Below are 57000 nucleotides of genomic sequence, written 5' to 3'. Positions count from 1 at the left end.
TGTCGATAAGCAGTGTCTCTATCACTGATAAAATAGATAGTAGGTCCATGGGCAAAATAGGTCCATGCTACATCAGGATGATTGATAATATTGGTAGAATGATGGGTACTATCCTCGGGGTCCATGATCCGTATTTCCCAATTATCTTCGACAACTGAGTCAGGTTCGTAAGTATTAAAGGCGATTAGGTAGCCAGGTTCTGGGGTGAGGGTCTCAGGGCTATTTTTGCAGGAAAACAGAAATAAGCCTAAAAGGGCGAAGTAAAGTGCTGATTTCATGATGCGTAGGGTTTATGGAATTTACCCAAAATTTCTACGCAATCACAATTTGATTCCCGATTCTAAGTACTTCCCGAACCAACAGGTCCATGTCTTCCATTTGGGTTCTCTGGTTTACATTGGCAACCCGCAGGGTGTATTTCCCATTGAGAATGGTACTGCTTGGCGATGCAATGCCTTCCTCCTGAAGCCTCAGTAATATTTCCCGGTTTAGATCTTTTAATTGCTCTTCAGAAAGTCCTGGCTTGATCATTCGAAAACAAGTAATACTCATTGAGACTGGCGCCATCAATTCCAATTCTGGATTTTGATTGACCAAATCTGCCAAATATTCTGCCTGACGATTATTTTGAGCTATCATGGCAGCATATTTTTCTTTGCCGTGCTCTTTGAGAGACATCCAAATCTTCAGTGCTTTAAAGCCTCTAGAAAGTTCAAAACCATAATTATTGATGGAGTCTAAGCCGCCGGAAAGGCCTCGGGATTCCTGCAATAAATAGTTGGGAGTGATTGCAAAAGCCTCTCGATGCTTCTTTGCATCCCGAATCAAAGTACAGCCTACTTCATAGGGAACATATAACCATTTGTGAAGATCGAAGGCAACTGAATCTGCTTCTTCTATGGCTTTTAATCGAGAAGCATATACGGGATCTAGTTTTGCCAAGGCTCCATAGGCTCCATCTACGTGAAACCAAAGGCCATAAGTTTTTGAAATCTTCAACAGCTCATCTAGCGGATCAATAGCGCCTGTATTGACAGTGCCTGAGGTTCCTACTATGGCAAAAGGTAGAAGCCCCGCCTTTTTATCTGAAATGATTTGTTGCTCCAACTCCTGCACATTCATCTCATATCGCTTATTTACAGAAATTTTTCGAACTGAATCTGTTCCCAAACCAATGATTTCTGCTGCCTTTTGAATACAGGAATGTGTCTCTACAGAGCAATAAATAATTAACTGAGCTGAAGCAGCCTTAAGCCCTTTTTGACGTATTTTTTCAGAGCCGAAAGAGTTTCTTGCCACTGTGAGAGCGGTGATGTTAGCCATGGACCCACCACTGACCAAGATTCCGGAGGCTTCCTGTGGATAATTCATCAATTCTTTACACCAGTTGACCACTTGCCTGTCCACATACATAGCAGAATGCTCTCCAATGGTGGTATTAGGATTCATTCCTGAGGCCAACAAATCAGCTAAAACTCCCATGGGAGTTCCTGTTCCCTGAATCCATGCAAAAAATCGAGGATGCACATTTCCTTTATTGTAGGGAAATATAAACTCTTTGAATTCCTTATAAACTTCCTCTGGACTTTGCCCTTTTTCAGGAATTGGCTTTTCAAATTGGTCCTTCACCTCTTCGGGAATGGGCTTCCATATTTTTTGATCCCGAATTGATTGCCAATAATCAAATAGATCATCGATCATTTGATGGCCAAGCTGTCTCATTTTATCCCAGTTTTCTGGGTCTAAGGTCAGGTTTTTATTTTCAGGCATTTGAGGGAATTTAAAAGGGGTAATTTTCACTTATTCTCAGAAATAGTAAAACTAGATTAAGATTTCTGATGGGCAAAGAATAAGGATTTCTCTTTCAGCCTTTCAATATCATGTTGATTCGAAATTGCCTTTTCAGCTCTTTCAAAGGCTGTTTTAGAATGAAGAATAGCCAATTCCTGGGCTTCTTGATTTCCAATATTCCATAGAGTAGAAAAGGATTTTTGAAGCCAGATCATGACCTCTACAGTTCCTGCCCCATCTCTGGCAATTGGGCGAAAAGCATCCTCAAACATATCAGAAAGAGAAAGTGGAGGAACTTCTATCCTATCATAAATCACTGACTTTGACTCTTGATCTTCTTTAGAAAACCATTCACAAAATAAACGAGTGTGACTTTTGATGATGGCAATGGCGGTTCCCGGATCATTGATTCCCGGAGAAAGAGCTCTGCTTCCAATTTCACTTAAAGCGATCAACCCAAAACGAGGATCATCCAAAAATGATCTTTCTGACCCGATTTCAAAGCAGTTAATCAATTTTTCTGATTCTACTTCTTCCTTATGTTTTTGTTGAAAATAAGCCAAAGGTTGATCAGGAGTACAGAAAGATCCCGGTAGGCAATTAATGATTACATCGACATCGAATTCTTTAGTAAACTCATTTACCTGATCCATATGTATATGGGTAATATGGCCGATGAATTTTGAAAAAACTGGAGTTCCTTTTTTACTTGACTTTAATGGCTTCGCACCGAGGTATGGTCTCTGCTTTCTTTCTAGAAAGGAGTCTTTGGTTGCTTTTTCTACTTTCTGTATGGTTTGGCCCATTCTGCCTAATTTAGAAATACTGTCTACCCATCTTAAAAAGGTTAAAATAACGATGGCGAAAACAATTAGGGTTAGAATAAAAAGTGTAAAATTTCCTGCTTTCCCGAAGTAGTCATTTTTGAATGCTACAGTGGCAATGATGCTATAAATAAATGAGCCAATGAATATAGAAAGGGCATTTTGCGAAACGTCGTCGGAAACAATTAAGGGGAAGGATCTAGGTGTCGCACTACTGCTGGCTGCAGAAAAGGCGGATAGCATGGACCCCACCGCAAAAATGGCTATAACCAGCATGCTTGCAGAAATTGTATTTAACAGAACTTCGATGGAGTCCTCTTCAATTTCAGGGACCATATCATCCAAAAAACTGTTGTCTGCTATATGAGCCAAAAAAGCAGATCCAACTGAAATAATGCAAAAAAGTAGAGGTTTAAACCATAGTCTTTCTTGAAGCAAACTGTAGTAATACCGGATATTTTTTTTCATAGATGTGTCAAAGAGACTAAGTTAGTGAACTTATAAAAGATTTGAATTTATCGGTTTTGGGCGGGTTCTGTTGAATTTTAAAAAATAATATTCGAATTGGTTCTTATGTTGAAAGTAGAAAAATAGACGAATTGTTAAAAAGAAATAGAAATAGACTGCCCTTAAACCATTAAATGTCACTTGAACCATCCAATATCCTTGAAGAAATAAAAGTTTATTGGACTTTTAAACACCCTTTTCTGAGTTGAACATATAAAAATTTTAGAGGCAGTCTCTTTATTAGAAATTTATTTGATTAATAAATAGTAAACATTTTCAATAATTTTTTTTCGGAAGCATTGGGGACCTCAGATATGAGTACATAATCGCCCGGAGTTAGAGCAGCTGTAAAATATCCCATTGTCAAAGGTGGCATATCGTTTACTCCTCCTAAGAAAACAATTCCTTCTGGCGCCGGATCAATCAATCCTTTAGGGTCCATCCAATTCATCCATTTTTCAAGGCTATCCAGATTGGCATTTTCATTGAGTTTTACAAGATTTACATCATGGCCTACCACATTTTCATAAACTTTTTGGTCCTGAAAATATACTCCGAATGTCTGTGTGCCTGCAGTAATAGAATCATTTAAGACAATTCCATTTTCGCTTGAGATATTAATTGGAATAAAGTTTTCTGGAGGTATAATTCCTGAAGTATCCTGAGATACTACTAAGGGTTCTAGCATTCCCATGGTGGTATGAAACTCGCCATTTTCCATTTTAACATAGCATTCGATCAAGTAATATCCTGGTTCAAGTTTTATAGTAGTTTCAGCAGTGTTTTCTGGTGAAACTAAGCCTGATCCTCCAACAAATTCCACCGCACCATACCATTCTGGAAGTTTTCCAAACTCTGCCAAAGCTTCATCCATTTTTCCTTCATTCAATAGCCTCATGCCATTAGCAAATGGAGGAAGAACCTCCAATTTAGCATCTGCAATAGTCTTTCCTTCAGGATATTTTTCTACTAGAAAGAAATGTGTTTGATCAGATTTATTGATATAGTGAAATTTGTTCCATCCTTGAGAAATAGTGTCGGGAAGTTGAAAATCCATGTTTTCAGTTATTATTTCTACTATGGGATTCTCTTCAATTACTTCCGTTTTTTCTTCTTTTTGATTATTACAAGAAAGCAGACTTATTAACAAAAGAAGTGTAACTCCTATAGACAAGGTTTTATCTGAATCATTGAATTGATTTTGCATGGTTTTGAAAGTTTAGTTAAAGAATTACAAGGTGTGAACGATAAATTTTCGTTGCTGAAAAAGGACGCCTTGTACCTAGAATTAAGCTACTTATAATACAAAAAATTGACTTGGATTTCAAGTCCCTTACTTTTGGACTCAATAAAAACACTTAAAGATAATGGAAATGGGGTTTTGAAATAGATGTAAAAATCGAATAAAAACTGAAGAAGCCTAAGATCGTTTTTCGAGAAAAAACTAGCATTTCAAAAAAAATAATACGTAAATCAAAGTAAAAGGAGTCTTTATTTTTTAACCATTTTCAGATGTCCATTCAAAGATTGAAGCCTTTCTTGAGTTGCTTCGTAACCATTTATCTTTTGCTGTAATAGAGCTTCGTATCCTATAACTATATTTTCAAATACAGGCTCTTGTAAATTTTCTGAATTAATTGGACTCAAATCATTCAATCGGTAATTCTGAAGCAGAAAGGGCGTTAGATACTTATCAACATAATCCTCTAATACCTTTTCAAGCCTAGAGGTGGTCTTGAAGGAGTCATAAGTGATAATTAAGTTTTTTCGTAACTCCATATCAGTGATTAGGTCAAATTCCCCTGATGCGGAAATATTATCCATGGTTGTAGTAATTGGAGTAAAGTTTGCCATAGATATCATGCTTCCTATTAAAATTTTGATGTCTTGGTCATTGTAATTTTTGGAAAGCAATGGGCCTTTGATGTTTTCTATTTCCTGCATGACCAATTTTGAATGCTCCAACGCTTCCTTAAGATTATTCTCATTGATAATCGATTCTTCATTGAAACTTATAAGGTAACTTTTTTCCTCTGTAGCCGCTTTTCTTGATTCGTTCCAAGTATTTAATTTAAAGGCTATTGTTATCCCAATAACTACAATCAAGAAATCTAAGAATTTGGATTTCCAATCGATTTGCATTTTTCTAGATCGGTTTTCCAATTTTAAGTACCCCCAAACACTTTCAAAAAATTTCATTTAGAAGATAACTTAGGTGATAAAATTATATTTTCCTTAAGGAGCTGATATGAGTTTACTTTGAAACCTAATTTACAATTTTGTTTCAAAATATTCCTGAATTGCTTGGCTTCTGTTCCTAACCGCTTAAATAACTGGACCAGTTTTGTTGCCTAAACTTAGGAACAAAATGATCGAAGACTTACTTAAAAACGCGCGACTTTCTTCCGGTGGTCGAAAGCTACTCACTTCACAACAAAAAGCCTTTATTGTAGAAGATTGGGAAAGTTCTGGCTTATCTTGTCCTGAATATTGTCGCCGATACGGGCTGATCACCAGTCAGGTGTATAGCTGGCGTTCACTTGCTAAATCAGGAGCCATTATGAGTATCAAAAATCAAGGTGACCTACATTCCAAAGCTGAATTGGAAATGCTTAGAAAAGAGAATGAAGAGCTCAAGAAGGCTCTCGGGGAATCTACTTTGGATATTAAGATCCTAAAAAAAAAGTTAGAGATGGATCAACTTCGAAACAAGAAATTGAATCGTTATCCAGACAATTCGGAGTAAGCATGAATAGGATTATCAAGACACTGGGAGTCGCCAAATCCTCTGTATATTATAAAGCAAAGCCCTATCCTGAACGAAAAAGGACAGTGCGAAAAGAACTGTGTGAGCAGATGAAACTGGCTGTTGTAGAAATCACGGCAAAGAAATCCACCTATGGGGTACCCCGGGTCAAGGCGCTGCTCAAACGGGATTATGGGCTCAACGTGACCAAATACATGGTGCACCGCTACATGAAGGAAGAAGGGTTGTTGATTACCCGACACCGAACCAGAGGCAGCAGCAGATCCCATACAGGGCAGATAGCAGTAGAAACACCTAATACGCGATGGGCTAGTGATATCACTTCGATTAAATGCTGGAATGGGGAAAAGCTCCGGGTGGCCTTTCTTCTCGACTGTTGTGACAGGTCCATCATCGCCTGGAAAGCAGGAAAACATATGCAGGCAGTTGATATTGAATTAATGGTTCAAGAAGCCTTACATATCCGCTTTGGAGAGAGTTTGCCTGAACCGGATACACTGCAGTTTTTGCATGACAATGGACCGGAATTCATTGAAAAAAAGCTCAGAGCCAGCTTGAAATCCTGGAATATAATCGATTGTAATACCCCAACCTATTCACCACAATCAAACGGGATGTGTGAAGCCTTCAATGCTACATTTAAACGAGATTATGTCTATGAGAGCTGCCTGGATAATCCAAAAACCGTACACAGGCAAATACAGAAGTGGATGAATGAATACAATACATATGCACCACATTCTGCATTAGAAATGAAAACACCAAATGAATTTTATAACTTTAAAATCGCTGCATAACTAGTCCAACTTTCAAGCGGAAAGAGCACTTCGTTTTCCCTATTCAAAAAATTTTAAAATATAAGAGAATACATTTCTTCCAACTTACTTACCTGTAAAACCTGAATTTTAAATTTTTTGAGATCCAGCCCTTTGACAGCATATTTCGAGACCACAATTTTCTTGAAACCTAGCTTTTCAGCTTCTGCAATTCTGTTTTCTATTCTGGATACAGCCCGAATTTCTCCTCCCAAACCCACTTCTCCTGCAAAACAAATTTGCTCGGAAACGGGAGTGTCCTCATAACTGGAAATCAAACTTGCACATACTGCCAGATCCAAAGCCGGGTCATCCACTCGTAGGCCGCCTGCCACATTCAAAAAGACATCCTGCTGTCCAAGTCTCATTCCCCCCCGCTTTTCTAATACAGCCAGAAGCATATTCAGACGCTTTGCATCATGTCCAGTGCTGCTTCTTTGAGGTGTTCCGTATGTAGCCGGGCTGACTAGAGATTGGATTTCGATCAACAAAGGACGATTCCCCTCCATCATGGCTCCAATGGCCACTCCGTTTAATACTTCCTCTCTTTGGGTTAGCAAGATCTCTGATGGATTGGCTACTGACCGGAGACCTTCGGCTCTCATTTCATAAATACCCAATTCATGTGTAGATCCAAATCGGTTTTTGGAGGTTCGTAATATTCTATAAGTCAGGTGCCGATCTCCTTCAAATTGTAATACTGTGTCAACCATGTGCTCCAATACTTTGGGGCCGGCGATGGAACCATCCTTGGTGATATGTCCAATTAGAAAAACAGGAGTTCCGGTTTCCTTGGCAAACTTCATGAGCTCGGCTGTGCACTCCCTAACTTGGGATACTGAGCCTGCGGCTGATTCCACGTATTGACTGTTGAGCGTCTGAATAGAATCTATCACCAAAAAGTCCGGTTTTAGAATTTCTACCTGTTGAAATATCTGCTGAGTGTTGGTTTCAGAAAGCACATAACAATCCGGATTCTTGGCTTCCATCCTGTCTGCACGCATTTTGATTTGAGCCTCACTTTCTTCTCCGGATACGTAAAGAATGGTTTTATTCTTCAGGATTAAGGCTATCTGAAGCATCAAGGTTGACTTCCCAATTCCAGGCTCACCACCTATCAGTACCAAGGATCCAGGTACAATTCCTCCTCCCAAAACTCTGTCCAATTCATTATCCCCGGTGATCCACCTAGGCTGCTCCTCATAATTGACTTCGGTGATTTTTTTGGGACTGCTTGCCTTTTTTGTTCCGTTGGAAGGAGTTTTCCAGGTTCCCTTTCCGCTTTCCTCCTTTTGAATAATTTCTTCTACATAAGTATTCCACTGCCCGCACGCAGGACATTTACCTAGCCATTTTGGGCTTTGCGCGCCACAATTCTGACAAAAAAAGGAAGTTTTTATTTTAGCCATTTTGAAGTGGGAAATACGAAATACGATTTACGAATTGAAGATTAGTTGGGGCCATGTGAAATGATTAACTCTAGAAGCAGAATACGAAAGACTTAATCCTTGTATTTTCTTAATGAGCCTCTAACCAGTCTTTTCCTAATCCCACTTCCACTTCCACCGGTACAGCTAGTTTGATAGCATTTGACATCAAGCCAGGAATATTTTTCTTCAATATCTCAACTTCATCCTTATGAGCGTCAAAAACCAATTCATCGTGAACTTGCAGGATCATTTTGGACTTCAGCTTTTCTTTTTTCATCCAGTTATGCACATCGATCATAGCCACTTTGATCAAGTCTGCAGCCGAACCCTGAATAGGAGCATTGATTGCGTTTCGTTCAGCGAAACCTCGCATAGTTTGGTTTCGGCTATTGATATCTCTCAAGTACCTTCTTCTACCCAAGATAGTCTCAACGTACTCGTCTTTTCTGGCCTTTTCTATAGCTCCGTCCATGTATTCTTTTACAGCAGGAAACTCTTTGAAATAAGCGTCAATAATTTCTTTGGCCTCTCCTCTTGGGATAGAAAGCCGCTGAGAAAGTCCAAAAGCTGAAATTCCATAGATGATTCCAAAGTTGGCAGTTTTGGCCTTTCTCCTCATGTCGGAGCTGACTTCTTCCAGTGGAACCTGGAATATTTTTGCGGCAGTGGTGGCATGAATATCTCTGCCATTTTTGAATGCCTCTATCATGGACTCATCTCCGGAGAAAGCAGCCATGATTCTCAGTTCTATTTGAGAATAATCCGCTGCCAAGAGCACATGATTTTCATCTCTGGCTACAAAGGCCTTTCTTATCTCCCTTCCTCTTTCTGTTCGAATAGGAATATTCTGCAAATTGGGGTTGATGGAGGACAAACGACCTGTAGCCGCAACAAACTGATTATAGGTGGTATGAATGCGTCCGGTCTTGGAGTTAATCATGGTAGGTAAAGCGTCCACGTACGTTGACTTTAGCTTCACCATTTGTCTATAATCCAAAATGGCCTGAGCAATCTCGTGCTCATCTGCCAATTTGCTCAAGATCTCCTCTCCAGTGGCGTATTGCCCTGTTTTGGTCTTTTTAGCCTTGGGGTCCAGTTTCAACTTTTCAAAAAGCACATCACCCAATTGCTTTGGTGAAGCTAGATTGAATCTGACTCCTGCTAATTCATAGACTCTTTTTTCTATAGCAATACTTTCTTCCTCTAGGGCTTGAGAAAGTTCGGCTAGGCTGTCAGTGTCTATTTTGACCCCTTCAAACTCCATGTCTGTCAGCACATTGATCAGCGGGTTTTCTACTTCGTAGAAAAGTTTTTCCAATTCATTTTCTTTCAAAAGGGGATCAAACTTCTCTTTCAATCTGAGTGTAATATCAGCATCTTCTGCGGCATAAGAGGTGACTTCATCTTCGTCCACATCCCGCATATTGCCCTGATTTTTACCTTTTTTTCCGATCAATTCAGTAATGGAAACAGGCTTATAGTTGAGGTATTGCTCAGCGAGCCAATCCATGCTGTGTTTGCCTTCAGGTTCAATAAGGTAGTGCGCCAACATGGTGTCATAAAGTGCACCTTTCACTTCTATCCCATAGTTTTTCAAAACCAACAGGTCATACTTGATATTCTGACCAACTTTGAGGATATCTTCATTTTCGAAGAAAGGCATTAACAGCTCCAAAATAGCCTGCGTTTCTTTTTGATCAGCAGGGCAAGGAATATAGTAGGCCTCACCACTGAGGTAGGCAAATGAAATCCCAACCAACTCTGCTTCCATTGCATTGAGCGCAGTGGTTTCCGTATCAAAGCATACAACTTTTTGTACCATCAAATACTCCATCAATTCTTCGATGGCATCTTTTCCTTTGATTTTGTGATAATGGTGAAGATTGCTGTGGATAGTATCTGGAACAACCGGAGCGGAGGTATTTACAGATTCTTCCTCAAACTCAATCTCCGAAGCTGGAGATGAACTTGGAGCTTCCCCAAAAAGACCAAGTTGTTCATTTTTCTGAATAACTGCTTTTTTCCCTTCGTCTTTAAAAATTCTATTGGAAAGAGTACGGAATTCCAACTCGTTAAAAATAGCCCTGAGCTTTTCTTCATCAAAGCCATCGTAACGTAAGTCCTCCTCATTAAATGCGATAGGCACATCTATTTTGATGGTGGCAAGCTCTTTGGAAAGTATACCTTGCTGCGCAAAGTTTTCCACATTTTCCTTTTGCTTTCCTTTCAGCTTATCCGTGTTTTTAATCAGTTCTTCCACTGTTCCAAACTCCTTCAATAGCTTGGTTGCAGTCTTAGCGCCAATGCCTGGAATACCCGGAATATTATCTACCGCATCACCCATCAGTCCCAGGATATCTCTTACCTGATCCACATGCTCAATATCCCATTTGGCACAAACTTCCTTCGGGCCCATCACATCAACTCCGTTGCCCATGAAGGCAGGTTTGTATAAATAAATATGGTCATCCACGATCTGTCCATAATCCTTATCCGGCGTCATCATGTAGACCGTAAATGATTCCCTTTCTGCTTTTTTTGCCAAGGTCCCGATGATATCATCGGCTTCGAATCCATCCATTTCCAAAACTGGAATCCGGAATGCTTTAACAATTTCCTTAACCCATGGAATAGATACAGTAATGTCTTCTGGTTGTTCTTGTCTATTTGCTTTGTAAGGCTCAAACTGCTCATGTCTAAAAGTAGGCGCAGAAGTATCAAAAGCTACCGCAATATGACTGGGCTTTTCTTTGGTTAACACTTCCATCAGCGTATTGGTAAAACCAAGCATGACACCGGTGTTAAGGCCTTTGGAGTTGATTCGAGGATTTTTACTAAATGCAAAATGTGCCCGATAGATCAGAGCCATGGCATCTAGAAGAAATAATTTATGGGGTTGATTTTGAGACATGGTCTATTTTTTCGTAGAAAAAAGCTAAATTAATCAGCCAACCAAGGTACAAAAAATACCGCTGGGAGGCGTCAATCCGTAGATGTAAACTTTTCTCTCTCGGATTGGTTTTGTGTCAATTTGTTTCACTTTAATATCTCGTTAAGGTTTGCTTTAAAAAAATTTGCATCACTTTAGAAATATAGCCTTTGACATTTTACATATCCTTTTCAAATAAATTAATAATCCTATGAAAAAAGCACTACTGATTCTCATGATGTTAGGGTTCATCGGCATCAATGCTGCACAGGCAAACCCAGGCGAAAAAACCAAAAAGGAAAAAACTGAGCTTAGCGCTGAAGACTCAGAAAAAATCGAACAATTACAAAACCGATTTAATGAAATCAAGGCGATGGATTTCTCTACCCTTAGTAAGGATGAAGCCAAAGCTCTTAAAATTGAGCTACAAGAAATCAAGGCTGAAGGAAGAAATAACGGCCTTTGGCTTTCTACCGGGGCGATCATTTTAATCCTGATCATTATCATTTTGGTGGATTAATATCCGAAAATCACCAATTATCCGTTTTATGATTGGTTCAAAAAATATTCTTAATCAGTTTAATTTATCTTTTACCAAAACTACAATCAAATGAAAAAACTACTATTAATTTTTGCCCTGTTTCTTTCTGTGTCCATGGTTTATGCTGAGCCTGCGAAAAAAGAGAAAGAAGTTACGGAGTTGAGTGAGGAGGAAAAAGCCAAATTGGAAGCCATGAAGAACAGGTTTGAGGAAATTAAGGCCATGGATTTTTCCGATATGACAAGAGAAGAGAGAAAGGAAATTAGAGAAGAGCTCAAAGAAATGAAGGAGATAAGCAGAAGAGGAAATGGAGGAATATTCATTTCTACCGGCGCAATCATCATCATTTTATTGTTGATCATCATTCTATAATAAAAGAGGGGCGAAAGCCCCTTTTTACTTTTCTTCTTCTGTATTTAAATAAGCCCTTACTTGAAGGCCTCTGAGGAAAATTACAATCAAAGGAATTAACCAAAGGAGCTCATTGAAAATCAGGTGAAAACCACTTCGCTTATTCCAGCCTATATCCGGCAAAAACCCCAAAGAGAACCAGATTGCCAAAATAATTTTTCCAGCTATCCCTCCTATAATCAAGTAGACCCAACTTACCGGATAGAAGGCAGAAACAAAAATCACCAAGCCTACAATTAATCCAAAACTTCCATACCAATTAGCGGGTAGTGTTGAAGCCAAGTCCCCATTGATCGCCAACCAGTTGATCAATTCCGGCCCAAACCATTTAAAAAATGCCGACCAGGCAATTGTATACATTCCTGCGAGCAACAATAGCCCTCTGAAATACATGGGAAATATGGGAAATGCTGGTTTTTGATCCATGAATGGTTTGATTTTAAAGCACTAATTAAACACCTTGGGGGCTTGCATGTTCATGCATAATACAAAACTAAGCTATGGAAATAAAAAACAGATTAAAATCAGGCTTCTTTATATGCCTCGGAGCGGCATCTTGCCTAGCACTTGGTTTTACCTTTGGGAAACTTTCCGGTGAAATAAATCCGGCTTCCATCGAAGGGGCGTCCGACTTGATTGGTATTTCCTTCAGTCCGGCTGAGAAGGATAGTATGGTAAATACGCTTAAAAATCAGCTGAATAATCTTGAAAATTCCAGAAAGATTAGCTTGGACAATTCAGTTGCTCCTTCTTTGGTTTTCAACCCACTTCCTAAAGGATTTCAACCTTCTCTGGAGCAAAAAACTCTGAATTGGGGGCTTGCTAATTCAGTGGATCTTCCCAAATCAGATGTAGATATTGCTTTCACGCCCGTTCATGAATTGGCGGTGTTAATCAAATCAGGAAAGCTGACAAGTGAGAGATTGACGAAGATTTATCTAGATAGGATTAAAACATACTCAGATACACTTCAGTGTCTAATCACCCTGATGGAAGATTCTGCTATGGAAAAAGCCCGAGCTATGGATGCGGAATTGAAAGCAGGAAAATATAGAGGGCCCTTACACGGAATTCCCTATGGGGTCAAAGATTTGCTGGCAGTGAAAGGAACCAAGACTACTTGGGGAGCTATGCCCTACAAGGACCAAGAAATAGATGAAACAGCTACTATTGTGACCAAATTGGACGATGCGGGAGCAGTTTTGGTGGGGAAGTTTACTTTAGGTGCTTTGGCAATGGGTGATGTGTGGTATGGAGGAGTTACCAAAAACCCATGGAATTTGAAGCAAGGATCTAGTGGCTCATCAGCCGGTTCTGCTTCTGCAGTGAGTGCCGGACTAGTTCCTTTTGCAATCGGCACTGAGACATTAGGTTCCATTGTTTCCCCATCTACACGTAATGGTGTTACTGGCTTAAGACCTACTTATGGGAGAGTTAGCAAGCACGGTGCGATGGCTTTGAGCTGGTCTATGGATAAAATAGGCCCAATCTCCAGATCGGCATTGGATAATGGGATAGTTTTAGCAGTCATCAATGGACAGGATGATAATGATGCAAGTTCTATTCAGGCAGCTTTCAATTATGATGCTAAAAGAGATCCAAAAAGCTTGAAAGTGGGCTATTTCAAGCCTTTCTTTGAAGGAGAAAGAGCTTCTGCCAATGATCAAAAAGTGTTAGAAACGCTCAAAAATATTGGAATAGAATTACATCCGCTTGAGTTGAATGTTTCGATCCCTGCCGGTCCTATAGTGATGATGCTCATGGCTGAAGGTTCAGCCGCTTTTGATGAATTGACCCGCCTTGGTTGGGATGATCAGTTGGTAGCTCAACATAGAAATGCATGGCCAAACTTGTTTCGTGCTGCTCGATTTATTCCTGCTACTGATTATGTGAATCTCAGCCGTCAGAGAACTTTGTTGATTCAGGAAATGCATGAATTAATGAAAGGATATGATGTGATTGTGACTCCATCTTTTGCCGGATCACAGCTACAGATTACTAACCTGACAGGACATCCTGCCTTATGTATGCCAAATGGATTTAATGAAAGCGGTTCACCTACTTCCATTACTTTATTGGCAAATCTTTTTGAGGAAGAAAAGTTGGTGATGCTAGGAAATCTAATTCAGAAAAATACTGATTGGCAAACTCAAAGACCTCCTTTATTTAATCAATAACAAGAAGAGGCTGTCTCAAAAGTAGATAGTTTAATAGGCTAGCTGATTTCTCGGCTAGCCTTTCTTGTTTAACTCAAAATAGGTATTTTGAGGTGTGCAAAAACAAGACACGAATATAGTCTTTAAAGACTATTCTCCCAACCAGCTGATGCTTCTTCCTCCGAGTTTGGAAGAATTAATTCCAGCCCATCATCCAGCCCGAACCGTTAATTCGGTGATGGATCAGATCGATCTTTCCTCGGTGTATGCCTATTATTGGCAAAACGGTGCCAGCAGCTACCATCCCCGGATGCTGCTGAAGATTTTGGTTTATGGCTATCTTGAAAATTGCTTTTCGTCCCGTAAGCTGGAGAAGGCTACCCGGGAAAACATCGTGTACATGTGGCTTTCGGGGATGCAGCGTCCCGACCACCACACGATCAACCGCTTTCGTTCCGAACGGCTCAAGCCGGTGATCGGCGATATATTCTCCAAAGTGGTACTGCTGCTTCATCAAGAAGGCCTTCTGGATATCAAGGAGGTCTATACCGACGGTACCAAGATAGAGGCCAATGCCAACCGTTACACGTTTGTCTGGGGTAAGGCGATCAAAAAGAACAAGGAGCGGATCAGCAAACAGCTCCAGGAACTCTGGGAATACGCAGGTTCGGTAGCCGCCCGGGAGCTGGGAGCCGAAGAGCCCGACTTTATCAACCCCAGTCCGGAGAAAGTGTCTCAGACCGTGGACAAGATCAACCGGGCCCTGCAGGACAAGCCTGTGGACAAAAAAGTGAAGCAGAAACTAAACTACGCCAAAAAGCACTGGCCGGCCAAACTGGAAGAATATGACCAAAAAGAACAGATCCTGGCAGGACGCAACAGCTACTCCAAAACCGATCCCGATGCCACCTTCATGCGGATGAAGGAAGACCACATGAAAAACGGACAGCTCAAGCCCGCCTACAACCTTCAGCTCAGTACCCACGGACAGTTTGTGGTCAACTACTCCCTGCATCCCAATCCCACCGATACGCTGACCCTCAAACCTCATCTGGAAAAATACTGTCAGCTCTACGGTTTCTATCCCTCCAGCTACACAGCCGATGCGGGATACGGCAGTGAGGAAAACTACTGCTTCCTGGAGGAAAACCAGATCGAAGCCTTCGTCAAGTACAACTATTTCCACAAAGAACTTCAACAGGAATCCAAAGCAAAGAAAGTCTACGGACTACTCGACAACCTCCATTACGACCCGCAAAACGACCGCTACATCTGCCCCATGGGACAGCCCATGGAAAAGAGCGGGAAAAACACCGGTAAAACATCAACCGGATTCGTTCAACACTATCGCCACTATCAGGCTAAAAACTGTTCCGGCTGTCCACTCTCCGCAGCTTGCCATCCCGGGGAGGGAAACAAAGTCATCAAGGTCAACACAAGACTCCAGCAACAGAAAGCCAAAGCAAAGGAACGGCTAACCTCAGAGCGAGGTATTCAGAAAAGAAAGCAACGGGCCATCGATGTCGAACCGGTCTTCGGACACTTCAAATACAACAAGGGCAGAAGCCGTTTCATGCTCCGCGGTAGCGCAAAAGTGGCCGTTGAAACAGGCCTTCTGGCCATTGCCCACAACCTGGCCAAAAAGGCGGGATGAACAGCCTTAAATGTCCATTTTTTCATCCCAAAACAAAGACAAAAGCAAGTGGAGCACAGTATCCATCCATGACCCTAAAAAACAACTCATGTGAACCCCGGTCAAAAAAATAGAGGCCGAAAATCAAAAATCGGCCTCTATTGCGCAAAATCGAATATCTCTAAATGTGAAAACTATTTATGAGACAGCCTCTTTTTTATCTAACAGCACCTTGGATTTTCATATTATTTGGACTGAGAAACCAAATTTTTTGTGTGCTTTCCAATTCGTAATGATCAATTTTATCAGTAAAAGCATTCATGTAGATACCCCCATTGATATAAGAGGTGTAAAATATACTTTCTTTTGCACCTCTAAATCTTAACCAAACAGGTTTGTCATCCACAATCCGAACCTGAATTTCTTTGATGGTTGTTTTTGCCTCAGGTTTAGCTTGATGGATTAAAATATCACCTTTGATCTCGGTGGTAAACGAGGTGGCTAAGGAAGGTTTGTTGATATCTGCCTCCAAGAAAGCGTCTAGCTCTTCTTTCCAATCTTCTTTTGAAAAAGTCACATCTGACCTTTTTTCTTCCCCATTTATTCGGGTGATTTTGGAAACTTGGTTACTGCTGTCCATCTTTTCGATTTCCTGAAGTACAAAGCCTTTCAAATCATAATAAGGTAAAACCTCCATTTCCCCCACAGGCGCAATCCCAGGAGTGTTTTCACAGGAAGTAAGCGAGGAAATCAGGAATGCAAGTGTTACGAGTATTCTAAATTTCATTCGTTTATCAAGATATCTCCAGTCATTTCTTTAGGAATCTCCAGGCCGATTAGTTTCAAGATGGTAGGTGCTAGATCTCCTAATTTTCCATCTTTTACCTGGAAGCTGTCTTGCTTGTCGATCAAAATAAAAGGAACAAGGTTGGTGGTATGAGCCGTATTTGGACTTCCGTCCTCATTGATCATCATATCACTGTTTCCATGATCTGCGATCACCATGATGGTATAATTATTTTCCAAAGCAGCATTGACTACTCGCTCTGTGCATTGATCTACCGCTTCGCAGGCCTTCATTGCAGCCTCAAAATCACCAGTGTGCCCTACCATATCAGCATTGGCAAAATTAAGGCAGATAAAGTCTGTACTTTTCTTCTTGAGTTCAGGAATTATTTTGGAAGCGATTTCAAAAGCGCTCATTTCGGGCTTGAGATCGTAAGTCGCAACTTTGGGAGAAGGACATAGAATTCTGCTTTCTCCTTTAAATTCTTTTTCCCTGCCTCCCGAGAAAAAGAAAGTTACGTGAGGGTATTTCTCAGTTTCAGCAATTCTGATTTGAGTTTTTCCGGCTGCTTCAAGTACCTGCCCTAGCGTATTATTTAAATTATCCTTTTCAAAAAGAACTTTGACACCCTGGAAGGTCTCATCATAATTAGTAAAAGTGATGTAATTGAGGCTTAACTTTTTCATGTTGTAATCCTCAAAATCCTTTTGCGTCAGCACCTGAGTGATTTCCCTTCCCCTGTCGGTTCTAAAATTGAAACAGATCACCAAGTCTCCCTCAGCTATGGTAGCCAAAGGTTTATTATCTGCGCCTACGTGGATAATTGGACGGATAAATTCATCCGTTACATTATTGTCATAGGATTTTTTGATAGCAGCTTGAATATCCTTGGACTTTTCTCCTTCGCCATGAACTAAGGCATCGTAAGCCAACTTAACGCGCTCCCAACGGTTATCACGATCCATGGCATAGTATCTTCCTACCACGGAGGCGATTTTACCGGATGAATTTTTCAGGTGATATTGAAGATCGGAAAGATAATGAACGCCTCCCTTTGGGTCGGTATCTCTACCGTCTGTGAATGCATGAATGAAAACATCCTCCATTCCATTTGCCTTAGCAGCATCGCAAAGACCCTTCAGGTGATCAATATGAGCATGCACTCCACCGTCAGAAACCAAACCGATAAAATGCGCTTTCTTCTTTTCAGCTTTTGCTTTGGCAAAGGCTTCTTTCAACACAGGGTGCTCCTTCAGCTCTCCATTTTTTACGGCTTGGTTGATTTTCACCAAGTCTTGATAAACGATTCTACCAGCGCCGATATTCATATGTCCCACTTCTGAATTTCCCATTTGGCCCTCTGGAAGACCTACTGCCAAACCGGAGGCCTCAAGGGTAGAATGTGGGTATTTGGTATATAAACTATCTACAAAAGGTGTTTTGGCTTTGTCGATGGCGGATACAGCGGGTTTAGTCGCAATTCCCCAGCCGTCCAAGATCATTAAAAGTACTTTCTTATCCATGTGGCAAATATAAAATATTCTAGGCATTCTTGACCCAAAGAATGATGGATTGACTTTTTTCCTGCTGAAAGAAATAATCTCAAAAATGCATTTTGAAAGAATGAATTTGGCGTAGTATTTGCCAAACCAGCACTGATGATGCTTAACCAACTCATACTATCACTTTTACTGTGGATAGCTGTACCCGAAACTACCTATCCGCCTGAGCACTCTATTGACCCCATTATAGTGGCGATCGATAGTGGGTCCAGTAGTGATTTGGCTAGATATTTTGACGCAAGTATTTCACTCAATATCAACGGTCAACAAGGAGATTTTTCGAAAAGTCAGGCCGAAATAGTGTTAAAAGATTTTTTCAAGAAAAACCCTCCCTTAAAATTTTCCCTAGTTTTTAGATCAGAAAATAATCCCAGTTTGAGTTCTTATATAGGGGATTATCAAAGCGGAAAAGGCATTTATAAGGTTTTTATCAAAGTCAATCAGCAGGATGCCCAAATCAAAGTGTATAGTCTGGGCTTTGTAAAAGTGTAAGCATTTTTAGAAAATTACCCGTACTGCTACTCATTATCCCTATTTTTGCAGCAGGAAATAGTTTATAGCTACTCCAAACATTTCATCCCATTTAATGCTTCAATCTCTGCCAGATTTTTGAAATCTGATCAGCTGATTTAAAATCTTGATACATGAGACCCGCTTACCTTACCGATCAGGCTATCCAATCATTTATCCAATCTGCTTTTGCAGAAGATATTGGACCGGGAGACTATTCTTCTTTGGCGGCGATTCCATCAGATAAAATGGGTCAGGCAAAACTTTTAATCAAGGGTGACGGAGTACTTGCTGGAATAGAAATGGCTGAGAAAATTTTTAAAAGCTATGATCCCAGTTTGGAAGTAACTCTTCTGAAAAAGGATGGAGATGAAGTGAAATATGGAGATATAGGCTTGACGGTTGCAGGTCCAGCAGCTTCTATTTTGTCTTCAGAAAGATTGGTTCTCAACTGTATGCAAAGAATGAGCGGTATCGCTACATTGACTCATAGGTTGACTCAGAAGATTATCCATACCAAAGCTCGTCTGATGGATACCAGGAAAACCACGCCTAATTTCCGATTGATGGAAAAATGGGCTGTTCATATCGGTGGAGGAGTAAATCATAGATTTGCACTGTATGATATGGTGATGTTGAAAGACAATCATGTGGATTTTGCTGGGGGAATTCAGCAGGCCATTGAGCGAACCAAAGCCTATTTAGCCTCCCATAATCTGAATTTAAAAATTGAAGTTGAAACCCGAAATCTGCAAGAGGTGGAGGAAGTAGTGAGAGTTGGAGGAGTGGATTACATCATGCTGGACAACATGGATTATGCAACTATGAGAAAGGCAGTTGCAATCATTGATGGAAAATTTGAAACCGAAGCCTCTGGTGGAATTACAGAGGAGACCCTTGCTGAGGTGGCCGAATGCGGTGTGGATTTTATTTCTATGGGGGCTTTAACGCACTCCGTGAAAAGTCTAGATATCAGTCTTAAAGCTTTTTAAGATTAGATATTTAAACAATTTAATTGTTTACAATAGAAAAAGAGTGCTTAAATTGCTCTTAAAGCCATTTTTTGAATCGAAAATAAATGAGCATTCCAATCACTGCTATACCCATTCCACTCAAAACATAAAAATACCCATAGCGCCATTGTAACTCGGGCATATACTCGAAGTTCATTCCATAAACTCCAGCCACAAAGCTCAAAGGAATAAAAATGGTGGATATAATGGTAAGCACCTTCATTACATTATTCATCCGATTAGAAAGGCTGTTCATGTAAAGGTCTAAAACGCCGGAAGACATATCCCGAAACACTTCCATGGTTTCAATTACCTGAATAGTATTTTCATACAAATCGCGGATAAATGGTCGTACTTCCGGAGAAATTTTATCCTCTGCATACTTATCGAAAGCTCCGATTACCTCCCTGAGCGGATAAACTGACCTTCTCAAGTCCATCATCTCCCTGCGTTGAAGATACAAGGCATTCAGAGTTTCGGTTCCGGGTTCTATGATTGCCTGCGATTCTAAGCTTTCTATCCTTTCGCCTATATGTTCAAGAACAGTGAAGTAATTGTCGACAACCGCATCCAATAAAGCATACAGCAGATAATCGGTTCCTCTTTGTCGGATAGTCCTTTTGGAGTCTTGGAGTCTCTCTCTTACAAACTGGAACACATCCCCCTCTTTTTCCTGAAAAGTGATAAGAATATTTTTAGCCATTAGAAAACTCACCTGCTCTTCATCTATGGGGTCTTCAGGGGAATTGCATTGAATCATTTTCAGCGTAGCAAAAATGTACTCCTCAAAAGCTTCCATTTTTGGCCTTTGGAAGGTGCTAAGAATATCCTCCAAAGTCAATTTGTGAATGCCAAAAATCTGTCCGATTTCTTCTAAAATTCCTACATCGTGAAGTCCAATGACATCTATCCAAAAAACTTTCTTTTGAAGCTTCAGATGATCCTTGAGCTGGGAGAGTTTGATTTTTTCTTCATAAATCTCCTGTTCATCGTAGGTGATCAAGTTGATGAAAACCTCCTCTTGCTTCTTGTCACCAGTAAAAATTAGGGCGGCCGGGGGTAATCCAACTCTATGGGCAGGTCTTTTCCTTTTTTTACTCTTAAAGAGTTTCTGGAATTGCTTCATAGGAGACTTCTGCGCCATAAGTCTAGGAGGGCTTTGATTGAATAAATTCGAGATTTCTTTTCAGTCCGGCAAATTTTGTACGCTTTAAAGGAGATTTTTTAAAAACTTTCTGAAAAGTCTCTTCTGTCATCTCAATCCAATCTTTTTTCGAATAGTCTTTTAGATCCGAATGGGGATCAAATTTTGGTTCTTGATGAGGCTTGGAAAATCGATTCCAAGGACACACATCTTGGCAGATATCGCAGCCAAAAGCCCAATTTTCCATCTTTCCTTTGAATTCTGAAGGAATTGCCTCTTTCAATTCTATGGTCAAGTAGGAAATACAGCGGGAACCATCGACTACTCCCGGTTGCACGATGGCATCTGTTGGACATGCATCTATACAGGCCGTACAAGTTCCACAATAATCTTTTGCTAAAGGAAGATCAGGATCCACCTCTAAATCGATGATCAACTCTGCCAAAAAGAAAAAGCTTCCCATCTTTCGATTAAGCAAAAGGCTGTTTTTTCCAATCCATCCCAATCCAGCTTTTTGAGCCCATTGTCGCTCCATGACCGGTGCTGAGTCAACAAAAACCCGCCCTTCAATTTCACCGATTTCTTCCCGGAGAACTTCCAAGAATGTTTTAAGCTTATCCTTAATCACAAAGTGATAATCCTCTCCATAAGCATATTTGGCCAGCTTGATGTCTTCTGGTTTTTCAGGAAGTTTATGCGCTGGATAATAATTATAAATCAGGGAAATGACTGTTTGTGCACCGGGAACCAACTTGGTTGGATCTAAACGCTTATCAAAATGATTGGCCAGATAGGCCATCTGTCCTTGATAGTTTCGATTCAGCCACTCTTCAAGTCTCGGGGCCTCCTCTTCTAAAAATTCCGCCTTGGCAATTCCACAGAAGTCAAAGCCCAGATGTTTGGCGGTGGACTTGATGAATTGGGCGTATTTAAGTAAAGGGCTCATAGGAATTCGAAAGTACTTCAAATCAAATTAAAGACGAAATTGAACACAATTTGAGAATTACACGTATATTGTATTTAAGCACGTGTATTTATGAAAACCAAACTCACTCTCACTGTAGAAAAAGAAATAATAGAAAAGGCCAAGCAAAAAGCTGCTGACAGAGGAATGTCATTGTCTCAAATGTTTGAGGAGATTTTTTCTAAAGAAAATCCGGAAATAGAACAAACGGAAGCTCAAAAAGCGGCAAAATCACTTTTAAAAAAATTGGAGTCTATGAAACCTAGACCCAGCCCTGATAAATTTGACAAAGAGCTTCGAAGTCATTATTTGTTAAAAAAACATGGTTAAAATCTTTTTAGATACTAATGTAGTGATTGACTTGCTCGCAAAAAGGGATCCCTTTTATGAAGATTCAAAGCTTTTTCTAATGCTGGCACAAGGGTCATTGGCTCAGCTTTTTATCGCTGAGAGCAGTTTGGGAAACCTATATTACCTTGTTTTTGAGGTCTACAAAATTCCTCAAGCAAATGAACTTTTAGAACAATTTTTTTTAGTTTGTGTGGTAATTTCAGGAGGTAAGGATGTGATTATTCAATCTTTGAATTCCAACTTTAAAGACAAGGAAGATGGGCTACAATATTATACTGCTTTAGCTCATCGTGTAGATTTTTTAATTACTAGAAATAAAAGGGATTTTATTGGCAACAGTCAAATACCTATCCTTACTCCACAGGAATTTTTTGCACCTTGATTAATCTCTTTTTCTTCTTAGTTCCGGTTTGTCCTGATACCATTGTTCATCAAAGGTTTCTTCTATTGTAATTGGAGCCGTTAAAACAGACCAAACCATCCAAAGAACTAAAAAAGGCCCTGCCAAGAAAATTAGCCAGATTAATGGCAAAGCAATATTGAGTTGAATCAGCGTGACAAAAACAATCAAAATTCCGGTCACAACCCCAACTACTGTTTGATAATTTTTCATCTTTTTGGTGTTTTTATCTACTTATTCAAACTCCTATGCCTTTCACTTTGTTATCGTGACATGTATCTTAAGGTTTGCTCAATTCGATTTGGCAGCAAGTTTTGTTCTGCTTCTTGAGTCTAATCTTTAAAAACCTGATTATGAAAGGCTTCCGCTTTACTCAATATATACCTCCCCAAGATCCCGAGAAAAACACCTTTGAGAATCTGCTTAACATATTTCTTCAGTTGGTTACCATGACTGGCGGAGATGTGGCAGAGGCTCTTAGCTGGCTGACAAACTTGGATAAGCGTTACAACATGACTAATCCCAATTACGGAATTGGGGATTTTATTGAGGACCTTAAATCCAAAGGATATCTGACTGAAGAAAATCAAAAAGGGGAGTTTAAAATAACAGGGAAAGCAGAGCAAACGATTAGAAAGTCTGCCCTGGAGGAAATTTTTGGGAAGCTCAAAAGAGGTAAATCTGGGCAACATAAAACCACTCATTCCGGTCAGGGAGAAGAGCGAGGCACCGACAGAAGAGCCTATGAGTTTGGAGATAACTTAGATCAAATTGCACTTACAGACTCCTTGCGTAACGCCCAGGCCAATCATGGATTTTCAGGTGACTATCTTTTGACCGAAGATGATTTGGAAGTTGTGGAGAATGAGTATAGATCTCAGACCTCTACAGTTTTGATGATCGATATTTCCCACTCTATGATTTTGTATGGGGAAGACCGGATCACGCCGGCTAAGAAAGTGGCAATGGCTTTGGCAGAATTGATAAAAACCCGATACCCAAAAGACACGCTTGATATCATCGTCTTTGGAAACGATGCATGGCAAATTGAAATTAAGGATCTGCCCTATCTTCAAGTGGGTCCTTATCATACTAATACAGTTGCGGGATTAGAGCTGGCTATGGATTTACTTCGAAGGAGGAAGAATCCGAACAAACAGATATTCATGATTACTGACGGTAAGCCAACTTGCTTGAAAGTTGGAATTAAATATTACAAAAACTCTTTTGGGATTGACAGTAAAATCTTGAGTGAAACGCTCAAACTAGCTGCTCAATGCAGAAAATTAAAAATCCCCGTAACCACCTTTATGATCGCTTCAGACCCTTATTTGAAGGAGTTTGTCAAAGAATTTACCAAGGTTAACAATGGAAATGCTTACTACTCTTCTTTGAAGGGCTTGGGAGATTTGATTTTTGAGGATTATAGAAGAAACCGAACCAAACGCTTTTAAACAAACGCATGGACTACCATACACTTACAGGAAAAGAACTGAAACAAATTCGAACGCTTGGTCAGTTGAAGGCTGCTGGCTATCAGGCTAAATCAATCAAAGAGGAATTAAGAGATAATCTTATTTCTAAGATCAAGGCAAAAGAAAATGTCTTTGAAGGTATTTGGGGTTATGAGGACACGGTGATCCCAGATATCGAACGTGCGATTTTATCCCGTCACAACATCAATTTATTGGGACTTCGTGGTCAGGCCAAGACCCGGATTGCGAGAATGATGACCTTGCTCTTGGACGAATATGTACCGGTGGTCTATGGTTCGGAATTGAATGATGATCCATTGGCACCTTTGACTTCCTATGCGAGAAATCTGATCGAAGAAAGGGGTGATGATACCCCGATCACCTGGTGGCATAGAAATGAACGTTACACAGAAAAATTAGCGACTCCTGATGTTTCTGTAGCTGATTTGATTGGAGATGTGGATCCTATCAAAGCGGCCACCATGAAGCTCAGTTACAATGATGAGCGGGTGATTCACTATGGTCTGGTGCCAAGATCTCACCGGTCTATTTTTGTAATCAATGAATTACCGGATTTACAAGCTCGAATTCAGGTAGCTTTATTCAATATTCTTCAAGAAGGAGATATTCAAATTCGGGGCTTTAAGCTGCGATTGCCTCTGGATATACAATTTGTTTTCACGGCTAATCCAGAGGACTATACCAACCGAGGAAGTATAGTTACTCCTCTAAAAGATAGAATTGAAAGTCAGATTATCACCCACTATCCAAAGTCCATTGAGATTGGTAAAAAAATTACCGCACAGGAGGCGAATCTGGAAGGAAAGCCTGTTGAAAATATTCATGTACCCGAACTCATGAAGGACTTGATTGAACAGATTGCGATTGAGGCGAGAGCTTCCGAGTACGTGGATGAAAAGTCAGGTGTCTCGGCTCGTTTAACCATTTCAGCCTATGAAAATATGATTTCAGCAGCTGAAAGAAGACTTTATATGAATGGTGAAAACAAAACGGTGGTAAGAATTGCCGATTTGATCGGAGTAATTCCGGCGATTACCGGTAAAGTAGAATTAGTGTATGAAGGAGAGCAAGAAGGTGCTGGATTGGTTGCGTACAACTTAATTGGAAAAGCTATAAGATCTCAGTTTGTGAATTATTTCCCATCTCCGGAAGAAAAGAAAAAGTCCAAGGAGGGAAACCCCTACGTGATTCCGCTTGCCTGGTTTGGAGAAGGAAATGTTCTGGATATTTTAGCCTCTCAATCCGATAAGGAGTATAAGGAAGCCCTGATGGAAGTTCCAGGCTTGGAAAATGTGGTAACACAGTTGGTCAAAAATCTTCCTGAAAGAGAGAAAGAATTCTTTATGGAGTTTGCATTGCATGGTTTGGCTGAATATTCTCAGCTGAGCAAACGCATGTTGGACACTGGTTTACAGTTCAAGGATTTATTCAGTTCCATGTTTGATATGGGGCCTGGAGAAGAAGATGATTTTGATGAGGATGATTTATAAAAAGGGGCGAAAGCCTCTTTTTTTGGAAAATTATTAAATTCATGATTATGGACATTGCTAAAAAGAAATTAGAATTGATTCACTGGTTATCTAAACTTGAAAATGAAAGTGTCCTTGAAAAGATTGATCAAATCAGGTTAGATAGTCTTACTGAAAAACAAAAGGAATTTTTTCGCCCTATTGAAGAGGATGAGTTAATCCAGTCTCTTCAAGAAGCAGAGTCTGATTACAAAAGGGGAAAAATTATTTCTCAAGAAGAGCTAGTCAAAAGAATTAAAAAGGGAAAAATTTTGTGAAAATTTTTTGGTCTGAAAGATCGCTTAAGGATTTGAATGAAATTTTTGAATTTTATTCTGAATTAGCTGGAGAAGTTGTTGCCCAGAATATAGTTTTTTCAATAGTTGATAAAGCAGAAATCTTAAGCTCAGATCCAAAAATAGGTCAAATCCAATTCTTTGAACAGCCTGTATTGTTAAACTATCGATATTTAATTATTCGAAATCATATATAGAATCGAAGAAAGTCAATACCTGATATTGATTTCAAGAGTTTTTGATACGAGAAGAGATCCTAAAAAATTGATGCCTTAAGGTTTTTTTATTGTTTAATTTTTAGACATAAATACTGTACTTGCTTTTCCCTTAAGATTTTAAGGATTAATGAGTAAGCTCTAAATAGTTTGATATTGTCGACTTGTGCTGTTATTCAGATTGATTTTTATTGGTCAATGCTTCAATGGAGACTTTTCTTTTACTCTGATTTGCTTTAAGACTTTTCACCCATACCTTTGCACATAGATCATAAGGGGTGCCTTAATAAAACGGGCTGAGATCATACCCATAATACCTGATCCGGGTAGTGCCGGCGAAGGGAAATGAGCAAGCAAAGTAAATTTAGAATAGACAGTTTGGTACCACTGTAGGCTCTGATTTTACTATTGCAAAACGGGTAAACAAATACGGCTGACTTCCCCTAAGTCATCCCATGTTTCACTCAATGACCCGAAAGGGATTTAAACAAATGAAAAAATTATTGATGGGCTGGATGGCATTTATGCTGACCATTTCGGCTTGGGCTCAACAAAGTTTGAGCGGAAAAGTACTGGACGCAAAAAGTGGCGAGCCTCTCGTAGGAGCATCTGTATGGACCGAAAAAATAGGAAGAGGAGCTATTACTGATGGAGAAGGAAATTTCACCATTTTAAAACTTCCTACAGGTGAAGTAGATCTCCGGGTATCCTATTTAGGATATGAGACTTTTCGTCAGAGTCTATCCTTACCCTACTCCGGAAACTTGGAAATTAAACTTTCCAGCAAAGATTTTCTGAGTGAAGAATTTATAGTATCTGCCACTCGGGCATCAGAAAACACCCCAACCACATTCAAAACTATCGACAAGGAGGAGCTTGCCAAAAGGAACTTAGGTCAGGATATTCCCATTCTTTTGAACTTCACTCCTTCTGTGGTTACACATTCGGATGCCGGTGCTGGTATAGGATATACTGGTCTCCGAATTCGGGGTACAGATCAGACAAGAATCAACGTTACTGTGAATGGAATCCCTCTCAATGATGCTGAGTCACATGGAGTATTCTGGGTCAATATGCCGGATTTTGCCAGTTCGGTAGATAATGTGCAGATTCAGCGGGGAGTCGGAACTTCGACCAATGGAGCTGCCACTTTTGGAGCAAGTTTGAATTTCCAAACAGATACTCGACAAGAAGAGGCTTATGCTCAGGTTGATAATGGATTTGGCAGCTTCAACACGTGGAGACATACAGTCAAAGCTGGAACAGGTTTATTGAATAATCGATTTGCCGTAGATGCTAGATTATCCAAAATCACGACCGACGGTTATGTGGATAGAGCTTTTTCTGATTTGGGATCTTACTTCCTTTCCGGAGGCTACTATGGAGAAAATCACGTTGTCAAATTGAATGTTTTCTCCGGAAAAGAGCAGACCTATCAGTCTTGGTATGGTTTGCCAGAGGCTCTATTGGATACTGACCGCACCAATAATTTCTACACCTATGATAATGAAACAGATAATTACCAACAGGATCATTATCAGTTGATTTATACAGGAAAAATTGGGTCCAATTGGAAAACCAATCTGGCCTTACATTATACCTATGGCCGGGGCTATTATGAGCAGTTTCGCGAGAATGACCGATTTTCCAGATATGCCTTGCCCAATGTCATTATTGGTGGAGATACCATTACTAGAACAGATATCATCAGAAGAAGATGGTTGGACAATGATTTCTTTGGATTCGTAGGATCTGTCAATTATGTGTCCGACGATGGAAAATGGGATGTGATTTTAGGAGGTGGCGCCAATCGCTACGATGGCGACCATTTTGGGGAAATTATCTGGGCGAGAATTGCTGGAGATACTGATATCCGAGATCGATATTACGATAATAACGCTGTTAAAGACGATAGAAATATCTATGCAAAGGCCAATTATGAATTAAAGCCAGGATTAAATCTATTTGGAGATCTTCAGGTTCGTGGGATTAATTATACCTTCTTCGGAGTCAATGACGATTTGAGAATTGTGGACGGTCAGGAAAATTATACCTTCTTCAATCCAAAGTTTGGTTTCTCGTACGAAAAAGGAAATCAGACTTGGTATGCTAGCTATGCTGTAGCCAACCGTGAACCAACAAGAGCTGATTTTACGGACAATCCGATTACGGAAGTGCCAAGACCGGAAAGACTCAATAACATCGAGGCAGGCCTGCGGTCAAGAGCAGGCAACTTTACCTATAATGCCAACTTCTATTACATGGATTACAAGGATCAACTGATTTTGACTGGTCAAATCAATAATGTTGGCGCCTATATAAGAGAGAATGTTGCTTCATCCTACAGGGCAGGGATAGAATTGGACGGTGCATATCAAGTATCTAAAAAATGGACTTTGGGAGGAAACATTGCCTTAAGTCAAAATAAGATTGCTGAATTCACGGAGTATATAGACGACTACAGTGTGGAGGATTTTCAGCAAGTGGAGAATACTTATACCAACACGGATATAGCATTTTCTCCCAATGTAGTGGGTTCGGCTATTATCGAATATCATCCTACCAAGAACCTTTCTCTAAACTGGTTGAGTAAATATGTAGGGCAGCAATATCTGGATAATACATCGAATGAGAACCGGACATTGGATGCATTTTTCACCAATGATCTTCGAATCAGCTATACCGCACAGCCCCGATTCTTTAAGAGTTTAGAGGTAAACTTATTGATCAATAATATTTTCAATGAGTTGTACGAGCCTAATGGCTACACCTTTAGCTACTTCGTTCCGGGGAATAGTGGCAGAGAATTGATTACAGAAAACTTCTATTATCCTCAGGCAGGCACGAATTTCTTGCTTGGAGTGAGCATGAAGTTCTAAAATGACTTATAGAAAATTTGATAAAGTCCTGCTTCAGTTTGAGGCAGGACTTTTTTATTTAAATTTTTAAAAGATAACCTTAAAAGTAGTCCCGACCCCTTCCTCACTTTCCACTTCAATGCTTCCGCCAGCACTTTGAAGATGGCTGTTTACTAAATAAAGCCCAATGCCTTTAGCCTCTGAGTGCCCGTGAAAGGTTTGATTCATTTTGAATATCTTATCCTTTACTTTTTCCATATTCATCCCTTTCCCATTGTCTTTGATATAGAGAAATACTCTTTCAGCAACAAATTCTGTCCATATGCAAACCTGTGGTGCCACATCTGTTTTTCTGTATTTAATAGAGTTACCTAACAAATTCAGGAAAATACTTTCTAAATGAAGTCTGTTAAAATAAACTTCACCTGCTTGAGAAAAATCATGCTTGATTTGGGCATTGACTGATTTTAGGGTAGGGTTCAATGTAATCAGTGTTTCCTGAAGAATTTCTGATAAGTTGACCAGCTCCTTCTTATCATTATTACTGTCCTTTTCAGAAAGTTTATTCAAATATTTATTAAGGTTTTCTTTAAGTCCCAAGGTTGATCTCTGAATAAGCTTGATCAACTCTACGCTTTCTTCGTCTTTTATTTTCTCCAAATTAAGTAACTGGAAAACGGACAATATACTAGAAACTGGAGACCTCAAATCATGAGCTGTTATGTATGTAAGACTTTTGAGTTCTTCATTTTTGTGAGAAAGGTCAGACAGTAATTCGTCCTTCCTTTCTTCCAATCTTTTCTTTTCAGTAATTTCTTTAGCAATTGCAAAAACCAGTTTTTTTTCGGTGTTAGGCCAGGCAGTCCAATAAAGCCATATGATTTTTCCACTCTTGGTAATGTATCGGTTTTCGAAGTTTAGCAAAGGCTGTGATTCAAAAAGTTGAGATCTCCTCTGATTGGTCATTGACACATCTTCAGGATGTATAAAATCATTAATAGGTCGAGAGTAGAGTTCCTCCTGACTATATTCTAATACTTTGGAAACCGCTGGGTTTATTCTTTTGAAATAACCATCAAAGCCAGCAATGCACAGTAGGTCAGGGACTAAATCGAAAAATAATTCAAAGGGATAATCTTCTGTAGTCATGGGCTGGGTTTTGCCTCTTTTTGAAAATATATATGAAAAATAACTAAAGACTAAAAGGAATTTTATTAAGTGAACAGGAAGAATTTAAAGCCCTCAAATTGTCTGATAAGAAAAAAGCTCGGAGATTATTCCGAGCTATTTTCTTCACTGTTCCAAATGACAACTTGATCTTCCAAGTAATGTGGATAGATTTTCAGATGTTGTTTTTTGACTTCGGATACTAACCTTTCTCTGAACTCTTCTATGTTTTTTCCACTTCCGGCTGCCATAAAAACAGGTTGGATTCCAGTCTTTTTCTCATAGGCTTCTGAAAGCGCATCAAAATCCTTAAAGTCGGATTCCTGAAGCTCGATTTCAGTCATTTCCATGATTTTCTCTTCAGAAGGCATGGTTTCCACCAGGTCAATTTTATTGAAGACCAATAAGACAGGTTTATCTCCTGCATTGATTTCTCTGAGCGTTTGGGTTACTACTGCAATATGATCTTCAAAGCTTGGATGCGAAATATCTACCACATGGACCAAAAGATCTGCTTCACGAATTTCATCCAGTGTAGATTTGAATGATTCTATCAAGTGTGTAGGTAGCTTTCGAATAAATCCTACGGTGTCGGAAAGCAGGAAGGGGATGTTTTCCAACACGACCTTTCTGACCGTAGAGTCTACCGTCGCAAATAATTTGTTTTCAGCTAAAATATCGGTTTTGGTCACCAAATTCATCAAAGTGGATTTGCCTACATTGGTATAACCTACCAGTGCAACTCGGACAATTCCCTTTCGTCCCTTGCGTTGGGTGACGCCTTGCTTCTCTATTTCTTTTAGCTTCTGTCTCAGCAAGGTGATTTTATTTCGGATATCCCGCTTATCTGTTTCGATTTCCTTTTCACCGGCACCACCTCTCGTGGATGTACCACCTCTCTGACGCTCCAAGTGAGTCCACATTCGGGTTAATCTTGGAAGTAAATATTGAAATCTTGCCAGTTCTACTTGGGTTTTGGCCTGTGCCGTTTGGGCTCTTTGTAAGAAAATATCTAAAATCAGTAGAGATCTATCATATACTTTCACTTTCAGCTCGTTTTCCAGATTTTTCATCTGAGAAGGAGAAAGATCGTCATCGAAAATGACCATGTCTACTGCAAAGTGCTCCACATAGGATTGAATTTCCTCCAGTTTTCCTTTCCCCACAAAAGTTTTGATGTCTGGCTTTTCCATTTTCTGGGTAAAGCGATAAACAGCCTTTACACCCAGCGTTTCGGTCAAAAAAGCCAACTCATCTAAATGCTCTTCAATCAGCTGATCAGATTCATTTTGTCTCACAACGGTCACCAAAACTGCGGTTTCCTGCTTGGGAGCGGTATCGTATAATTTTTGAAGTTTTCGGGAAAATTTACTCATAAAGGATTTTTGATTCTCAATACAAAAGGAGAGATCGAGTGGATAAGTTTCAATTATTTGGAAATATCCCTCTGAAAATCACCTTCCAAGGCACAAAGTTCGTCATATTTCCTCAATAATGATTAGGATAGTCTTGGGGGGACTACTTATTTTGCTTTCAAATAAAATTAAACTCCCATGGCTCAGATAACGGAAACCTTCATTTCCGGTGTTTTTGAAATACAACCTAAATTGTTTCAAGATTCTAGGGGCTATTTTTTTGAATCATTCCGAAAGGATTGGTTCTCTGCCAATGGATTAGAAGAAAACTGGGTTCAGGATAATCAGTCCTTTTCCCAAAAAGGAACTGTCCGTGGACTACATTTTCAAAGAGATCCATTTGCGCAGGCAAAGCTCGTGCGTGTGGTGCAGGGGAAGGTTTTGGATGTAGTAGTGGACCTTCGGAAAGATTCAGCTACCTTTGGGCGATCATTATCTGTGGTTTTGGATGCATCCAAGCAGAATTTACTGTATATTCCGAAAGGATTTGCACACGGATTTTCGGTCCTGGAAGATGCACTTTTCCTGTATAAATGTTCCAATTATTATCACCAAGCCAGCGAAGGCGGAATTTTATGGAATGATCCCGAGTTAGGCATTGATTGGAAAGTGACAGACCCCATAATCTCAGAAAAAGATCAGAAGTGGCCAACATTGGCTGAATTTATAAAATCAAGTGGAGGAGGATTCTAAATGGGCATTTTAGACCTGTTTAAACGTAAACCTGAAGTCATAGAAGACCTGGACCTTAGCTGGTTGCAGGCAGACATGCACTCTCATCTCATACCCGGAATAGATGATGGTTCTAAATCCATGGAGGAGTCTCTGGATTTGATACGAAGGCTATCCCAATATGGGCTTAGAAAGATTATCACCACCCCTCATATCATGTCTGAGTATTACCGAAATACTCCTGAAATTATTCAGATGGGGCTGGAAGATCTACGTAAGGCTGTAAAAAATGAGGGCATTGAGATTGAAATTGATGCGGCTGCGGAGTACTATATGGATGAGATTTTCTTGGAAAAGGTAAAAGCCGGGGAAGAGCTTTTAACTTTTGGAGATAACTATATCCTAGTCGAAACAGGCTTTATCAATCGACCTCAGATGTTGCTGGAGATTTTTTTTCACTTGGAAATGGCTGGATATAAACCGGTTTTTGCCCATCCTGAGCGCTATCAGTACTTAGTTGCGGATAAAGATTTACTACAGGATCTCATTGACAGGAATATTATCTTCCAGATTAACCTGCTTTCTTTGACAGGATTCTACTCCAAGCAAGTCAAGGATTTTGCAGAGACACTTTTAGAAAAGGCAAATGTTCGATTTTTTGGAACAGACTGCCATAATTCTCGTTATCTGGATATGTTGGAAACACTTCCCAAGTCCAAAACTTTTGAAAAAATCCGTCATTCGGAATGGTTAAATATCAGTCTTTGATCTTAAAAAAAGCATGAAAATTCTTATTACCGGAATCACAGGTTTGCTGGGCAGCTATTTAGCTAAAGAACTTCGTGCTTTGGGTGAAATTCATGGGCTCAGAAGAAAGCAATCTTCAGATAAATTGATCCAAGGCTTAGATTTTCCAATTCATTGGCATGAGGGAAGTTTGGCAGATATGGATGCGTTGGAATCAGCCTTACAGGAAATAGACCTTGTGGTGCATTGCGCCGGCTTGGTTTCCTTTAACCCTGCAGATACTGATCGCTTATATCATGTCAATGTGGAGGGTACAGCAAACTTGATTAATGCCCTGCTGAATACAGGGGTGAAAAAGTTGGTTCATGTATCCTCAGTAGCTGCGATCGGCAGAAGTATTGAAGCAAAAATAATTGACGAAAATTTCAAGTGGACAGAGTCACCGCTAAACACAGAATATGCAGTTTCGAAATATTGGGGTGAATTGGAAGCCTGGAGAGGAGCTCAGGAAGGGTTGGATGTGATGGTAGTAAATCCATCTGTTCTTTTGCCCAAGGTGGAGGATGAGCGATCCAGCGCATCTGTTTATCAATTTATTTTGAAGGGAAATTCTTTTTATCCTACTGGAAACATCAATTACCTGGACATTCGGGATGCTGCAGAGATGATCCGGAAATTGATTCAAAAGGAAGCTTGGGGAGAGCGTTTTATCCTTAATGCAGCAAGCATTCCTTTCCGGGACTTTTTTGAAAAGATGGCTACGGTTTTTCAAAAATCAGCCCCAACCAAACCAGCCAAAGGCCTAATCTTAAATCTAGCCGTATTTTTTACAGGAATAGGAAGAAAATTGGGACTTACTGACAATCCCTTAAATAAGAAAACTGCGAAAATTGCTTCCCAAAAAATTACATTTGATGGCAGTAAAGCAGTGCAACTTTTAGACTTTGAATTCAAATCTTTGGAAGACACCTTTTCCTGGGCAAAGTAAACTAATTTCGGAAAGGCTTCGTTATCCCTTTCTTGCGCTGGGAAGGCCTTTATATCACTTGAAAAAAATTAACATTTCAGCGTTTTGAGAGACCGTTTTATTTGGTATCTTAAGTAAACCTTAACACATTCGAATGACCGGAGATCACGATCACGATTGGGAAGAAGACAAAAAGCTCGTGGAGCGCTTTGAAAATTCCCTGAAATCCAACCTCGATATGTTTTTCGATGAAGAAGAACTGGAGGATATTATCCGCTTCTATTTTGATCAGCAAAAATTTCTGAAAGCATTAAGGGCTTCCGAGTTTGCCTTGGAAAAATTCCCTTTTTCTGTGGAAATCAAATTGCTCAAAGCTCAATGCCTGATCTTCAACGATGAGCTGGAAGAGGGTTTGAGTATCCTGGAAAACATCAACAATATTTCACCTAATAATGAGGAAATCGTCCTTGCTTTAGCCAATGCGCACATTTTGGCCGGGAATCCTCAAGAGGGCGTAGACTTATTGGAGAAATATTTACCCATGGCAGAGGATAAGGCAGAGGTTTATTATTCTCTGGGAAATCTATTCCGAGCCAAAGGTGATAATAAGCAGGCCAGCCATTATTTTAAGGAAGCCGTAAAAATCCGCATTAACCACGAAGATGCTCTTTTTCAGCTTGCTATGATTACGGAAGAAGAGGGTTCATTCGATGAAATCCTTCAGTTTTACCAAGAATTTATAGACCAGGATCCCTATAGTGCAGGGGCTTGGTATAATTTGGGCGTAGTTTATAATCGCTTGGGAAGGTTTGAAGATGCTATCAAAGCCTATGATTATGCCATTTTGATAGACGATAGTTTCGCTTCAGCTTATTTCAATTTGGGAAATGCGCTGATGAATACCAATCAATATGAATTGGCGCTAGAAGCGTATCAAAATACCATCAATTGCGAAGGGGCGAATGCAGAGAACTGTTGCTATATGGGCGCTGCATATGAGAAGCTGGGCAAAATCGATGAGGCTTTTAAATATTTCAAAAAGTCAGCAAAGTTGGATGAGGAATATGATGATGCTTGGTTTGGATTGGGAATGTGCATGCTAAAGAAGGAAAAATTCTTTGAGGCCATCCACTATTTCAAAAAAGCCCTCAACCTCAGTAAGGAAAATGCGAATTATTGGGTTGGTCTGGCCGATGCTGAATTTAACCTTGGAAATCTCCAGGCCAGTTCGGAGGCTTATGAGGAGGCTATTAACCTAGAACCCGGAATCATGGAGACCTATGTGAATCTCTCTGTGATTTACTACGACCAAAATAGATTTGAGGAGGCTGTAGACGTAATCAGCGAAGGAATTGAGGAGTTGCCCGAGGAAGCGGAGCTCTATTATCGCATGGTAGTTTACCAGATCAAATTAGGCAATTACAAAGAAGCGTTTTCATATTTGGAAAATGCTTTAACTTTGGACTTTGATCGGCATACGGTTTTGTACGATTTGATGCCTGAGTTGAAGCAGCAAAAAGCCATCTACAAGCTGATTGCGCAATACCGGGACGATAAACTTTTGCCTTAAACCTTAAAATCAAGTAAATGAATTATGTGCTAAAGAATATCCCTGTACGTACTGAAAAGCCGCGTACCACGGGATTTACTATGGCTATGGACAAAGGACTTAGCCTTAGGGAAACAGAAGACTTTGTAGATAGCTGTTCTGATTTTGTTGACATTGTAAAGTTAGGTTGGGCCACATCATATGTGACCAAACAATTGAGTGAAAAACTGGCGGTTTATAAAGAAGCTGGGATTCCCGTTTATTTTGGAGGAACTTTATTTGAAGCTTTTATCGTAAGAGGACAGTTTGAAGACTACAGAAAAGTATTAGATAAATATAATTTAGAGTTTGCTGAAGTTTCTGACGGATCGATATCTCTAAATCATGATAAAAAGTGTGAGTATATATCCACTTTGGCAAAGCAGGTAACCGTACTTTCAGAAGTAGGTTCTAAAGATGCTGCTAAAATCATCCCTCCATACAAGTGGATTGAACAGATGCAAACTGAACTCGATGCAGGTGCGTGGAAGGTAATCGGAGAAGCAAGAGAAGGAGGAAATGTGGGATTATTCCGTGACTCCGGGGAAGTAAGACAAGGTTTGGTCGAAGAAATTTTGACAAAAATCCCTGAAGAAAAAATCCTTTGGGAAGCACCTATCAAATCTCAGCAGGTTTGGTTTATCAAATTACTAGGAGCGAATGTTAATTTGGGAAATATTTCCCCTTCTGAGGTGATTCCTTTGGAAACCATTCGACTAGGCTTGAGAGGTGATACATTCGATCACTTTTTAGGAGAAATCAAACTTTAAAAATTTAATAGGCTGATCGAGTGAATCTTTCAGCCTTTATTTTTATCAAATGAAAAAGCTCAAAATTTACCTGCTGACTTATTTGAAAGGAATGGCCATGGGCGCCGCGGATATTGTTCCTGGTGTTTCAGGTGGTTCCATAGCTTTGATCACAGGTATTTATCAGCGTTTGCTGGACAGTATCAATGCCTTTACAGGGGATAACCTGAAACTTCTGCTCAAATTTGAGTTGAAAGGATTTTACAAATCTGTAAATGGTAGCTTCTTACTCAGTCTTTTGCTGGGTATCATGACCTCAATTTTCACACTTTCCAAATTGATAACCTGGCTGATGGATGAACATCCCATCCCGCTTTGGTCATTTTTCTGTGGATTGATCCTGATTAGTGCTTTCATTATTTTGAAAGAAATCAAACGCTGGCATTTGGGAGTGATAATTTCTCTCTTGATAGGAACAGCTTTGGCGTGGTGGGTAACAGGCCTTCCTCCGACCACCTCTCCCGATGCGCTTTGGTTTACTTTTGCCGCCGGAGCTATTGCTATATGCGCCATGATCCTTCCGGGGATTAGCGGAAGTTTCATCTTGCTGATTTTGGGAAAATATGAAACAATATTGGCAGCAGTTTCAGAAAAAGATATTCTCACATTGGGAATTTTTGCCTCAGGTTGTATTGTGGGTCTTCTTTCATTCAGTAGAGTTGTTTCTTGGCTCCTTAGAAAATTCTATTCCACTACCATAGGTTTACTTTCAGGGTTTATGTTGGGTTCCATCAATAAATTATGGCCTTGGAAAGTGGTTACTCAATACAGAACCTCCTCTTCCGGAGAAGAAAAACCCTTTTTAACTGAAAATATTTGGCCTTCAGAATATTTGGCTCAGGTAGGTGCTGAGCCCAATTTAACATGGGCCATATTTGGCTTTGTTGGGGGAATTGTATTGGTTTTGGGAATTGATTTGTTGGCCGCTTATCTCAAGAAATCATGAGAAAATTCGGTTTAATCGGATATCCATTGGGTCATTCTTTTTCAAAGAAGTACTTCACAGAAAAATTTGAAAAAGAACAAATCTCTAACTGTCACTTTGACCTATATGAAATCCCTGAGATTACTGACTTTTCCAAAGTTTTAAAGGAAAACCCCGAATTGGAAGGGATGTCAGTGACCATCCCATACAAGGAGCAAGTAATCCCTTGGATGGATGCTCTTGATCCTGCCTGTGAGAAAATCGGTGCAGTCAATTGTATTAAAATTGAGCCCGGAAAACTGACTGGATACAATACGGATTACTTTGGCTTCAAAGGTTCCTTAGAAAAATGGTTGGGCCCAAAAAGACCCAAAGCTTTGGTTTTGGGAACTGGTGGAGCTTCTAAGGCAATTAAGCAAGCCCTCAATGATTTGGAAATTGAATTCCTATCTGTATCCAGAAATCCAGCGGATCAACAAATTAGCTATCAGGATTTAGAAGGTAACCCATCTTACATGGCTGATCATCATTTGTTGATCAATTGTACTCCCTTAGGCACTTATCCCAAAACAGAAGGATTTCCTCCTATTCCTTTGTCACAATTGTCCTCTGAGCACTGGGTTTTTGATTTGGTTTATAATCCTTCAGAAACTACCCTCATGAAAGCTTGTCTTTCAAATGGAGGAAAAGCCAAAAATGGATTGGAAATGTTAGAGCTTCAAGCAGAAGCTGCCTGGAAAATATGGAATGAGAAATCATGAAAAAGGCTATCCTCATTATTCAATGCAAAGATCAAAAAGGAATAGTAGCAGCTGTTTCCCAATTTTTGTTTCGATATGAGGGGAATATTTTAGAAGTAGATCAGCATGTGGATGAGGAGCTGGGGATGTTTTTTATGAGAGCAGCCTGTGAACTTGAAAGCTTTTCCATTTCCAAGGAATCAATCAAGCAAAAGTTTGAAGAAGAGGTCGCTGGAAAATTTGGGATGGACTTTAGGCTTCATTTTAATTTTCCCAAACCAAGAATGGCTCTTTTTGTGAGTAAGCTCTCACATTGCCTTTTTGATATTTTGGGCAGGCATCATGCGGGTCAGTTGGAAATGGATATCCCTTTGGTAGTTTCCAATCATCCCGATCTGAGACAGGTAGTAGAGTCCTTTGGGATTAAGTATGAGCATATTCCTGTCAACAACTCCAACAAAGAGGAAGCAGAGGCCAAGCAACTGGAGCTCTTAGAGGAAAATCAGGTAGATTTTATTGTGTTGGCTCGGTACATGCAGATTTTGTCAGGGAAGTTGATTGAAAGATTTCCCAATAGAATCATCAATATCCATCATTCTTTTTTACCTGCTTTTATTGGAGCAAAACCGTATCACGCAGCATACGAAAGAGGCGTAAAAATCATTGGGGCCACTGCTCATTATGTGACTGAAGAATTGGATGCAGGACCGATTATAGAACAGGAAGTTGCACGCGTTCGCCACCATAATACGATTTCTGAATTGGTACAAATTGGCCAAGACGTGGAAAAAGTAGTTCTCTCCAAGGCCATTAAATATCATTTGGAAAGGAAGGTCCTTGTTGTAAAAAATAAGACAGTGATCTTTTATTGATTAGGGAATTACCTTTCTGGGAATATCTTTGGGAAGTCTTGTTAGCAATTCATAATTCACCTGCTGGGTAGACTCCGAAAAGGAAGCAACAGTAATTTCTTTTTTCCCCTGCTTTCCAATCATTACCACTTCATCCCCTGTTTGAACTCCCGATACCTTAGTAATATCCACTGCGATGGCATTCATGGTAACCGTTCCCACCACTTGACAGAATTGCCCGCCTATAAGGACTTGTCCTGAGTTGGAAAGTAACCTACTGTATCCATGGCCATACCCGACAGGCACGATGGCCAATTGCATGTCATGAAGGGCCATGAAACTATTGCCATACCCAACAAACTCTCCCATTTCTACCTTTTTCAGGCTCATGACAGAACTCTTCCAGGTAATCAGTCTTTTCAATGGGTTTTTATTATTGCTTGGAAGATCTTTCAATTTGGCAAAATACGTCTCTTTGGTTGGCCAAAAACCATAACCGGCAATGCCGATTCTCACCATGTCCATGATGGTTTCCGGAAAAATCAAAGTGGCTGCAGAGCAGGCAGTATGGTACCTGTTGAAAAAGAGATAGTTTTCTGAGAGATAGTTTTTAAACTCATAATAGACTGAAATCTGATTTTTCACCCTCACAAAATTGCTCACGCTTTCAGCTCCTGCATAATGAGTGCAAAGTCCTTCTAAAATCACATGTTCTTTGGCTTCTTTCAACACTTGAACCAACTTTTCTCTATCCTCCCAGTCAAACCCTGTTCTGTGAAATCCTGTCTCAACTTCAACATGGATCTTTGCAGGAATTTTGATTCTTTTTGAAATAGAGATTGCCTTTTCCAGCCTGTAAAAATCAAAAACATAAAAATTGATCCCAGCTCGGATCAAATCTTCCATTTCTTCCTCATACAACATCCCCAGAATCATAATCTCAGAATTTTTGGTAGAATGCTTTTTAACAAGCCAAGCTTCATCCGAGCTGAAAGCACTGAAATGCCTGATACCTGCTTTTTCTGCTATTCCTACCATTTGCTCAATTCCATGCCCATAGGCATTTCCTTTAACCACTGCAGAAATAGTAGGCTTTTCCCCTATTTCTGAGCGAATGTATTTGATGTTTTGTCTATAGGCTTTTGCGCTGATTTCCAAAAAGGAGGTAGCAATCATAATTCTTGGTTTTTTTGAACCGGGCCAAAAATTAAGTCAGCTTGATTCCAATTCCCAATTTTCCCTACATTTATTCCTAAAGCTTTTACAAATGGACACTCAATCGAAAATTCGCTGCCCTTGGTGTTTGGGATTTGATCAATATGTTAGCTACCATGACGAAGAATGGGGAGTTCCTGTTTATGATGATAAGATTCATTTTGAATTCCTGGTTTTGGAGTCTGCCCAAGCAGGATTGAGCTGGGCAACGATCCTGAAAAAGCGGGAGGGATATAGAAATGCTTTTGCCGATTTTGATTACAAAGTGGTCGCTGACTTTCCCGATTCCTATGTAGAAGAATTGCTCCACGATCCGGGAATTATTCGAAATAAGCTCAAAATTAAAGCAGCTATCAATAATGCTCAACGCTTTATGGAGGTACAGCAAGAGTTCGGTTCTTTTTCAGATTATATCTGGTCTTTCGTAGGAGGAAAACCTATTCAAAACAAGCTTCAAAGTATGAAAGATGCTTCTGCTACCTCAGCTGAATCCGACCGATTGGCTAAGGATCTAAAGAAAAGAGGCTTTAAATTTTTGGGTTCCACAACAATCTACGCCCACATGCAGGCAACTGGCTTAGTGAATGATCATTTGGTCGATTGTTTTCGGCATAGTGAAGTGAAAAAACTGCAAGGGTCTTAAGCTTGGACTTTTACCTTACAATTAGATTAATCTCATCAAAATATACTTTCCCTAAAGTTAAGTCGGGTACAAATAAACCAACCTGAATTTTTTCTGCATCTTTTGGAAAATTTTCCAAGGTGGCTTTCAATAAAAACCAATCAAAATCACCTTGAAAAAGCTCTTCATTTGTGGCGGAAGCACTTTTGCTTTGATCAAATGCTATTCTGGGAAAAATCTGTATTCCAATGTGCACTCTTCCTCCTAAAGTTAAATCCCTTACATTTTCTCCCTTTACAAAAGCTAAAAGCTCAACTGTGCTCCCGGGAGCAGGCATGGGTCCGGTATAAGTCTGAATCCAAGTTGCAGCATGGGCAGTTGATCTTTCTTTATTTTCGATAAAAAGAGATCGGTTTCCAGTCAAGAATACTTCCCTGCTCACTCCATACTGAACTGTATTGGAGGTCAATGGTGTCCAAGGCGAAACATTATCTGGATACAGGGATAAATTGGGATTCAAAAGAAGTTGGCTTCCTTTGGGAAGGAAGTCTTCCTCGGCATTGCAGGAAACCAACAGGAAAAGAAAAAGAATCAGGGAAAAATTTCTGGCAGCTTTCATAACTATCGCAATTCATTCATTTTCAGATGAATCTAAGTTACTAGTTTTTGGGTCAGAGACAAGGGTTTTCTTTATCTAAACTAAGAAATTTTTTCAAAATTACGATTCAAATATCAGTTAGAGAACCTCCTTCATGAGAGAAAAAGGAACTCCTCTTAGTCTCTTGACATTTTGCAAAAGGGGTCTGCTTTTAGGCAAAAGCAAAGAATACCAACCATACCAAAAACAGGATAGGTAATAAAATAGGCAGGGAGAAGCGGATGATGTAGCCAAAGAAGGATGGCATTTTGATCCCGCTTTGTTCAGCGATTGACTTTACCATGAAGTTAGGTCCATTACCAATGTATGTCATAGCTCCAAAAAATACAGAGGCGATGGCAATAGCCATTAGCTGGAAAGATGAATCAGGATAACCATCAGCAGCAAACTGCCTTACTTCCTGAATATTGTTGATCGAAGCTCCCTCTGAAGCCATTGCTGCTGCTAAGAAATTCAGGTATGTTGGGGCATTATCCAAAAAGCCTGATAAAATACCTGTTCCCCAATACAAAGTATTATGGGTGATTAATTCAGCTCCTTCAGGAGATTTCGCAAAATCACCCACCAATTCCAAAGCAGGCATCATGGTTCCGAAAATACCGATGAAAATAAACGCAACTTCCCGGATTGGTTCGAAGTTGAATTCATTGCCTTTAATCGCTCGTTGATCTGCAAATCGATAGGAAAGGAAGGCTACAGAAAGCATGATAATTTCTCTGAGAAAAGAGAATTTTTGTCCATCATAGTGGATAGCAGGAACCCAGTCCAGTACGTTTGGGTCGAGGAAGACAGAACAAATCACAATGAATAACCATCCAAAATTCTTCAATCCAATCATGGAGAATTTATTGGTATAGGTTACCTCTTCCATTTCACTGTCATCATTTGCTCTTCCAAATTTGCGATCGACAAAATAGAATGCGGCCGCTAAAATCAGTAGGGCAAATAGCCAATTGTCCCAGTTGTTTTCTAAAGTCCAGAAGAATGGAACACCTTTCAAAAAGCCTAGGAATAAGGGAGGGTCACCAATAGGTGTCAAAGACCCCCCGATGTTGCTGACCATAAAAATAAAGAAGATGATATGGTAAGCTTGAATGTTGCCTTTATTCAATCGAATAAAAGGACGGATTAAAAGCATGGAAGCCCCAGTCGTTCCAATCAAATTGGAAACCAATGCTCCTATCAGCAGCAAAGATACGTTGGCAAGAGGTGTAGCTTTTTTGTCAATTTCAATCAAAATACCCCCTGAGGCAATGTACAGAGAGGCCAAAAGGGCAATAAATTGAACATATTCGGCCAAGGCGTGAACCGGCCCGTGTACATTTTCTAATACAAATAGATAGTATAAAACCACTAGAACAGCCAAGCCAACCGCAATTTTGGGATAGTTTTTATGCCAGAAATGCTCATAGAACAATGGCCCCGTAGCAATCATCAGAAGAAGAGCCACAAAAGGAATGACTAACCATCCCGGAGGTGTATGGTGGACTTCGGTTTCGTGTGCTTCTTCTATGTGAACGCTAGCTGCCTCATGATCAGCATCTACCTGCTCAGCTTGTGCAATTAGCCTAGTTTCATTAGAGCTCTCCTTAGCCAGGCACTGGGATGCCTGCATTCCGGGAAAAAATAATATTCCGAAAAGTAAGGAGATGCCAAGGATAAAATTCTTCATGTGAATAACAGGGGTATGCTGGGTGTTCTTTTCGGTTAATTTAAGCAAATATTTTTTGCTTGACAGTCTGTAATAGGGATTTGCTAAACTACAGATTTTGCGTCAAACCGCACAACCATCAAAAAGCTGCCCAGCGGATTTAATCAAAAATTAACTCCAACTGGGCAAAGCTAAAGAATGGTTTTACACGAGTTGACCCAAAGCTATTTTAAAGGAGCTTTCAGCCAGTTTAGTTTTTCCTGGATTTTCCGCAAAAGTCTTTTTCAAGGCTTTTTCAATAGTCTTGCTTACATCTTTGAAAATTGCCTGATCGGTTACTTCTGCTTGATCACTCATGAGGTAAGCAAATACCCTTGCCATACCACAATTCGCGATGAAATCCGGAATCACGGAAACTTGATGATCTGTCCATGCACCAATAGGTCCGAAGAAAATCTCCGGGTCTGCAAAAGGTACATTGGCTCCGCAGGAAATCACTTCTAACCCTGCTTTGATCATTCGTTCTGACTGCTCTTTAGTAATCAGTCTTGATGCCGCGGCAGGGATAAAGATTTCACTTTCCAGATCCCAAATCTCTTCATTAATCATATCAAAAGGAATCAATTGGTCAGCGATTAACTGATTGCCATTTCTGGTTATAAATAACTCTCTTACTTCATCAAGAGAGAATCCTTCTTTTTTGATCAAACCGCCATCACGGTCAATGATGCCGACTATTTTAACTCCCTCTACTGCCAGAAAACATGCTGCAGCGGCTCCTACATTGCCCCAGCCCTGGATGACTGCACGCTTTCCTTTGAGGTTTCCGCCCCAAATTTTATAATAATGACGCACTGCCTCAGCCACTCCGTACCCGGTAATCATATCGGCTACTGTGTACTTTTTAGGACCGTTTGGAGTGAAATGAGGATCTTCTAAAACCTTGGAAACACCTTGTCTTAACTGACCAATTTTTCTGATTTTTTCAGGCTCGGTAGCATGAAAATGTCCATTGACCACACCTTCCTGTGGATGCCAGATTCCAAAAGACTCAGTAATTGGAATTACTTCGTGAATTTCATCCACATTCAAGTCCCCGCCAGTTCCGTAGTAGTTTTTCAGTAATGGAGTGACTGCCTTGTACCATCTTCTCAATACCTCATCCTTTCTTGGGTCCTTAGGGTCGAAATTAATTCCGGACTTTGCTCCTCCTATGGCTGGACCTGACACAGTGAATTTCACTTCCATAGTCTTGGCAAGTGATTCTACTTCTCTTTTATCCAAGCCTTTTCGCATTCGGGTTCCTCCTCCGGCAGCTCCCCCTCTCAGGGAGTTGATGACTACCCAACCTTCCGCTTCAGACTCAGAGTCTGACCACTCGAAAATGATTTCGGGTTTTTTATTTTCAAACTTCTTTAATAATTCCTGCATGTTTATTTGGGTTTACTTCGCAGCGCAAAAATAGAAAAATATCCAGCGCCTCCTAGAGTAGATTGTATGGAGGGTTAGCTATAAATCACTCCTCCAGAGGAATTTCTTCTAGCTCCTGTGACAGAGCTGAGGCAATTTTCCTCTCCCAGCAATCTAAGGAGTCCCAGAAAACCAAAAATCAAGGCTTCTTTGAATTCAATCAATTCAGATGAAGCTTGAAAATGATTCCATTGTCCCTCTAAATGAGCGTCTAATCGCTGGATAAAATAGCTGTTATAGGCCCCTCCACCTGTAATCAAAACCTGGGGATTTTCTACCTGGGAATAGTCTCTTATTACTTGGCTGATTTGCAGAGCGTAGTGCTCAATCAAAGTGGCTAATAGGTCCTTTGGGGCTAAGCCTGAATTTTTGATTAGTGGTTCAAAATCCTGCTCCATATCTTCCCTTCCCAAGGATTTTGCTCCTTTTTTGGAGTAAAAGGGCAATTTATTCAGCTTATCGAGAAGTGTATTTGATACCTTACCCTCAGATGCCCATTGACCACCTTTATCATAAGGAGCTCCTAAAATTTGGGCAATTGGATTTAACAAAATATTGAAAGGGCTCATGTCAAAAGCTACCCTTTGCTCATTTTGCTTCATACTTATGTTGGAAATTCCGCCCAGATTAATGCAGAAGTCCATTTGAGGGAAAAGTAATTCATCACCTATAGGTACCAATGGAGCTCCCTGACCTCCTAGTTGTATATCTAGCATTCTGAAATCATTGACCACTGTCAATCCTGAAGCTTGGTGAAGGGCCCATCCATTGCCAATTTGCAAGCTCAGTCCAAGGTTTGGCTGATGGAATACCGTATGACCATGTGAACAAAGAGCAAAAGGAGTAATTTCTCGTTCTTTGCAAAAAGCGGCTACTTGTTCCCCCATCCATTTTCCAAACGTCACATCTAAAACTGCCAGTTCATTCGCTGTTAATAGGTGTGATTTGGATAATTGATGTCCCAAGTTTTCAGGAAATGGAATAGTCAAAGCTTCCAAAATTTCGAAAGTCCAGTTATCACTCTTTTTGTATTCGCAGTAGGCAAGGTCTAATCCATCTCCGGAAGTACCGGACATCAAGCCTATTAGTTGGAAGCTCTTTGCGTTCATGGGTTAATGTTTGTTAAGTCAGGGACGATTCAAAGATAATTTTAGATACTGGAAAAAGTCCTCTTTTTTTAAATAGCTAATTTGCAGTCATAATTTATCATATGCCAAACCTCGTAGTCGACATAGGGAATACCCGGGTTAAATCAGCGCTTTTTGAAAAAGGTGAAATCACCTGGGAAAGGGCTTTTGAGAATCTGGACTTTGCCAAAAAAGCCTGGTCTGAACTGAGCTTCGAGGAGAGTATTATTTCCTCAGTCAAATGGTCAGAGGAAGAATTGAAATCCGCTTTGGATTTTGATTTTCTTTTTTTGACAAGAGAAACCAGTCTTCCCATATACAATGGATACGGTTCTCCTCAGACTTTGGGTTTGGATAGAATCGCTGCTGCGATCGGGGGCTGGAAAAAAGCCGGACAGAATTCAGCTTTGGTAATCGATTTGGGAAGCTGTATGACTTTTGAATTGATTGTGTCTGATACCTACAAAGGTGGAGCGATCAGTCCTGGCTTGGCTATGCGAGCCAAGGCCATGAATCAGTTTACGGCCCGCCTTCCTTTGGTAGAAGTAGGTAAAAAACCGGAGTCTCGGGTCGGAGATTCTACCCAAACTTGTATGCAAGTGGGGGTATGGTATGGCATTTATTACGAAATCATAGGTCAAATTCAGGCTTTTAGGGCCGAATTTCCTGAAATTAAGGTCTTTGTTTGCGGTGGAGATGCACAATCTTTTGAATCATTGGCAAAAGACCACATATTTGTAGTCCCAAATTTGGTCCTGTATGGATTGAATTGCATTCTAAACCACAATGTTGAGTAAAATCAAATGGCATCTATTGGGTGTTTGCTGCACCTTCATCCTCTTTTCTGAAGCTCAGGCACAGTCTAGTGCCTCCACTTATTCTGCCCTAGGAATCGGGGAGTTTAATTATTCCGGACTTACACAAAACCAAGGAATGGGAGGATTAGGAATCAGTTTTGGCACGGGCTGGAATGCCAACGTAGTCAATCCTGCCCTACAAACCAGAAACACTATTTTTAATTTTCAGACTTCCCTGAATTACAGAAGAATCAATGCTTCTAATGGGTCTCAATCTTCCGATGTGGACGGCGGAGGACTTTCCTATATCGCGCTTTCCTTGCCTTTCAAGCCAGGAAAACTAACTATGGGAATGGGTCTGAATCAGGTTACCTCGGTAAATTATGATCTGCAAATCTCCAGTATGGTTAACAATGCAGAGATTGAGGCAGTTAATAATATTAATGGCGACGGAGGAATATCCGAAGCTTACATCAGTGCGGGTTATTTATTAGCCAAAAATCTGAGTATTGGTGTTCATGGATCTTACCTATTTGGCTCTACCATCCGAAAGAATCAATTGACTCTATTTAATGAAAATGGCACGCAGGTAGGAAGCACTTCTGAATATTATGAAAGATTAACAATTAGCGATGTTGCCCTCAAATTTGGTACTCACTACTATTTCAAAGTAGGTGAGAAAAGTAATCTTCATGTGGGTGCCATTTATCAGGGTCTAGGGGACGTTAATGGAAGTGCCTTTGCCAAACTCGCCGCATTTGGCGAAGCTAGCGACCCCGATACAGAAGGAGACCTGATATTGGACAACGAAAAAGGAAGTATCTATATACCAAGTCGTTACGGATTTGGGGTGAGTTACGAGAGAGTCAATAAATACGTGATTGGATTGGAAGGTCAGTACCAGAATTTCTCTGATTTCAGAAACTTTCTGGGGGATCCTTTGGAGCTGAGAGAGGCTATTAAATTGGGCTTGGGATTCCAGATTGTTCCCGATTTTATGTCGGTTGATAACAATCTGAAAAGAGGCACTTACAGGGTAGGTTTGGAGTTTTTACAGACTCCATACTATATCAACCAGACCACCATTAATGACCTTGGCATTAACTTTGGAGCTTCAATTCCTGTTAACCAATTGTCGTTAATGAACCTTGCGGTAAAGGTGGGACAAAGAGGGACTACCTCCGCAGGATTGATCAGAGAAAACTACGTGAACTTTACCTTAGGCTTCTCTCTCAACGATAACACTTGGTTCTACAAAAGAGTATTTGAGTAAATATCTGAAGGCAGTTTTAAGGACTGCATAGAAAGAGAAGAGCAATTAAACCGAATTAAACAAGTCAAAACCATGAAAATTAAATCAACCCTTCTGGGGCTATCCGCCTTGCTTCTCGCCGGAATGGTGCAAGCCCAGGACGGATGGAATTGGCCATCCGACGAAGCTAAAGAAGCTAAAGCTAGAGAATTGAACGCTGCTTATGTAGACTACATGAAAGCGGATCAGTTTGTGGAAGCTACCAAACCTCTCCACTGGCTATTAGTGAACGTACCTAATTTGAATGAGTCCATCTACATTAACGGTACTAAAGTATATGATGGAGCAGCGGAGGCAGTTAGCGATCCTGCCAAGAAAAGAGCTTATCAGGATTCAGTAATGCTGATCTATGATAAAAGAGATGAGCTTTATAACAATGCTACTAAATGGATTGAAAATAAAGCATACTACGGATATGGCTACTTCAAAGGCACTAAAGAGAAATTAGGCGATGTAGTTGCTGATTTCGAAAGAGCAATGGAGATCAATGGAGAATTATCCATCCCAACTCTATATGCTGCTTACTTCGATGCGGTTTACAGACATAATGCCTACAATCAAGCATATAAGCCTGAGCAGGTTTTGGCCAAGTACGATAAAATTCAAGAGTATTTAAACAAGGCTGAAGCTAATGGTAAGGATGTATCCAATGCTAGAAGTACAGCTGAATCTATCTTGGTAGCTATGGAATTGATCGATTGTGACTTCATCGAAAACACCATGGGTCCTAAGTTGAAGGCTGATCCTACCAATGAGCAATTGGCACAGCAGATCTTCAAGTATTCTGTTCAGTATAAGTGTTTCTCTTCTAATGCATTCTTGACCGCTTTGGAACTGATTGACTCTAAAAATCCAACTTACGCTACTTCTCAGGTAAGAGCGATGAGATATATGCAGGAGCAGAATTATGAGAAAGCTCAGCCGGTATTGGAAAAAGCTTTGACTTTAGCTGAAAACAATGTGCAGAAAGCTGAAATCCAAATGGAATTGGCGAAAGTTCATGCCAACCTAGGAAGAAAGTCTGCTGCTAGAAATGCTGCTAAAGAAGCTGCTAACCTTGACGAAAGCAAAACTAAAGATGCTTACTCTTTGATTGGCGGATTGTATATGAACTCTTTCAACGACTGTAGAGGTGGTGTATCAAGAGTTAAAGATAGATCTATCTACATGGCTGCTTACAATGCATACCAAAGAGCAGGTGACTCTCAAGGAATGGCGCAGGCTAGAGCTCAGTTCCCTTCTAGAGAAGAAATCTTTACTGAAGGTCTTCAAGTAGGTGGTACTATCAATACAGGATGCTGGATTGGTGAAACTGTTACCTTGGCTACAAGAGACTAATTCAAAACAAATAAGTACAAAAGGCAGTCTTCGGGCTGCCTTTTTTTGTTTTCCCTTTCTGCTTAAAATATCTTTTATCTTTGCGTCATGAGGAAATTACTTCTCTTGCTTTCTTTAGCAATATCTCTGCTTTCCTGCCGGGAAGATGTGGATTCAACCGCATTGCAGGTGTATGAAGGACCAATGAACATTGCCACCAATATCCATGTGGTACATTCTGACTCAGCTATCGTAAGATCAGAGATCACAGCCGCCAAACAACTCGAATACCTCAATGGAAATATGGAGTTTCCAGATGGAATTTTGATTGAATTTTTTGAAAGAGACGGAACCTTAGAAACAACATTGAGAGCGGATAGGGGTTATTTTGACAAAGAAAAAAACCTGTATAGAGGTGAAGGGAATGTGCAGGTGGATAATTCTATAGAAGATCAGCATTTACAAAGTGAGGAATTGTATTGGGATCCAAACAAGAAAAAAATCTTCACTGATAAGTTTGTGACCATCCGGGACAAGCAAACCCTTTTTAATGGAACAGGAATGGAAGCAGATGAAAGCTTTACCAATTATACCTTGAAAAACGTGAGAGACAGTAGGACTATATTACCGGGAGAAGAAATATGAAATTAGGCGATTTATTGATTTTATCCCTTTCTTTGGCCTTGATAATCATTGGTATTCATCAGGCCATGACGGTGGGAATAGGGTTTTCCTATGCTATCTTTATGTTCGCAGTAGCTTTACTTTTTTGGTTTCAGTATAGAAGAACCAAGCGGGAGGAAGCAGAAAAAAATAACTCAAAGCCAGAAAAAAAGCGCAAGCGTTAATTTATGGAGACTACTTATCTCATTTATGTCATTATTACTCTCCTTTTTTCTGCATTTTTTTCAGGAATAGAAATCGCCTATATCTCTGCCAATAAGCTTCAGATAGAATTGCAGAGCAAGCAAGGTGCACTTAGCGGAAAAGTATTGAGTAGCTTCATCAAAAGACCAGGGCAGTTTATAGGTACTACTTTGATGGGAAACACGATCTCCTTGGTGCTCTATGGTATTTTCATGGCCTACCTGCTGGAGTATCCTTTGGATGCTTGGTTGCCTCCTGGGCTCAACAATGAGGTGGTGGTGTTGCTATTGCAAACCTTAATTTCCACTATTATCGTGCTGATTACGGCCGAATTTCTTCCTAAAAGCCTTTTTATGCTCAATCCTAACAATATGTTGAGCATTTTTGCCATTCCCTTTCTCGGCATTTATTACCTCATGTATCCGGTTGTTTGGGCTGTTGTAGGGCTATCCAGATTTTTTATTACCAAAATCTTACGATTAGAGTATAGTGAAGACAGACCGGTTTTTACAGTGACGGACTTGAACAGCTTTATCCAAAACCATATGAATCAGACCAAGTCTGAGGGAAAAGCTGAAATAGATACCAAAATCTTCGACAATGCAGTAGAATTCAAAACTGTCAGAGTTCGGGAATGTATGATTCCTCGAACAGATATTGTTTCTGTGGAGGTGGAAGACAGCATTGAAGATTTGAAAGAAGTGTTTGCTGAAAGCGGGCATTCAAAAATCATTGTATACAGGGAAACGATCGATGATGTAATCGGATATTGCCATCAATTGGAGCTTTTCAAAAAGCCTAAGACTATTGAAGAGATTCTCACCCCGATTATCATCGCTCCGGAATCCGCTCTTGCCAATGAGTTGCTGATTCAGTTTATTCAGGAAAGGAAAAGTTTAGCTTTGGTGGTGGATGAATTTGGAGGTACTAGCGGAATCGTATCGATGGAAGATATCATCGAAGAGATTTTTGGAGAGATAGAAGATGAGTATGACAGTGATGATTTGATCGAGCAAAAAATCGGAGATCAGGAATATTTACTCAGTGCCCGTCATGAAATTGATTATTTAAATGATAAATATGATTGGGATTTACCGATTGGAGATTTTGAAACAATTTCGGGATTAATTCTTTCTCATACCGAAAATCTTCCCAAAAAAGGGGAGTCTGTGACAATAGAGGCATATACCTTCACTGTAGTTTCGAGACAAGATCATAGAATTGACTCAGTTAGGCTCAAAATCAACGGCCCAACGATTTTTTAGGTAAGGGTTTGATTCAGAATATATTTTGAATTTCGTTACTAATGCTATTATTTTGCGACACTTCTAAAAAAGCGTAGTAACAATAATGGCGTTAATTAAACAAATAAGACAGCGGACAGGTCTCGCAATCGGTGTTATTGCCGGCGGGTTGATTTTATTCCTCCTAGGGGGTGATCTTTTGAGTCCTAATTCCTCTCTTCTCAATTCCAGCCAAAATATCGTTGGGGAAATTGCAGGAGAAGAAATCACGTATGAAGAATACGTGGCCAAGGTGGAAGAATTTCGAATCGCTTTTCAACAGCGTACCGGTCGAGCTCCATCTGAAGTAGAAATGTTTACTGTCAGAGAGCAGGCATGGCAAGCAATGATTGTCGATAAAGTATTCAAAGAAGAATACGAAAAATTGGGATTAACTATCTCCCCTGCTGAATTGGTGGATATGGTACAGGGAAAAAATATCGTTCCTGAACTCCGTCAGCAATTGGTGAATCCTCAAACTGGACAGTTTGACAAAAGCCAGTTGATTCAGTTTTTACAATCTTTAGAAACAGCAGATCCGGCTCAGCAAGCTTTTTGGGCTCAGCAAGAGCAGTTGTTCGCAGATTCTAGATTGAGAATCAAGTATGATAATCTTTTGGCTACTTCCGAGTATGCTACTTCTGCTGAAGCAAAATTGGAGTACAAGTCAGCCAATACTATCGCAGATGCATCCATCTTGTTTGTGCCTTACTATGCAGTGTCTGATTCTTCAGTGAAAATTTCTGATGCTGAATTACAGGCCTACTTGAAAAAGAATCAGGCTAAATTCAAAACCGGAAATTCTGCCAACTTGGAGTATGTAAGTTTTAGCATCAGACCAAGCAAAGAAGATTCAGCTGAGGTTATTTCCAGAATCAACCAATTGACTGAGCAATTGAGAACAGCTGAGAACGATTCTGTATTCGTTAACAGAAACTCTGACTTCAGACCAGCATTCTATACTTTCAGACCCGGTGATGAATTCCCTGCGGAATTGACCAGCAATGTAGATGAAATGGTAGAAGGCGAAACTTATGGACCTTTTGTTACATCAAGCTCTACCTATATTTCCTTCAAAGTTTCTGATAAGTACAATGGTACTCCCAGAATGAGCGCTTCTCATATCCTATTCAGCACAGAAGGATTGGACGAAGCTGCAAGAGCTCAGGTTAAAATTCAGGCTGAGGAAGTTTTGGCTGAATTGAAAAACGGTGGGGATTTTGCAATGGCTGCCCGTCAATACGGTCAGGATGGTACCGCCCAAAATGGTGGCGACCTAGGCTGGTTTGCTAAGGATGAGTTTGTAGAAGCTTTCTCAAATGCTACTTATGCGAGAAGTTCTACAGGTTTGATTCCAAACTTGGTAGAAACTGAATACGGATACCACATCATCGATGTGACTTCTCTTCCAAAAAGCGAGTATACTAAAATAGCTGTATTGCAATTGGAGCTAATTGCTTCTGATGCTACAAGAAACGAGGCATTCAGAAATGCTGATGCCTTCGCTGCTGAATCAGGCAATAGAAACGAGTTTACAAAGAATGCTACTGACAAAGGGTACAGAATCCTTCAGGCAAACAATGTAGATGCAGGTGCCAGAAACTTGAATAATCTCCAAAACGCCAGAGAGATTATCCGTTGGGCATTTGCTGAAGCTTCTCAAGGAGAAGTATCTCCTGTTTTTGAATTGGATAATGCTTACATAGTTACTTCTTTGGTTAGTAAAAAAGAAGAAGGAGAAGCGAAGCTGGAAGATGTTAGAGAGCAAGTGAAAGGCCAAGTGATGAATGAGAAGAAAGCTGAAATCATTAAAAAGGCTTTAGAAGGTAAGGCAACTTTGGAAGAAATGAAGGCAGTTTATCCTCAGGCAGCTTCTTTGAATGAGGTTCCAGATCTGAAATTAAGCTCCTCGGTAATTCCAGGTATCGGATTCGCTCCAAAAGCAGTGGGTGCTATTTTCGGAATTTCTGAAGGTAAGATCACGCAACCTATTTCTGAAGACGTTGGTGTCATTGTAGGTAGATTGAATAATCTTACTCCTGCAGCCGAGATCGGTGACTATACATCTTATCAGGCATCTCTTACACAGAATGCAGCCCAGAGAACTTCCTATCAAGTCATGATGGCTTTACAGGATCTGGCCAATGTGAAGGATTATCGATATAAATTCTTCTAAGAAAAAATTGGAACCCATGCCGCAAAGCATGGGTTCTTTGTTTGTAATCCATTTTACAGGAGAGCTTACGAATGCAAAAGAAATTTAACAAAGAGACCTTCAAGGAAAAACTGGAAGCTAATGGACAGTTTCCAATGTTGTATATGTTTAAATTCATTGTTCCCAATGGAAGGGAGCATGAGGTTGGAGCAATTTTCCCAAAAAATGAAATGACCTTAAAGCCGAGCTCCGGAGGCAAGTATGTCAGCACCACGATACAGGTGATGGTAGAAAGTGCCGACGAGGTCATTGAATATTATGAAAAAGCTTCTACCATTGAAGGTGTGATTTCACTTTAACTTTTAAAAACCATGTGGAAAGAAGAAGACAACAAACTCAAAAGAACATTCAAATTTCAGGATTTTCAGGAGGCTTTTGCTTTTATGACCCGAGTGGCATTTTTAGCGGAGGCGCAGCAGCATCATCCTAATTGGAGCAATGTCTACAATACAGTGGAGATTGAATTGACTACCCATGATGCCGGAAATACCGTGACTGAGAAAGATCGCAAACTAGCAAAAGCCATCGACGAGTTGGGTGTATGACAGAGCAGCAGGTCAGCTTATTTTTGGTTCCTGTACCAATCGGCAATCTTAAGGATATAACTTTGCGGGCACTGGAAACACTTCAGACTGTCAATGTAATCTTGGCAGAAGATACCCGAACTACGGGGATGCTTCTCAAACACCTTGAAATCACCAATAATTTACAATCTTACCATATTTTCAATGAGCATAAAGCAGTTGAAAAGCTGGTGGAAAGAATGAAAAAAGGAGAGGTATTCGCACTGGTTTCTGATGCAGGCACACCAGCAATATCTGATCCTGGTTTTTTGCTTGTTAGAGAGGTTATTGCGGCTGGTTTGGAGGTTCAATGTCTACCAGGTCCAACAGCTTTTGTTCCTGCTTTGGTAAATTCTGGTTTGCCCAATGATCGCTTTGTTTTCGAAGGCTTTTTACCTCATAAAAAAGGAAGAAAGACCAGAATTGATGCATTGACTGAGGAATCCAAAACCATGATTTTTTATGAGTCTCCTCATCGCTTGTTGAAAACCTTGGCTCAGCTTGCAGAAGCTTTTGGAGAAGATAGGCAGGCTTGTGTTTCCAGGGAAATATCAAAGCTTCATGAAGAGAACGTCAGAGGAACCTTGGTTGAGTTGATTGATTATTATGAAAATAATCCCTTGAAAGGAGAAATTGTACTCACTGTGGAGGGAAAAGCAGAAAAGAAAGAAAGCAGAGAGGACAAGAGGAAAGCCAAATATGGAAAAGAAGAATAAAGCTGATTTTTAAGTTTGAAATCTGAAAAAGCTTCAACTAAATTTTATATCTTAGTTTCCGAAGGCTTCAAGCTAAAATGGCTTTAATCTTGCAAATTGATTCCCTCATTAAAATATTTTCACCCTATCCATCCATTATTAAGTAAATCCCCACTTTTCATCGATGCTTAATTCAGCCGAACTTTCAAAACTCTTAGATCAAACACAAAATATTGCCAAATCTGTTGGCGCCTTTATCCGCAAGGAACGTCAGCATTTTGATGTAAAAAATGTAGAACATAAAGGCTTCAATGATTTGGTTTCTTATGTAGACAAAGAAGCCGAACGTCAGATCGTAGAGCAACTTTCAGTCATTTTCCCTGATGCAGGTTTTATCACTGAAGAAGGTACGAATACCACCCGGGCTGAAGTATACAACTGGGTGATTGATCCTTTGGATGGGACTACGAATTTTATTCACGGCTTGCCTGTATTTTCCGTAAGCATCGCTTTGATGGAAAAAGAGGAAGTGATTCTTGGAGTAGTATATGAAATCAATATGCACGAATGCTTTTATGCCATCAAGGGAGGAGGAGCATTTTGCAATGATACCCCGATTCGAGTGAGTAAAGCTCCAAATCTGGCGGCTTCCCTCATTGCAACCGGCTTCCCCTATTATAATTTTGAATTGATAGACCGCTATTTGGCGACATTGAAAAGTCTTATGCAGTCTACTCATGGTTTGAGACGTTTTGGCTCAGCGGCGGTTGATTTAGCCTATGTTGCGGCGGGTAGAATAGAAGGGTTTTTTGAATATAATCTCAACTCTTATGATGTGGCTGCAGGAGCACTTATTGTACAGGAAGCTGGGGGTAAAGTGACGGATTTTTCCGGAGGTAAAAACTATATTTTCGGAAGAGAAATTTTAGCAACCAATAAATCGATTCACCAGGAGTTTTTTGAAGAACTGGATAGAATCTGGTCAGCCTAAAAAGAAGTACCAGATGGTCAGGCTGAAAAGGGAGATGATCATCCCCAGACCGGAAAGTAAAGCAGCTAGTCTAGGGGCTAAATTGTAATTAATAGCTACAATGGAACCGGTAATCATGGGTGCCATCCCCGATTCCAGTACGGTTACTTTGAAGGTAAGTCCCTCTGTATCCATAAAATTGCTGTAGATCAGGTAAACCAGTAGCGGTGCAAAAACCAATCGATAGGCTAAGCCATACCAAAAATATTGCGAAGTCAAATCAGCTTTTTCAATTCTAAACCTCAAACCTATCGCCAATAAAGCCATTGGAGCCATGGTTTTGCCTACCAATGTCAGGAAAGGCATTAAGAACTCTGGGGTTTTCCAGCCCAAAAGGCTCATGATTAGGGTTCCAACCAAAAAACCAAAAGGAGGAAATTTGATGATTTTTAATGGAATTTCTCGAAGTCTTCCGCTTTGATGGCTGTAGATCGAGCCAATTACAATAGCCAAGGACGAAACCAATAAAAAAGAACCTCCCTGATCAATCAATAAGGCGATAGGAAGTCCTGACTTGCCATACAATGCTTCTACCACAGGAAATCCTAAGAATGATGTATTAGCTAGCCCTGCAACAATTGCCAAACAGCCTGTCACTTGTTTACTCCAATGAAAGATCTTTCCAAGGGTTCCGAATAGCAACCAGGAAAGCAAAAAAGTTAGCCAGGCCGCTGAAATAGGAATCAATAGGTCCCAACCTGGTTTTATTTGGGGAATATATAGTAAAGCGAGAGCAGGAAGTACCAAGATGAACAGATAAGAATTCACGAAGGAGATGGCTTTTTCGGTTGGAAAGCCTGCTTTTCGCTGAAAGACAAGCCCTGCAATCAAGAAAAGAAAAGAAATTACTGCCCCAATCATCTCAGCAAGTTATGAATCTCGAATTTTAATAACATAAAATTAATTTGGCATAATTGTAGCCGTCTGATTATCAAGGTACTTTTGTCTCGAAAACATGCATAAACCAATGACCAAACTTATTCCAATTTTTATTGACGGCAAGAAATGGGTGCAATTATCCCAGCTTTCCAAAGAACAGGAGCGCAAAATTAAATCTTGGTTGCCGGTGAGTTGCTTAAAGAAATTACTTTTCAATGGCATTGAATTGAAGGATTGTATCGATTTTGAGACCTATGAGTATTGGTTTAAAAGCTACCAAGTAGGCAGTCAAAGAGCCAGCGCCTTGGATTTTTGAGAAGCTATTCGGGATTTGCAATCCTGAATCCATATCCTAGGATTTTTAATCTGGAAAATAGAGTCTCTTAATTGAATTCAATTATTCAAAGTTTCTGCCTACGGCAAATAGACATAGTTCATCCTTCAGCCCATATTTCGAAATTCAACATTCATCATTCGATGTGTGTGCCTTGAATGGTGAATATAGACCAA

57 protein-coding genes and 1 riboswitch (1 of these 58 only partly in view) are annotated in these 57000 nt (G+C 40.1%); of the genes, 36 read left to right on the top strand and 21 right to left on the bottom strand.

Annotation, left to right across the window (positions count from 1 at the left end):
- From GYM62_RS17090 to GYM62_RS17070, 5 genes are all read right to left on the bottom strand, one after another.
- On the bottom strand, window positions 1-278 hold the beginning of the coding sequence (locus GYM62_RS17090) for a hypothetical protein (protein ID WP_219957307.1). The gene continues 691 nt to the left of window position 1, outside the view; 278 of the gene's 969 nt are visible here — the first part of the coding sequence; the start codon lies at window positions 276-278; its stop codon lies beyond the left edge, outside the window.
- Between the two features lie 34 nt (window positions 279-312).
- Window positions 313-1770 carry an aminotransferase class V-fold PLP-dependent enzyme gene (locus tag GYM62_RS17085; protein WP_219957306.1) on the bottom strand — a complete coding sequence of 486 codons (1458 nt, stop codon included), beginning with the start codon at window positions 1768-1770 and terminating at the stop codon, window positions 313-315.
- Between the two features lie 56 nt (window positions 1771-1826).
- Complete coding sequence (locus GYM62_RS17080; RefSeq protein ID WP_219957305.1) at window positions 1827-3083, bottom strand: DUF2254 domain-containing protein; 1257 nt, start codon at window positions 3081-3083, stop codon at window positions 1827-1829.
- A 295-nt stretch (window positions 3084-3378) separates the two neighbouring features.
- The gene (locus GYM62_RS17075; RefSeq protein ID WP_219957304.1) at window positions 3379-4329 is read right to left on the bottom strand and encodes a hypothetical protein; all 951 of its coding nucleotides are present in this window, start codon (window positions 4327-4329) and stop codon (window positions 3379-3381) included.
- A gap of 284 nt (window positions 4330-4613) precedes the next feature.
- Window positions 4614-5321: a hypothetical protein gene (locus tag GYM62_RS17070; RefSeq protein WP_219957303.1), complete on the bottom strand. Its 708-nt coding sequence runs from the start codon at window positions 5319-5321 to the stop codon at window positions 4614-4616.
- Window positions 5322-5490: 169 nt separating this feature from the next.
- Here GYM62_RS17070 and GYM62_RS17065 point away from each other — a divergent pair, with 169 nt between their 5' ends.
- Window positions 5491-5868 carry a transposase gene (locus tag GYM62_RS17065; protein WP_219957302.1) on the top strand — a complete coding sequence of 126 codons (378 nt, stop codon included), beginning with the start codon at window positions 5491-5493 and terminating at the stop codon, window positions 5866-5868.
- Complete coding sequence (locus GYM62_RS17060; protein WP_219959479.1) at window positions 5838-6686, top strand: IS3 family transposase; 849 nt, start codon at window positions 5838-5840, stop codon at window positions 6684-6686. The genes GYM62_RS17065 and GYM62_RS17060 overlap by 31 nt, the downstream gene beginning before the upstream one ends.
- 53 nt (window positions 6687-6739) lie before the next feature.
- On the opposite strand, the gene radA is transcribed toward GYM62_RS17060, so the two are convergent.
- Together radA and polA are read right to left on the bottom strand one after the other, a co-directional pair.
- Window positions 6740-8113 (bottom strand): DNA repair protein RadA, encoded by a 1374-nt coding sequence (radA, locus tag GYM62_RS17055; RefSeq protein WP_219957301.1) that lies wholly within the window; start codon window positions 8111-8113, stop codon window positions 6740-6742.
- A gap of 109 nt (window positions 8114-8222) precedes the next feature.
- Entirely contained in the window at window positions 8223-11045 is a 2823-nt protein-coding gene (gene polA / locus GYM62_RS17050) for a DNA polymerase I (RefSeq protein WP_219957300.1), read from the bottom strand.
- A gap of 229 nt (window positions 11046-11274) precedes the next feature.
- On the opposite strand from polA, the gene GYM62_RS17045 reads away from it, so the two are divergent.
- Window positions 11275-11583, top strand: coding sequence for a hypothetical protein (locus GYM62_RS17045; protein WP_219957299.1), 309 nt, complete (start codon window positions 11275-11277; stop codon window positions 11581-11583).
- A gap of 90 nt (window positions 11584-11673) precedes the next feature.
- Window positions 11674-11976, top strand: coding sequence for a hypothetical protein (locus tag GYM62_RS17040; RefSeq protein WP_219957298.1), 303 nt, complete (start codon window positions 11674-11676; stop codon window positions 11974-11976).
- Between the two features lie 24 nt (window positions 11977-12000).
- Here GYM62_RS17040 and GYM62_RS17035 read toward each other — a convergent pair whose 3' ends face one another.
- Window positions 12001-12441 (bottom strand): hypothetical protein, encoded by a 441-nt coding sequence (locus tag GYM62_RS17035; RefSeq protein ID WP_219957297.1) that lies wholly within the window; start codon window positions 12439-12441, stop codon window positions 12001-12003.
- Between the two features lie 74 nt (window positions 12442-12515).
- On the opposite strand from GYM62_RS17035, the gene GYM62_RS17030 reads away from it, so the two are divergent.
- Window positions 12516-14192, top strand: a complete 1677-nt coding sequence (locus tag GYM62_RS17030; protein ID WP_219957296.1) for an amidase — start codon at window positions 12516-12518, stop codon at window positions 14190-14192.
- A 94-nt stretch (window positions 14193-14286) separates the two neighbouring features.
- On the top strand, window positions 14287-15825 hold the full coding sequence (locus tag GYM62_RS17025; RefSeq protein WP_219957295.1) for an IS1182 family transposase: 1539 nt from the start codon (window positions 14287-14289) through the stop codon (window positions 15823-15825).
- Window positions 15826-16021: 196 nt separating this feature from the next.
- On the opposite strand, the gene GYM62_RS17020 is transcribed toward GYM62_RS17025, so the two are convergent.
- Together GYM62_RS17020 and gpmI are read right to left on the bottom strand one after the other, a co-directional pair.
- Window positions 16022-16591 (bottom strand): hypothetical protein, encoded by a 570-nt coding sequence (locus GYM62_RS17020; RefSeq protein WP_219957294.1) that lies wholly within the window; start codon window positions 16589-16591, stop codon window positions 16022-16024.
- Window positions 16588-18114 (bottom strand): 2,3-bisphosphoglycerate-independent phosphoglycerate mutase, encoded by a 1527-nt coding sequence (gene gpmI / locus GYM62_RS17015; RefSeq protein ID WP_219957293.1) that lies wholly within the window; start codon window positions 18112-18114, stop codon window positions 16588-16590. The genes GYM62_RS17020 and gpmI overlap by 4 nt, the downstream gene beginning before the upstream one ends.
- A gap of 135 nt (window positions 18115-18249) precedes the next feature.
- Here gpmI and GYM62_RS17010 point away from each other — a divergent pair, with 135 nt between their 5' ends.
- Both GYM62_RS17010 and nadC read left to right on the top strand, forming a co-directional pair.
- Window positions 18250-18645, top strand: a complete 396-nt coding sequence (locus GYM62_RS17010) for a DUF4783 domain-containing protein (RefSeq protein ID WP_219957292.1) — start codon at window positions 18250-18252, stop codon at window positions 18643-18645.
- A 152-nt stretch (window positions 18646-18797) separates the two neighbouring features.
- A complete protein-coding gene (gene nadC, locus GYM62_RS17005) occupies window positions 18798-19655 on the top strand; it encodes a carboxylating nicotinate-nucleotide diphosphorylase (protein ID WP_091653498.1) in 858 nt (285 codons plus the stop codon).
- 58 nt (window positions 19656-19713) lie between these two features.
- Here nadC and corA read toward each other — a convergent pair whose 3' ends face one another.
- Together corA and queG are read right to left on the bottom strand one after the other, a co-directional pair.
- On the bottom strand, window positions 19714-20820 hold the full coding sequence (corA, locus tag GYM62_RS17000; RefSeq protein ID WP_219957291.1) for a magnesium/cobalt transporter CorA: 1107 nt from the start codon (window positions 20818-20820) through the stop codon (window positions 19714-19716).
- Between the two features lie 4 nt (window positions 20821-20824).
- A complete protein-coding gene (gene queG, locus GYM62_RS16995; RefSeq protein ID WP_219957290.1) occupies window positions 20825-21766 on the bottom strand; it encodes a tRNA epoxyqueuosine(34) reductase QueG in 942 nt (313 codons plus the stop codon).
- 90 nt (window positions 21767-21856) lie between these two features.
- Here queG and GYM62_RS16990 point away from each other — a divergent pair, with 90 nt between their 5' ends.
- Both GYM62_RS16990 and GYM62_RS16985 read left to right on the top strand, forming a co-directional pair.
- Window positions 21857-22114 carry a DUF6364 family protein gene (locus tag GYM62_RS16990; RefSeq protein ID WP_219957289.1) on the top strand — a complete coding sequence of 86 codons (258 nt, stop codon included), beginning with the start codon at window positions 21857-21859 and terminating at the stop codon, window positions 22112-22114.
- Entirely contained in the window at window positions 22107-22517 is a 411-nt protein-coding gene (locus tag GYM62_RS16985) for a PIN domain-containing protein (RefSeq protein ID WP_219957288.1), read from the top strand. Before GYM62_RS16990 ends, GYM62_RS16985 begins: the two co-directional genes overlap by 8 nt.
- Here GYM62_RS16985 and GYM62_RS16980 read toward each other — a convergent pair whose 3' ends face one another.
- On the bottom strand, window positions 22518-22748 hold the full coding sequence (locus tag GYM62_RS16980; protein WP_144606118.1) for a hypothetical protein: 231 nt from the start codon (window positions 22746-22748) through the stop codon (window positions 22518-22520).
- Window positions 22749-22888: 140 nt separating this feature from the next.
- Between GYM62_RS16980 and GYM62_RS16975 the strand changes: the two genes are divergently transcribed.
- From GYM62_RS16975 to GYM62_RS16955, 5 genes are all read left to right on the top strand, one after another.
- Window positions 22889-23989, top strand: a complete 1101-nt coding sequence (locus GYM62_RS16975) for a VWA domain-containing protein (RefSeq protein ID WP_144606120.1) — start codon at window positions 22889-22891, stop codon at window positions 23987-23989.
- An 8-nt stretch (window positions 23990-23997) separates the two neighbouring features.
- A complete protein-coding gene (locus tag GYM62_RS16970; RefSeq protein ID WP_219957287.1) occupies window positions 23998-25521 on the top strand; it encodes a magnesium chelatase in 1524 nt (507 codons plus the stop codon).
- A gap of 47 nt (window positions 25522-25568) precedes the next feature.
- Complete coding sequence (locus GYM62_RS16965) at window positions 25569-25817, top strand: hypothetical protein (RefSeq protein WP_219957286.1); 249 nt, start codon at window positions 25569-25571, stop codon at window positions 25815-25817.
- Window positions 25814-26032: a type II toxin-antitoxin system RelE/ParE family toxin gene (locus GYM62_RS21180; RefSeq protein WP_219957285.1), complete on the top strand. Its 219-nt coding sequence runs from the start codon at window positions 25814-25816 to the stop codon at window positions 26030-26032. The genes GYM62_RS16965 and GYM62_RS21180 overlap by 4 nt, the downstream gene beginning before the upstream one ends.
- A 282-nt stretch (window positions 26033-26314) precedes the next feature.
- A riboswitch (TPP riboswitch) is annotated at window positions 26315-26411 on the top strand.
- 130 nt (window positions 26412-26541) lie between these two features.
- Complete coding sequence (locus GYM62_RS16955; RefSeq protein ID WP_219957284.1) at window positions 26542-28929, top strand: TonB-dependent receptor; 2388 nt, start codon at window positions 26542-26544, stop codon at window positions 28927-28929.
- Window positions 28930-28995: 66 nt separating this feature from the next.
- On the opposite strand, the gene GYM62_RS16950 is transcribed toward GYM62_RS16955, so the two are convergent.
- Entirely contained in the window at window positions 28996-30057 is a 1062-nt protein-coding gene (locus GYM62_RS16950; protein WP_219957283.1) for a PAS domain-containing sensor histidine kinase, read from the bottom strand.
- A gap of 125 nt (window positions 30058-30182) precedes the next feature.
- Window positions 30183-31451 (bottom strand): GTPase HflX, encoded by a 1269-nt coding sequence (hflX, locus tag GYM62_RS16945; RefSeq protein WP_219957282.1) that lies wholly within the window; start codon window positions 31449-31451, stop codon window positions 30183-30185.
- Between the two features lie 177 nt (window positions 31452-31628).
- Between hflX and rfbC the strand changes: the two genes are divergently transcribed.
- The 8 genes from rfbC to purU all read left to right on the top strand — a co-directional run bounded on the left by rfbC (window position 31629) and on the right by purU (window position 38810).
- The gene (rfbC, locus tag GYM62_RS16940) at window positions 31629-32183 is read left to right on the top strand and encodes a dTDP-4-dehydrorhamnose 3,5-epimerase (protein WP_219957281.1); all 555 of its coding nucleotides are present in this window, start codon (window positions 31629-31631) and stop codon (window positions 32181-32183) included.
- On the top strand, window positions 32184-32930 hold the full coding sequence (locus GYM62_RS16935) for a tyrosine-protein phosphatase (RefSeq protein ID WP_219957280.1): 747 nt from the start codon (window positions 32184-32186) through the stop codon (window positions 32928-32930).
- A gap of 13 nt (window positions 32931-32943) precedes the next feature.
- Complete coding sequence (locus GYM62_RS16930; protein WP_219957279.1) at window positions 32944-33897, top strand: NAD-dependent epimerase/dehydratase family protein; 954 nt, start codon at window positions 32944-32946, stop codon at window positions 33895-33897.
- A gap of 133 nt (window positions 33898-34030) precedes the next feature.
- On the top strand, window positions 34031-35446 hold the full coding sequence (locus GYM62_RS16925; protein WP_091653520.1) for a lipopolysaccharide assembly protein LapB: 1416 nt from the start codon (window positions 34031-34033) through the stop codon (window positions 35444-35446).
- 17 nt (window positions 35447-35463) lie between these two features.
- Window positions 35464-36234 (top strand): phosphosulfolactate synthase, encoded by a 771-nt coding sequence (locus GYM62_RS16920; protein ID WP_091653522.1) that lies wholly within the window; start codon window positions 35464-35466, stop codon window positions 36232-36234.
- A gap of 49 nt (window positions 36235-36283) precedes the next feature.
- Window positions 36284-37219, top strand: a complete 936-nt coding sequence (locus GYM62_RS16915) for a DUF368 domain-containing protein (RefSeq protein ID WP_219957278.1) — start codon at window positions 36284-36286, stop codon at window positions 37217-37219.
- Entirely contained in the window at window positions 37216-37959 is a 744-nt protein-coding gene (locus GYM62_RS16910) for a shikimate dehydrogenase (RefSeq protein WP_219957277.1), read from the top strand. The genes GYM62_RS16915 and GYM62_RS16910 overlap by 4 nt, the downstream gene beginning before the upstream one ends.
- On the top strand, window positions 37956-38810 hold the full coding sequence (gene purU / locus GYM62_RS16905) for a formyltetrahydrofolate deformylase (RefSeq protein ID WP_219957276.1): 855 nt from the start codon (window positions 37956-37958) through the stop codon (window positions 38808-38810). Before GYM62_RS16910 ends, purU begins: the two co-directional genes overlap by 4 nt.
- Here the strand turns inward: purU and alr are convergent, their stop codons facing one another.
- On the bottom strand, window positions 38811-39965 hold the full coding sequence (gene alr, locus GYM62_RS16900) for an alanine racemase (protein WP_219957275.1): 1155 nt from the start codon (window positions 39963-39965) through the stop codon (window positions 38811-38813).
- Window positions 39966-40056: 91 nt separating this feature from the next.
- On the opposite strand from alr, the gene GYM62_RS16895 reads away from it, so the two are divergent.
- Window positions 40057-40647 (top strand): DNA-3-methyladenine glycosylase I, encoded by a 591-nt coding sequence (locus tag GYM62_RS16895; RefSeq protein ID WP_219957274.1) that lies wholly within the window; start codon window positions 40057-40059, stop codon window positions 40645-40647.
- 10 nt (window positions 40648-40657) lie between these two features.
- Here the strand turns inward: GYM62_RS16895 and GYM62_RS16890 are convergent, their stop codons facing one another.
- From GYM62_RS16890 to GYM62_RS16875, 4 genes are all read right to left on the bottom strand, one after another.
- The gene (locus tag GYM62_RS16890) at window positions 40658-41245 is read right to left on the bottom strand and encodes a hypothetical protein (RefSeq protein ID WP_219957273.1); all 588 of its coding nucleotides are present in this window, start codon (window positions 41243-41245) and stop codon (window positions 40658-40660) included.
- 190 nt (window positions 41246-41435) lie between these two features.
- The gene (locus GYM62_RS16885; protein WP_219957272.1) at window positions 41436-42956 is read right to left on the bottom strand and encodes a sodium:proton antiporter; all 1521 of its coding nucleotides are present in this window, start codon (window positions 42954-42956) and stop codon (window positions 41436-41438) included.
- A 183-nt stretch (window positions 42957-43139) separates the two neighbouring features.
- Window positions 43140-44366: a Glu/Leu/Phe/Val dehydrogenase dimerization domain-containing protein gene (locus GYM62_RS16880; RefSeq protein WP_219957271.1), complete on the bottom strand. Its 1227-nt coding sequence runs from the start codon at window positions 44364-44366 to the stop codon at window positions 43140-43142.
- A 74-nt stretch (window positions 44367-44440) separates the two neighbouring features.
- A complete protein-coding gene (locus GYM62_RS16875; RefSeq protein WP_219957270.1) occupies window positions 44441-45514 on the bottom strand; it encodes an anhydro-N-acetylmuramic acid kinase in 1074 nt (357 codons plus the stop codon).
- Between the two features lie 101 nt (window positions 45515-45615).
- On the opposite strand from GYM62_RS16875, the gene GYM62_RS16870 reads away from it, so the two are divergent.
- From GYM62_RS16870 to GYM62_RS16820, 11 genes are all read left to right on the top strand, one after another.
- On the top strand, window positions 45616-46329 hold the full coding sequence (locus GYM62_RS16870; protein ID WP_219957269.1) for a type III pantothenate kinase: 714 nt from the start codon (window positions 45616-45618) through the stop codon (window positions 46327-46329).
- Entirely contained in the window at window positions 46319-47602 is a 1284-nt protein-coding gene (locus GYM62_RS16865) for a hypothetical protein (protein WP_219957268.1), read from the top strand. Before GYM62_RS16870 ends, GYM62_RS16865 begins: the two co-directional genes overlap by 11 nt.
- A 72-nt stretch (window positions 47603-47674) precedes the next feature.
- Entirely contained in the window at window positions 47675-48979 is a 1305-nt protein-coding gene (locus tag GYM62_RS16860) for a hypothetical protein (protein WP_219957267.1), read from the top strand.
- Window positions 48980-49066: 87 nt separating this feature from the next.
- Window positions 49067-49603, top strand: a complete 537-nt coding sequence (lptC, locus tag GYM62_RS16855; RefSeq protein ID WP_219957266.1) for an LPS export ABC transporter periplasmic protein LptC — start codon at window positions 49067-49069, stop codon at window positions 49601-49603.
- A complete protein-coding gene (locus GYM62_RS16850; protein WP_219957265.1) occupies window positions 49600-49806 on the top strand; it encodes a hypothetical protein in 207 nt (68 codons plus the stop codon). Before lptC ends, GYM62_RS16850 begins: the two co-directional genes overlap by 4 nt.
- 3 nt (window positions 49807-49809) lie before the next feature.
- Window positions 49810-51090, top strand: a complete 1281-nt coding sequence (locus GYM62_RS16845; RefSeq protein WP_219957264.1) for a hemolysin family protein — start codon at window positions 49810-49812, stop codon at window positions 51088-51090.
- Window positions 51091-51175: 85 nt separating this feature from the next.
- A complete protein-coding gene (locus tag GYM62_RS16840; protein WP_219957263.1) occupies window positions 51176-53284 on the top strand; it encodes a SurA N-terminal domain-containing protein in 2109 nt (702 codons plus the stop codon).
- 71 nt (window positions 53285-53355) lie between these two features.
- Window positions 53356-53622, top strand: coding sequence for a DUF493 domain-containing protein (locus GYM62_RS16835; RefSeq protein ID WP_144606174.1), 267 nt, complete (start codon window positions 53356-53358; stop codon window positions 53620-53622).
- A gap of 12 nt (window positions 53623-53634) precedes the next feature.
- Window positions 53635-53868, top strand: a complete 234-nt coding sequence (locus GYM62_RS16830; protein ID WP_091653554.1) for a 4a-hydroxytetrahydrobiopterin dehydratase — start codon at window positions 53635-53637, stop codon at window positions 53866-53868.
- The gene (gene rsmI, locus GYM62_RS16825) at window positions 53865-54602 is read left to right on the top strand and encodes a 16S rRNA (cytidine(1402)-2'-O)-methyltransferase (protein WP_219957262.1); all 738 of its coding nucleotides are present in this window, start codon (window positions 53865-53867) and stop codon (window positions 54600-54602) included. The genes GYM62_RS16830 and rsmI overlap by 4 nt, the downstream gene beginning before the upstream one ends.
- A gap of 163 nt (window positions 54603-54765) precedes the next feature.
- Window positions 54766-55572 carry an inositol monophosphatase family protein gene (locus tag GYM62_RS16820; protein ID WP_091653558.1) on the top strand — a complete coding sequence of 269 codons (807 nt, stop codon included), beginning with the start codon at window positions 54766-54768 and terminating at the stop codon, window positions 55570-55572.
- Here the strand turns inward: GYM62_RS16820 and GYM62_RS16815 are convergent.
- Entirely contained in the window at window positions 55564-56472 is a 909-nt protein-coding gene (locus GYM62_RS16815; RefSeq protein ID WP_219957261.1) for an AEC family transporter, read from the bottom strand. The genes GYM62_RS16820 and GYM62_RS16815 overlap by 9 nt on opposite strands.
- A gap of 94 nt (window positions 56473-56566) precedes the next feature.
- On the opposite strand from GYM62_RS16815, the gene GYM62_RS16810 reads away from it, so the two are divergent.
- Window positions 56567-56806 (top strand): hypothetical protein, encoded by a 240-nt coding sequence (locus GYM62_RS16810; RefSeq protein WP_255590411.1) that lies wholly within the window; start codon window positions 56567-56569, stop codon window positions 56804-56806.
- Window positions 56807-57000: the final 194 nt, after the last annotated feature.

The sequence above is a fragment of the Algoriphagus sp. NBT04N3 genome (assembly GCF_019443765.1).
Classification (GTDB): Bacteria; Bacteroidota; Bacteroidia; order Cytophagales; family Cyclobacteriaceae; genus Algoriphagus; species Algoriphagus ornithinivorans.
This window is presented reverse-complemented; position numbering and strand designations above follow the sequence as displayed.

What these genes read in the sequence shown, in the direction of transcription:
- hflX (WP_219957282.1), bottom strand. Translation starts at nt 31,451, where the DNA reads ATGAGTAAATTTTCCCGAAAACTTCAAAAATTATACGATACCGCTCCC.
- GYM62_RS17035 (WP_219957297.1), bottom strand. Translation starts at nt 12,441, where the DNA reads ATGGATCAAAAACCAGCATTTCCCATATTTCCCATGTATTTCAGAGGG.
- GYM62_RS16965 (WP_219957286.1), top strand. Translation starts at nt 25,569, where the DNA reads ATGGACATTGCTAAAAAGAAATTAGAATTGATTCACTGGTTATCTAAA.
- GYM62_RS17065 (WP_219957302.1), top strand. Translation starts at nt 5,491, where the DNA reads ATGATCGAAGACTTACTTAAAAACGCGCGACTTTCTTCCGGTGGTCGA.
- GYM62_RS16870 (WP_219957269.1), top strand. Translation starts at nt 45,616, where the DNA reads ATGCCAAACCTCGTAGTCGACATAGGGAATACCCGGGTTAAATCAGCG.
- GYM62_RS16975 (WP_144606120.1), top strand. Translation starts at nt 22,889, where the DNA reads ATGAAAGGCTTCCGCTTTACTCAATATATACCTCCCCAAGATCCCGAG.
- GYM62_RS17010 (WP_219957292.1), top strand. Translation starts at nt 18,250, where the DNA reads ATGATGCTTAACCAACTCATACTATCACTTTTACTGTGGATAGCTGTA.
- GYM62_RS16920 (WP_091653522.1), top strand. Translation starts at nt 35,464, where the DNA reads ATGAATTATGTGCTAAAGAATATCCCTGTACGTACTGAAAAGCCGCGT.
- GYM62_RS17080 (WP_219957305.1), bottom strand. Translation starts at nt 3,083, where the DNA reads ATGAAAAAAAATATCCGGTATTACTACAGTTTGCTTCAAGAAAGACTA.
- GYM62_RS16910 (WP_219957277.1), top strand. Translation starts at nt 37,216, where the DNA reads ATGAGAAAATTCGGTTTAATCGGATATCCATTGGGTCATTCTTTTTCA.
- GYM62_RS16845 (WP_219957264.1), top strand. Translation starts at nt 49,810, where the DNA reads ATGGAGACTACTTATCTCATTTATGTCATTATTACTCTCCTTTTTTCT.
- GYM62_RS16885 (WP_219957272.1), bottom strand. Translation starts at nt 42,956, where the DNA reads ATGAAGAATTTTATCCTTGGCATCTCCTTACTTTTCGGAATATTATTT.
- corA (WP_219957291.1), bottom strand. Translation starts at nt 20,820, where the DNA reads ATGGCGCAGAAGTCTCCTATGAAGCAATTCCAGAAACTCTTTAAGAGT.
- GYM62_RS16850 (WP_219957265.1), top strand. Translation starts at nt 49,600, where the DNA reads ATGAAATTAGGCGATTTATTGATTTTATCCCTTTCTTTGGCCTTGATA.
- radA (WP_219957301.1), bottom strand. Translation starts at nt 8,113, where the DNA reads ATGGCTAAAATAAAAACTTCCTTTTTTTGTCAGAATTGTGGCGCGCAA.
- GYM62_RS16830 (WP_091653554.1), top strand. Translation starts at nt 53,635, where the DNA reads ATGTGGAAAGAAGAAGACAACAAACTCAAAAGAACATTCAAATTTCAG.
- alr (WP_219957275.1), bottom strand. Translation starts at nt 39,965, where the DNA reads ATGATTGCTACCTCCTTTTTGGAAATCAGCGCAAAAGCCTATAGACAA.
- queG (WP_219957290.1), bottom strand. Translation starts at nt 21,766, where the DNA reads ATGAGCCCTTTACTTAAATACGCCCAATTCATCAAGTCCACCGCCAAA.
- GYM62_RS17075 (WP_219957304.1), bottom strand. Translation starts at nt 4,329, where the DNA reads ATGCAAAATCAATTCAATGATTCAGATAAAACCTTGTCTATAGGAGTT.
- rfbC (WP_219957281.1), top strand. Translation starts at nt 31,629, where the DNA reads ATGGCTCAGATAACGGAAACCTTCATTTCCGGTGTTTTTGAAATACAA.
- GYM62_RS16980 (WP_144606118.1), bottom strand. Translation starts at nt 22,748, where the DNA reads ATGAAAAATTATCAAACAGTAGTTGGGGTTGTGACCGGAATTTTGATT.
- GYM62_RS16925 (WP_091653520.1), top strand. Translation starts at nt 34,031, where the DNA reads ATGACCGGAGATCACGATCACGATTGGGAAGAAGACAAAAAGCTCGTG.
- lptC (WP_219957266.1), top strand. Translation starts at nt 49,067, where the DNA reads ATGAGGAAATTACTTCTCTTGCTTTCTTTAGCAATATCTCTGCTTTCC.
- GYM62_RS16865 (WP_219957268.1), top strand. Translation starts at nt 46,319, where the DNA reads ATGTTGAGTAAAATCAAATGGCATCTATTGGGTGTTTGCTGCACCTTC.
- GYM62_RS16950 (WP_219957283.1), bottom strand. Translation starts at nt 30,057, where the DNA reads ATGACTACAGAAGATTATCCCTTTGAATTATTTTTCGATTTAGTCCCT.
- purU (WP_219957276.1), top strand. Translation starts at nt 37,956, where the DNA reads ATGAAAAAGGCTATCCTCATTATTCAATGCAAAGATCAAAAAGGAATA.
- GYM62_RS17070 (WP_219957303.1), bottom strand. Translation starts at nt 5,321, where the DNA reads ATGAAATTTTTTGAAAGTGTTTGGGGGTACTTAAAATTGGAAAACCGA.
- GYM62_RS16860 (WP_219957267.1), top strand. Translation starts at nt 47,675, where the DNA reads ATGAAAATTAAATCAACCCTTCTGGGGCTATCCGCCTTGCTTCTCGCC.
- GYM62_RS16895 (WP_219957274.1), top strand. Translation starts at nt 40,057, where the DNA reads ATGGACACTCAATCGAAAATTCGCTGCCCTTGGTGTTTGGGATTTGAT.
- rsmI (WP_219957262.1), top strand. Translation starts at nt 53,865, where the DNA reads ATGACAGAGCAGCAGGTCAGCTTATTTTTGGTTCCTGTACCAATCGGC.
- nadC (WP_091653498.1), top strand. Translation starts at nt 18,798, where the DNA reads ATGAGACCCGCTTACCTTACCGATCAGGCTATCCAATCATTTATCCAA.
- GYM62_RS16955 (WP_219957284.1), top strand. Translation starts at nt 26,542, where the DNA reads ATGAAAAAATTATTGATGGGCTGGATGGCATTTATGCTGACCATTTCG.
- GYM62_RS16840 (WP_219957263.1), top strand. Translation starts at nt 51,176, where the DNA reads ATGGCGTTAATTAAACAAATAAGACAGCGGACAGGTCTCGCAATCGGT.
- GYM62_RS16985 (WP_219957288.1), top strand. Translation starts at nt 22,107, where the DNA reads ATGGTTAAAATCTTTTTAGATACTAATGTAGTGATTGACTTGCTCGCA.
- polA (WP_219957300.1), bottom strand. Translation starts at nt 11,045, where the DNA reads ATGTCTCAAAATCAACCCCATAAATTATTTCTTCTAGATGCCATGGCT.
- GYM62_RS17030 (WP_219957296.1), top strand. Translation starts at nt 12,516, where the DNA reads ATGGAAATAAAAAACAGATTAAAATCAGGCTTCTTTATATGCCTCGGA.
- GYM62_RS16930 (WP_219957279.1), top strand. Translation starts at nt 32,944, where the DNA reads ATGAAAATTCTTATTACCGGAATCACAGGTTTGCTGGGCAGCTATTTA.
- GYM62_RS16935 (WP_219957280.1), top strand. Translation starts at nt 32,184, where the DNA reads ATGGGCATTTTAGACCTGTTTAAACGTAAACCTGAAGTCATAGAAGAC.
- GYM62_RS16820 (WP_091653558.1), top strand. Translation starts at nt 54,766, where the DNA reads ATGCTTAATTCAGCCGAACTTTCAAAACTCTTAGATCAAACACAAAAT.
- GYM62_RS16915 (WP_219957278.1), top strand. Translation starts at nt 36,284, where the DNA reads ATGAAAAAGCTCAAAATTTACCTGCTGACTTATTTGAAAGGAATGGCC.
- GYM62_RS16970 (WP_219957287.1), top strand. Translation starts at nt 23,998, where the DNA reads ATGGACTACCATACACTTACAGGAAAAGAACTGAAACAAATTCGAACG.
- GYM62_RS16815 (WP_219957261.1), bottom strand. Translation starts at nt 56,472, where the DNA reads ATGATTGGGGCAGTAATTTCTTTTCTTTTCTTGATTGCAGGGCTTGTC.
- GYM62_RS17040 (WP_219957298.1), top strand. Translation starts at nt 11,674, where the DNA reads ATGAAAAAACTACTATTAATTTTTGCCCTGTTTCTTTCTGTGTCCATG.
- gpmI (WP_219957293.1), bottom strand. Translation starts at nt 18,114, where the DNA reads ATGGATAAGAAAGTACTTTTAATGATCTTGGACGGCTGGGGAATTGCG.
- GYM62_RS17020 (WP_219957294.1), bottom strand. Translation starts at nt 16,591, where the DNA reads ATGAAATTTAGAATACTCGTAACACTTGCATTCCTGATTTCCTCGCTT.
- GYM62_RS16835 (WP_144606174.1), top strand. Translation starts at nt 53,356, where the DNA reads ATGCAAAAGAAATTTAACAAAGAGACCTTCAAGGAAAAACTGGAAGCT.
- GYM62_RS16990 (WP_219957289.1), top strand. Translation starts at nt 21,857, where the DNA reads ATGAAAACCAAACTCACTCTCACTGTAGAAAAAGAAATAATAGAAAAG.
- GYM62_RS16890 (WP_219957273.1), bottom strand. Translation starts at nt 41,245, where the DNA reads ATGAAAGCTGCCAGAAATTTTTCCCTGATTCTTTTTCTTTTCCTGTTG.
- GYM62_RS17045 (WP_219957299.1), top strand. Translation starts at nt 11,275, where the DNA reads ATGAAAAAAGCACTACTGATTCTCATGATGTTAGGGTTCATCGGCATC.
- GYM62_RS17085 (WP_219957306.1), bottom strand. Translation starts at nt 1,770, where the DNA reads ATGCCTGAAAATAAAAACCTGACCTTAGACCCAGAAAACTGGGATAAA.
- GYM62_RS16810 (WP_255590411.1), top strand. Translation starts at nt 56,567, where the DNA reads ATGCATAAACCAATGACCAAACTTATTCCAATTTTTATTGACGGCAAG.
- GYM62_RS16875 (WP_219957270.1), bottom strand. Translation starts at nt 45,514, where the DNA reads ATGAACGCAAAGAGCTTCCAACTAATAGGCTTGATGTCCGGTACTTCC.
- GYM62_RS16880 (WP_219957271.1), bottom strand. Translation starts at nt 44,366, where the DNA reads ATGCAGGAATTATTAAAGAAGTTTGAAAATAAAAAACCCGAAATCATT.